Origin of the sequence: Burkholderia sp. AU15512 (genome assembly GCF_002223325.1) — a bacterium.
In the GTDB taxonomy this organism is placed as follows: Bacteria; Pseudomonadota; Gammaproteobacteria; order Burkholderiales; family Burkholderiaceae; genus Burkholderia.
Window position 1 is genome coordinate 230,687 of record NZ_NKEX01000006.1, and the last position, 57,671, is coordinate 288,357.

48 protein-coding genes and 1 pseudogene (2 of these 49 running past the window's edge) are annotated in these 57,671 nt (G+C 65.3%); 39 read left to right on the forward strand and 10 right to left on the reverse strand.

What is annotated here, in order from left to right:
• The 17 genes from CFB43_RS20365 to CFB43_RS20445 form a co-directional block, all read left to right on the forward strand.
• A protein-coding gene (locus tag CFB43_RS20365; protein ID WP_089496321.1) for a DUF2957 domain-containing protein crosses the window boundary here: on the forward strand, positions 1 to 850 show its 3' portion. It extends 404 nt beyond the left edge of the window; 850 of the gene's 1,254 nt are visible here — the last part of the coding sequence; its start codon lies off the left edge, out of view; the stop codon is at positions 848 to 850.
• A gap of 73 nt (positions 851 to 923) precedes the next feature.
• Complete coding sequence (locus CFB43_RS20370) at positions 924 to 1,748, forward strand: OmpW/AlkL family protein (protein ID WP_089496322.1); 825 nt, start codon at positions 924 to 926, stop codon at positions 1,746 to 1,748.
• Between the two features lie 121 nt (positions 1,749 to 1,869).
• Entirely contained in the window at positions 1,870 to 2,373 is a 504-nt protein-coding gene (locus CFB43_RS20375; protein WP_089496323.1) for an activator protein, read from the forward strand.
• Between the two features lie 182 nt (positions 2,374 to 2,555).
• Entirely contained in the window at positions 2,556 to 3,059 is a 504-nt protein-coding gene (locus tag CFB43_RS20380) for an activator protein (RefSeq protein WP_089496324.1), read from the forward strand.
• A 234-nt stretch (positions 3,060 to 3,293) separates the two neighbouring features.
• Entirely contained in the window at positions 3,294 to 4,415 is a 1,122-nt protein-coding gene (locus CFB43_RS20385; RefSeq protein ID WP_089496325.1) for a hypothetical protein, read from the forward strand.
• A gap of 132 nt (positions 4,416 to 4,547) precedes the next feature.
• The gene (locus tag CFB43_RS20390; protein ID WP_256990080.1) at positions 4,548 to 7,064 is read left to right on the forward strand and encodes a type VI secretion system Vgr family protein; all 2,517 of its coding nucleotides are present in this window, start codon (positions 4,548 to 4,550) and stop codon (positions 7,062 to 7,064) included.
• Positions 7,061 to 9,022: a T6SS effector phospholipase Tle3 domain-containing protein gene (locus CFB43_RS20395; RefSeq protein ID WP_144023079.1), complete on the forward strand. Its 1,962-nt coding sequence runs from the start codon at positions 7,061 to 7,063 to the stop codon at positions 9,020 to 9,022. The genes CFB43_RS20390 and CFB43_RS20395 overlap by 4 nt, the downstream gene beginning before the upstream one ends.
• Positions 9,019 to 9,747: a T6SS immunity protein Tli3 family protein gene (locus tag CFB43_RS20400; RefSeq protein WP_089496327.1), complete on the forward strand. Its 729-nt coding sequence runs from the start codon at positions 9,019 to 9,021 to the stop codon at positions 9,745 to 9,747. The genes CFB43_RS20395 and CFB43_RS20400 overlap by 4 nt, the downstream gene beginning before the upstream one ends.
• A 5-nt stretch (positions 9,748 to 9,752) precedes the next feature.
• A complete protein-coding gene (locus tag CFB43_RS20405; protein WP_256990081.1) occupies positions 9,753 to 10,520 on the forward strand; it encodes a T6SS immunity protein Tli3 family protein in 768 nt (255 codons plus the stop codon).
• Positions 10,521 to 10,645: 125 nt separating this feature from the next.
• Entirely contained in the window at positions 10,646 to 11,278 is a 633-nt protein-coding gene (locus CFB43_RS20410) for a T6SS immunity protein Tli3 family protein (RefSeq protein ID WP_256990082.1), read from the forward strand.
• Positions 11,279 to 11,289: 11 nt separating this feature from the next.
• Positions 11,290 to 12,051 (forward strand): T6SS immunity protein Tli3 family protein, encoded by a 762-nt coding sequence (locus tag CFB43_RS20415; protein WP_256990083.1) that lies wholly within the window; start codon positions 11,290 to 11,292, stop codon positions 12,049 to 12,051.
• Positions 12,052 to 12,286: 235 nt separating this feature from the next.
• A complete protein-coding gene (locus tag CFB43_RS20420; protein WP_089496328.1) occupies positions 12,287 to 12,544 on the forward strand; it encodes a PAAR domain-containing protein in 258 nt (85 codons plus the stop codon).
• Positions 12,541 to 13,950 (forward strand): hypothetical protein, encoded by a 1,410-nt coding sequence (locus CFB43_RS20425; protein ID WP_089496329.1) that lies wholly within the window; start codon positions 12,541 to 12,543, stop codon positions 13,948 to 13,950. The genes CFB43_RS20420 and CFB43_RS20425 overlap by 4 nt, the downstream gene beginning before the upstream one ends.
• Positions 13,947 to 14,438 carry a hypothetical protein gene (locus CFB43_RS20430; protein ID WP_144023080.1) on the forward strand — a complete coding sequence of 164 codons (492 nt, stop codon included), beginning with the start codon at positions 13,947 to 13,949 and terminating at the stop codon, positions 14,436 to 14,438. The genes CFB43_RS20425 and CFB43_RS20430 overlap by 4 nt, the downstream gene beginning before the upstream one ends.
• Positions 14,439 to 14,720: 282 nt before the next feature.
• Positions 14,721 to 15,863, forward strand: coding sequence for an MGDG synthase family glycosyltransferase (locus tag CFB43_RS20435; RefSeq protein ID WP_089441801.1), 1,143 nt, complete (start codon positions 14,721 to 14,723; stop codon positions 15,861 to 15,863).
• Positions 15,860 to 16,354: a hypothetical protein gene (locus CFB43_RS20440; RefSeq protein WP_089496331.1), complete on the forward strand. Its 495-nt coding sequence runs from the start codon at positions 15,860 to 15,862 to the stop codon at positions 16,352 to 16,354. Before CFB43_RS20435 ends, CFB43_RS20440 begins: the two co-directional genes overlap by 4 nt.
• 13 nt (positions 16,355 to 16,367) lie before the next feature.
• Positions 16,368 to 16,952 carry a dual specificity protein phosphatase family protein gene (locus CFB43_RS20445; RefSeq protein WP_089496332.1) on the forward strand — a complete coding sequence of 195 codons (585 nt, stop codon included), beginning with the start codon at positions 16,368 to 16,370 and terminating at the stop codon, positions 16,950 to 16,952.
• Between the two features lie 85 nt (positions 16,953 to 17,037).
• On the opposite strand, the gene betA is transcribed toward CFB43_RS20445, so the two are convergent.
• The 3 genes from betA to betI are packed head-to-tail and all read right to left on the reverse strand — an operon-like array spanning position 17,038 to position 20,850.
• Positions 17,038 to 18,738, reverse strand: coding sequence for a choline dehydrogenase (betA, locus tag CFB43_RS20450; RefSeq protein ID WP_089496333.1), 1,701 nt, complete (start codon positions 18,736 to 18,738; stop codon positions 17,038 to 17,040).
• Positions 18,739 to 18,763: 25 nt separating this feature from the next.
• Positions 18,764 to 20,233 carry a betaine-aldehyde dehydrogenase gene (betB, locus tag CFB43_RS20455; RefSeq protein ID WP_089496334.1) on the reverse strand — a complete coding sequence of 490 codons (1,470 nt, stop codon included), beginning with the start codon at positions 20,231 to 20,233 and terminating at the stop codon, positions 18,764 to 18,766.
• 32 nt (positions 20,234 to 20,265) lie between these two features.
• Positions 20,266 to 20,850, reverse strand: coding sequence for a transcriptional regulator BetI (gene betI / locus CFB43_RS20460; protein ID WP_089426825.1), 585 nt, complete (start codon positions 20,848 to 20,850; stop codon positions 20,266 to 20,268).
• Positions 20,851 to 21,582: 732 nt separating this feature from the next.
• On the opposite strand from betI, the gene CFB43_RS20470 reads away from it, so the two are divergent.
• The 8 genes from CFB43_RS20470 (at position 21,583) to fdhA (ending at position 31,598) form a co-directional block, all read left to right on the forward strand.
• Positions 21,583 to 22,485 carry an alpha/beta fold hydrolase gene (locus CFB43_RS20470; RefSeq protein ID WP_089429040.1) on the forward strand — a complete coding sequence of 301 codons (903 nt, stop codon included), beginning with the start codon at positions 21,583 to 21,585 and terminating at the stop codon, positions 22,483 to 22,485.
• A gap of 67 nt (positions 22,486 to 22,552) precedes the next feature.
• On the forward strand, positions 22,553 to 23,122 hold the full coding sequence (locus CFB43_RS20475; RefSeq protein ID WP_046549619.1) for a methyltransferase family protein: 570 nt from the start codon (positions 22,553 to 22,555) through the stop codon (positions 23,120 to 23,122).
• 17 nt (positions 23,123 to 23,139) lie between these two features.
• Positions 23,140 to 24,423 (forward strand): glycosyltransferase, encoded by a 1,284-nt coding sequence (locus CFB43_RS20480; protein WP_089496335.1) that lies wholly within the window; start codon positions 23,140 to 23,142, stop codon positions 24,421 to 24,423.
• On the forward strand, positions 24,420 to 26,015 hold the full coding sequence (locus CFB43_RS20485) for a DHA2 family efflux MFS transporter permease subunit (RefSeq protein WP_089496336.1): 1,596 nt from the start codon (positions 24,420 to 24,422) through the stop codon (positions 26,013 to 26,015). Before CFB43_RS20480 ends, CFB43_RS20485 begins: the two co-directional genes overlap by 4 nt.
• Positions 26,016 to 26,025: 10 nt before the next feature.
• Positions 26,026 to 26,964: a glycosyltransferase family 2 protein gene (locus CFB43_RS20490; protein ID WP_089496337.1), complete on the forward strand. Its 939-nt coding sequence runs from the start codon at positions 26,026 to 26,028 to the stop codon at positions 26,962 to 26,964.
• Positions 26,965 to 26,972: 8 nt separating this feature from the next.
• Positions 26,973 to 28,838: an efflux transporter outer membrane subunit gene (locus CFB43_RS20495; protein ID WP_089496338.1), complete on the forward strand. Its 1,866-nt coding sequence runs from the start codon at positions 26,973 to 26,975 to the stop codon at positions 28,836 to 28,838.
• Complete coding sequence (locus tag CFB43_RS20500; RefSeq protein WP_089496339.1) at positions 28,838 to 30,028, forward strand: HlyD family secretion protein; 1,191 nt, start codon at positions 28,838 to 28,840, stop codon at positions 30,026 to 30,028. The genes CFB43_RS20495 and CFB43_RS20500 overlap by 1 nt, the downstream gene beginning before the upstream one ends.
• 373 nt (positions 30,029 to 30,401) lie before the next feature.
• Positions 30,402 to 31,598 carry a formaldehyde dehydrogenase, glutathione-independent gene (fdhA, locus tag CFB43_RS20510; RefSeq protein WP_027789739.1) on the forward strand — a complete coding sequence of 399 codons (1,197 nt, stop codon included), beginning with the start codon at positions 30,402 to 30,404 and terminating at the stop codon, positions 31,596 to 31,598.
• A gap of 152 nt (positions 31,599 to 31,750) precedes the next feature.
• Here fdhA and CFB43_RS20515 read toward each other — a convergent pair whose 3' ends face one another.
• The 4 genes and pseudogenes from CFB43_RS20515 to CFB43_RS20530 all read right to left on the reverse strand — a co-directional run bounded on the left by CFB43_RS20515 (position 31,751) and on the right by CFB43_RS20530 (position 35,688).
• On the reverse strand, positions 31,751 to 32,773 hold the full coding sequence (locus tag CFB43_RS20515; RefSeq protein ID WP_089496341.1) for a class I fructose-bisphosphate aldolase: 1,023 nt from the start codon (positions 32,771 to 32,773) through the stop codon (positions 31,751 to 31,753).
• Positions 32,774 to 32,957: 184 nt separating this feature from the next.
• Positions 32,958 to 33,068, reverse strand: a pseudogene (locus tag CFB43_RS37845) (EamA/RhaT family transporter); the annotation flags it as partial.
• 177 nt (positions 33,069 to 33,245) lie between these two features.
• Positions 33,246 to 34,004, reverse strand: coding sequence for a hypothetical protein (locus CFB43_RS20525; RefSeq protein WP_089496343.1), 759 nt, complete (start codon positions 34,002 to 34,004; stop codon positions 33,246 to 33,248).
• A gap of 262 nt (positions 34,005 to 34,266) precedes the next feature.
• Complete coding sequence (locus CFB43_RS20530) at positions 34,267 to 35,688, reverse strand: aminotransferase-like domain-containing protein (RefSeq protein ID WP_089496344.1); 1,422 nt, start codon at positions 35,686 to 35,688, stop codon at positions 34,267 to 34,269.
• A 273-nt stretch (positions 35,689 to 35,961) separates the two neighbouring features.
• On the opposite strand from CFB43_RS20530, the gene CFB43_RS20535 reads away from it, so the two are divergent.
• Positions 35,962 to 37,374: a galactose-binding domain-containing protein gene (locus tag CFB43_RS20535; RefSeq protein ID WP_089496345.1), complete on the forward strand. Its 1,413-nt coding sequence runs from the start codon at positions 35,962 to 35,964 to the stop codon at positions 37,372 to 37,374.
• Positions 37,375 to 37,432: 58 nt separating this feature from the next.
• On the opposite strand, the gene CFB43_RS20540 is transcribed toward CFB43_RS20535, so the two are convergent.
• Entirely contained in the window at positions 37,433 to 38,458 is a 1,026-nt protein-coding gene (locus CFB43_RS20540) for a GlxA family transcriptional regulator (RefSeq protein ID WP_089426837.1), read from the reverse strand.
• Between the two features lie 447 nt (positions 38,459 to 38,905).
• Between CFB43_RS20540 and CFB43_RS20545 the strand changes: the two genes are divergently transcribed.
• The 11 genes from CFB43_RS20545 to CFB43_RS20600 all read left to right on the forward strand — a co-directional run bounded on the left by CFB43_RS20545 (position 38,906) and on the right by CFB43_RS20600 (position 53,277).
• The gene (locus CFB43_RS20545) at positions 38,906 to 40,180 is read left to right on the forward strand and encodes a serine hydroxymethyltransferase (RefSeq protein WP_089496346.1); all 1,275 of its coding nucleotides are present in this window, start codon (positions 38,906 to 38,908) and stop codon (positions 40,178 to 40,180) included.
• A 31-nt stretch (positions 40,181 to 40,211) separates the two neighbouring features.
• Positions 40,212 to 41,183 (forward strand): dipeptidase, encoded by a 972-nt coding sequence (locus CFB43_RS20550; protein WP_042588480.1) that lies wholly within the window; start codon positions 40,212 to 40,214, stop codon positions 41,181 to 41,183.
• A gap of 140 nt (positions 41,184 to 41,323) precedes the next feature.
• A complete protein-coding gene (locus CFB43_RS20555; protein WP_006488993.1) occupies positions 41,324 to 41,857 on the forward strand; it encodes a DUF5943 domain-containing protein in 534 nt (177 codons plus the stop codon).
• A 76-nt stretch (positions 41,858 to 41,933) separates the two neighbouring features.
• Positions 41,934 to 43,997, forward strand: coding sequence for an NADH:flavin oxidoreductase (locus CFB43_RS20560; protein WP_021160633.1), 2,064 nt, complete (start codon positions 41,934 to 41,936; stop codon positions 43,995 to 43,997).
• Positions 43,998 to 44,000: 3 nt separating this feature from the next.
• Positions 44,001 to 45,926 carry a (Fe-S)-binding protein gene (locus CFB43_RS20565; protein ID WP_089496347.1) on the forward strand — a complete coding sequence of 642 codons (1,926 nt, stop codon included), beginning with the start codon at positions 44,001 to 44,003 and terminating at the stop codon, positions 45,924 to 45,926.
• A gap of 4 nt (positions 45,927 to 45,930) precedes the next feature.
• Complete coding sequence (locus CFB43_RS20570; RefSeq protein WP_089496348.1) at positions 45,931 to 47,100, forward strand: electron transfer flavoprotein subunit alpha/FixB family protein; 1,170 nt, start codon at positions 45,931 to 45,933, stop codon at positions 47,098 to 47,100.
• Positions 47,097 to 47,882 carry an electron transfer flavoprotein subunit beta/FixA family protein gene (locus tag CFB43_RS20575; protein WP_089496349.1) on the forward strand — a complete coding sequence of 262 codons (786 nt, stop codon included), beginning with the start codon at positions 47,097 to 47,099 and terminating at the stop codon, positions 47,880 to 47,882. The genes CFB43_RS20570 and CFB43_RS20575 overlap by 4 nt, the downstream gene beginning before the upstream one ends.
• Before the next feature lie 52 nt (positions 47,883 to 47,934).
• Positions 47,935 to 49,176 (forward strand): aromatic ring-hydroxylating oxygenase subunit alpha, encoded by a 1,242-nt coding sequence (locus CFB43_RS20580; protein WP_089496350.1) that lies wholly within the window; start codon positions 47,935 to 47,937, stop codon positions 49,174 to 49,176.
• Between the two features lie 113 nt (positions 49,177 to 49,289).
• The gene (locus tag CFB43_RS20585; RefSeq protein WP_089496351.1) at positions 49,290 to 50,444 is read left to right on the forward strand and encodes a hybrid-cluster NAD(P)-dependent oxidoreductase; all 1,155 of its coding nucleotides are present in this window, start codon (positions 49,290 to 49,292) and stop codon (positions 50,442 to 50,444) included.
• Between the two features lie 134 nt (positions 50,445 to 50,578).
• Positions 50,579 to 51,442, forward strand: coding sequence for a glycine betaine ABC transporter substrate-binding protein (locus tag CFB43_RS20595; RefSeq protein ID WP_089496353.1), 864 nt, complete (start codon positions 50,579 to 50,581; stop codon positions 51,440 to 51,442).
• A 179-nt stretch (positions 51,443 to 51,621) separates the two neighbouring features.
• Positions 51,622 to 53,277: an APC family permease gene (locus CFB43_RS20600; RefSeq protein WP_089496354.1), complete on the forward strand. Its 1,656-nt coding sequence runs from the start codon at positions 51,622 to 51,624 to the stop codon at positions 53,275 to 53,277.
• A gap of 161 nt (positions 53,278 to 53,438) precedes the next feature.
• Here CFB43_RS20600 and purU read toward each other — a convergent pair whose 3' ends face one another.
• Together purU and CFB43_RS20610 are read right to left on the reverse strand one after the other, a co-directional pair.
• Entirely contained in the window at positions 53,439 to 54,323 is an 885-nt protein-coding gene (gene purU, locus CFB43_RS20605) for a formyltetrahydrofolate deformylase (protein WP_089496355.1), read from the reverse strand.
• Positions 54,324 to 54,492: 169 nt separating this feature from the next.
• Entirely contained in the window at positions 54,493 to 55,398 is a 906-nt protein-coding gene (locus tag CFB43_RS20610; protein WP_089496356.1) for a choline sulfate utilization transcriptional regulator, read from the reverse strand.
• A gap of 263 nt (positions 55,399 to 55,661) precedes the next feature.
• Between CFB43_RS20610 and betC the strand changes: the two genes are divergently transcribed.
• Both betC and choX read left to right on the forward strand, forming a co-directional pair.
• Positions 55,662 to 57,197, forward strand: a complete 1,536-nt coding sequence (gene betC, locus CFB43_RS20620) for a choline-sulfatase (protein WP_089496357.1) — start codon at positions 55,662 to 55,664, stop codon at positions 57,195 to 57,197.
• A 45-nt stretch (positions 57,198 to 57,242) separates the two neighbouring features.
• Positions 57,243 to 57,671 carry the start of a choline ABC transporter substrate-binding protein gene (choX, locus tag CFB43_RS20625; RefSeq protein WP_089496358.1) on the forward strand. 540 nt of this gene lie beyond the right edge of the window, so 429 of the gene's 969 nt are visible here — the first part of the coding sequence; it begins with the start codon at positions 57,243 to 57,245; its stop codon lies beyond the right edge, outside the window.

The following is a 57,671-nucleotide window of genomic DNA, read 5'->3' on the forward strand; positions in this document are numbered from 1 at the left end:
GGGCGGCGCGATTCCCGGCGCGACGATTCAGTTCGACGGCGTGATCGGCGTCGGCAAGATCACGAAGACGACGTTCCCGTACTACCCGTTCATCAGTTTCTCGTCGCTGGAAACCGACCTGACGAAGATCGCCGGCAAGTACAACCAGCTCGGCTATCACCAGGTGCCGTCGCAGAGCTTCCAGCCGGTGGCGCTCGACCAGCAGGTGACGATCAACGCGGACGGCAGCTACGTCGAGACCGACAACTTCGGCAAGAAGAACGGCGGGCAGCCGCTTGCATCGAGCGCGACCGTGAACCAGCCGTTCACGCTGCGGCCCGATGCGCCGGCGTTCCAGTCGCTCAACTACTTGCCGCAGATTCCGCCGACGCTCGCGGCGGTCGATCCGGCGAAGGCCGGCAAGGGGATCCTGATCGTCGGCAAGCTGCGCAACCAGCTCGTGCCGATCTTCATCCGTACGGGCGCGGCCAACGCGGACCTCACGCAAGGCCCGCCGAGCGCGGACGACGAATCGGGCATCTCGTTCCTGAGCCCGCAGACGGCGATCGCGCAAGGCTCGCAGAACGGCGAGTACACGGGTGTCGACAGCGCGTTCAACTACCGCGCGACCGCGCTCGTCGGCGCGCAGGCCACGCTGCTCGATCCGTTCAATGCGTCGCAGGCCGCGCTCACGCGTGCGCTGAACCTCGACTACACGCAGAAGGTGCCGGGTGTCGTGACGACCGTGCATGCGGATGCGGCGTCGGGGCCGGCGACCGGCAAGTTCGTGTTCACCGGCGGCGTATTCGGGTTCCTCGACATGAACGATACGAGCAACCCGTACTTCACGGTCGGCGCATTCGTGCAGTGACGCACGCCTGGATGGAGACACGGTGGCGCCGCGCGCGGATGCGCGGCGCCCGGACAGAATGAGGGGAGACTTCATGAAGAAGCTGATAGTCGCGGGTGTCGTCGCAGGCGTGTCGACGCTCGCATCGGCCCAGCAGGCGGGCGACAACGTCGCGACGCTGGGCTGGCTGCACATCATGCCGCAGGATTCGACCAACGGGCTGACGACGAATCTGGCCGGCATGCCGATCAACGGGCCGCTGCGCCTGCCCGGGTCGTTCACGTCGCCGGGCACGAGCCTGACGGTCAATAACGCGGATACCGTCGGCCTCACGCTGACGCACTTCTTCACCGACCACATCGCGGTGACGTCGGTGCTCGGCGTGCCGCCCGAGTTCACGCTGACCGGGCACGGCACGATCCGGCCGCCCGGCCCGGCCGGTGCGCTCGGCAGCGTCAACATGGACAACCCGGCGAACCAGCCGGCGGTGAAGAACGCGCGGCAGTGGAGCCCGACGATCATTCTGCAGTACTACTTCAACTCGTCGACCGCGCGGTTCCGGCCGTTCGTCGGGATCGGCGTGGCCTACAGCTGGTTCAGCAACATCGAGCTGAACGGCAACTTCGCGAAGGACATCAACGAGAACCTCGGCAGCGTGCTTGCGGCCGGTGCCGGCAAGCCGGGACCGACGTCGGTGGAGGGCAAGGCGTCGTCGTCGTTCACGCCGGTCTACAACGTCGGTGCGAGCTATGCGATCGACAAGCACTGGGGGCTCACGGCGACGCTGACCTACATGCCGCTGAAGACCTACTCGTCGCTCGTGATCAAGGCGGCCGACGGCTCGACGCTGGCCACCACGCGCACGCGGCTGAAGGCTGACCCGCTGATCACGTTCGTCGGGATTTCCTACAAGTTCTGAGCCGACCGGTGCGCATGACGCGCGTCGGCGGCTTCCTGCGACCGGCTGGCCAGACCTTTTCGGCCGGGAGGTCGCGTTCCTGGCGGCGTGCCGCCATTTGTGAAGAGAGGGGGCAGTTCAAATGAGCATTCGCAAAATCGTATCGCTTGTTGCTGCAGTGGCTTTCACCGCGGTTTCGGCCGCGCCTGCTTTCGCAGTCACCGTTACGCGGGCCGACGGTCAGCCGATGAACCCGAACGGCGAGCCTTTTTCCGCGACCGGGCTCACGAACCTCAGCAAGGGGCAGATCGCCGCGGCCTGTAACGCGACCTTCAACGGCACGATCACGTCGACCGGCATCGTCAACATCACGTCGACGACGTTCTCGGGCGGTGCGACGTGCGGGCTGATCAACGGCAGCGCGAGCAGCGCGTCGCCGTGGACGGGGCAGGCCGACAGCACGACGCAGTTGACGATCAATAACGTCAAGGTGAACGTCACGCTGCTCGGTACCTGCGGGCCGAGCAAGGTCGTGACGACGTGGAGCGATCCGAACTCGTCGCTGACGTTCAACAACGCCACGCTGACGCCGGATTGCACGGTGGGCGGCACGGTCGCGACGTCGCCGAAGTTCCACGTGCAATAAGCGATCGCGGATCGAAGCGGGTGCCCGCCGCGTGCGAGGGCCGTGCGGCAGGCGCGGCGGGTATTCGCAGCTTCGATGGGTCCGTGCCGTCGCACGATTCGGCGCGTCGGCCGGATTCGTTCCGCAGAGCGGCCGTGTTTCTCGTGCAAGGCCGCCATATATCAAGAGAGAGGGCCATCCAGATGAAAATTCGTCAAATCGCATCGCTCGTTGCTGCAGCGGTGTTCACTGCGGTCTCGGCTGCGCCTGCTTTTGCGGTGACCGTTTCGCGCGTGGACGGCCAACCGATGAATCCGAACGGCGAGCCGTTCTCCGCGACGGGGCTGACCACGCTCAGCAAAAAGTCGATCGTCTCGAACTGCTCCGTGACGTTCAACGGGACGATTACGCCGGCGGGTATCGTCAATATCACGTCGGTGCAGTACAGCGGGGGGAACTGGTGTCCGGCGACCAGCAGTACCGCGAGCAGCGCGTCGCCGTGGACGGGGCAGGTGGACAGCGCGACACAGCTTTCGATCGACAACGCGCAGGTGGACTTCAAGCTGCTTGGCGCTTGCGGGCCGAGCAAGCTCGTGGCGGCATGGAACGATTCGAATGCATCGTTGACGTTCAACAATGCCGTTTGGACACCCGACTGCGTGTGGTCCGGCACGTTGATGGCATCGCCGAAGCTCCACGTGCAGTAAGCGTCGCTGAGTGAAGCCGGGCGCCTCTGGTGCACGAGGGCCGCGCGATAGGCATGGCCGACGCCTCATTCCCCGATGCAATCGTGTCGTCGCGCGTATCGGTGCGACGGCCGGCTGACCGCCCGTGTCGCGATCCGATCCGGGTGGACAGGCAGGGCTGGCGCGGCGTGCCGCGCTGCCCGATTCGATTGAAACAACCAAATTCAAATTGGCCAGAACACTCCCGGAAGACCCATGCTTACCGATCCAGCAAAGTATGGAGATGCCCGCGGCGCGACGCCTGACCGGCTGCGCACGGCCGCGTGGCTGCAGTACCTGATCGAACGACTCGACGCCGCCGCTTGTGCAGTGGAGGCGAGTGACGTCGACAACACGACCGTCATCTCGTCACACGTGATACGCATGCGGGTGGGCGCGAACTTGTCCCGAGAAGCGACCGCGATTCTTGGTCGGCTCGCGCCGTGGATCGCGTCGGACGGTGGCGCCTGCGCATGCGATCTGACGGACCCGCGCGGCGCGTGCTCGCATGTACCTTCGATGCAGCAACTCGCCGAAGCCGAACGTAGCTGCCCGGGCTCGCGCGCCGTGTTCGACACTGCGTACGGTGTGATCGATGCGTGCGCATTCGACGATCCCGATGTCGGCTGGGCTGCGCTCGAGCGGATTGCCGGTGGTGTCGAATGCAACGGGGGCGATGACGGCGAATGCGCCGAACATGAAAAGGGCGCGCACGGCGACACGCCGGCCGCGAAGAACCTGAGAGAAAGGCTGGCCGTTGCCGCGGCGGCGAATGGAGAAACGTCGGCCATGCCGGGCGCCGTCATCGACGCGATCGTGCTGCGCGTGTGCGGGCCGCGCGACGATGCATCGCGCATCGACGAGATGGCGGCGCTCGTGACGTTCTCGGCCGCGCTTGCTGCCGGCGACGGGACTTCTGTTGCCGCGTATGGCGGTCAGCACAACCTCGTTGCGCGGGCGATCCGCACGCATCGTGCCGATCTCGCGTCGGTGGACGGGCTGCTCGCGGCGTTATCCGTGTGCAGGCTCGATCGACTCGTCGGCGCGGGCAGTTTCTGGGCCTACTACCTGCTGGCGGGCATCGTGATTGCAGCGCCGGATGCCGTTCGGGAAGTCGGTCGGCGCTTTCATGGTGATGAATGGCAGGCGTGGCTCGATCACGTGCTCGCGTGGCCGGCGGTCAGTCGATTCGGGCCGAAGGAGGACGTCGCGTTCGAAGGCCTGCAAGGTGCGATGAGCCTGACGTCGCGATGGAATCCGATCGTTCGCGGCAAGCGGATGCGGAAGCGGGGTGTTGTGACGGCGCAGTTTGGTAGGGGTGAAACGAAGCCCGAGTGACGCGCAAATTGGTGTCAGACGGTCAGGTATTCGTTTAATTGAATTTTCGAACTCGTTCTATTTGATTTTTCAGTTTTGCAGATTAAGGTCTTGTCGGGATCAATTCGATAATGTTTGACCAGGAGAAAATCCTTGGCCCCGAGCAATGTCCTTGTCGATGCCGATGCGCGCGCCGGTATCGAAATTCACCAGTTCTATCGTCTCGATATGCCTCAGGCGAAGCGTGCCGCGCTCGCGGATATCTTCGCGTTCGAGGGTACGTCCGGCATGGGCGAGCCGACGAAATTCACGATCCAGTTTACGCATCCCGAACACGATCTGTCTCGGATCGAATTCCTGAACAGGCCGTGCACGTTCGCGATCCAGCCTCCTCCTCGCGACCGCTGGAGTCGACCGGAGCCAGCCCGGCGCGTCCATGGCATCGTGACGGGCTTTGCACATCTGAATAGCAATCGGGATCAATCCACCTACGAGATAGTGCTGGAGTCGCGTCTTGCACTGTTGCGCGGCTCGCGCCGTTGCCGCTTCTTTCTGGACATGAGCGAGCCTGAGATCATCAGGCAGATTCTGAAGGAGCACGAGTTCAACCAGATATTCGCGAGTGTCGAAATCTCGCTGTATCGGGAATACCGGAAGCATGCGTTCGTGATGCAGTGGGGGGAAGACGACCTGACGTTCATTACACGGCTTTGTCGGCGCACGGGAATCTGGTTCGTTTGTGATGCGGGCGAGAAACACGAGCACGTGAGATTCGGCGACGATTTCACGCATTACCGTCGGGACGACGCACTGGTGGTTCCATACCGCGAGCATAGCGGCTTGATGACCGACGGGCGCGAATCGGTCCATTCGCTCGAAATGCATGCGACGACGGTGCCGAAGCGCCACACCGTGCGCAGCTATCACACCGAACGGCAGCCGGCTCAGCCGATTGAGGCTTCGCACGACATTCGGGAGGATCGGACTGCGTACGGCGAGGACTATGTATGGGGCGCGCCTTACTTGACCGAGGACGAAGCAAAGCGGGAGGCGCTGTTGCGGCACGAAGCCGCGCTGGCGGAGCAGGTCAAGTATCGCGGCGCCTGCGACATGCTGGACCTTGTGCCGGGGGCCGTGCTGAAGTTGACGAATCGCACACTGCCGGATGCGAAGCATGGGTTGCTCGCGGTGCGTGTGACATGCCGGGCATCGCGCAAGACGGGGTATCAGGTCGAGTTCGATGCGACTCCTTCCGATCGGCTCTACCGGCTTCCGCTCAAGGAAGAGGCGTGGCCACGTATCGAAGGCGTCATCACCGGAACCGTGGCTTCGTCCGGTGGCTGGAAAAATCCTTATCTCGACGCCCAGGGACGCTACATCGTCCATATTCACGCCGATAAGGACAAGCGCACGCCAGGGCTCGAAAGTTGCCCGATGCGTCTGGCAAAGCCGTTCGCGGGAGCGGGGCAAGCCGGTTTTCATTTCGGTCTGGTCGAGGGCACGATCGTGACGGTCGGGTTCCTGTGGGGAAACCCAGATCTGCCGTACATCAGTCAGGTGCTGCATACGGCGGAGGATACCGATCCGATCGTCGGCGGCTATCCATGGGGGACGCGCAATACGATCCGGACCCGGTCGAACAACACGCTGCAAATGGAAGACCGGGAAGGCAAGGAGCATATCAAGCTCGCAACCGAGCGCGGCAAGACGCAGTTGAATTTAGGCCACGCAGTCGATCGAGACAACCAGAATCGGGGCGAAGGATTCGAGCTTCGTACGGACATGCGTGGTCATGTGCGCGCAGGTGGCGGCGTACTCGTATCGGCCGACATGCAGGAGCGGGCGCGTGGCGAACAGACGGACATGCGGCCCGTGGCAAACCAGTTTCAGTTCACGCAGGCACAGGTCGGCGGGCTGGCTGAGGCCGCCGCGGTGGCGAAGGCGGAAATCGCGGACCTGAGGGCCGAAAACGCATGGTTGAAAGATGAGCTGACGGGATTGAAGAAGGCGGTCATCGCTTTGTCGGCGCCGGACGGCATCGGCATGGCGACACCGGATCGCGTGATGGTGTCGGCGGGCAAGGATGTGAGTGTGGCGACGGCGGCCAGGTTCAGCGTGAGCGCGATCGGGAATGTCGCGATCGCGGCCGGGGAAGTACTGTCGTTGTTTGCTCACAAGATGGGAGCGAAGCTCCATGCGGCGCGGGGGAAGGTGCAGATTCAGGCGCAATCGGACGCGATGGAACTGGTCGCTCAGAAGGACATGCGAATCACGAGCGCCGATGGCGCCGCGACCGTGAATGCCGCCAATGGCGTCGTCCTGAGTGGAGGTGGGTCGGCTTACGTCAAGGTGCAGGGAGACAATGTGGAGATTGGCGGAGCCGGTTGCCTGATCCTGAAGATCATCGAGATTCAGAAGGAGGGGCCGGGTGCGCTGTCGCTACCGCTGCCTAAATTCGGTCAGGTCAGCGTTCCAAACGACGAACGCTTCATTCTGACGGATCACATCACCGGCCGGCCGGTGGCGAACCGGGCATACAGGATCCGGCTTGCGGATGGGCAGATCGTCGAGGGCGTGACCGACGAGAAAGGCGAGACTTCGCTGAGCCGGCAGGATGTCGCGCAAGGTCTCAAGCTGCTGTTGAAGAAAAGCGAGGGGCTTGATACATGACCGATCAGGACAATTCGTTGGCCGATGGCGGGGTGGCCCACGATGCCGCTGCTCCGGAGGCGTTTCGGCTTCATGCCGCCACGCGGGTCGTGCCGATGCAGCGCGATCATCTTGGGCAACCTTTTTGGGAGTCCTATCACACGCCGACCAGCTTCGAGGTGCGTGCGGAGTGCCGGATTCCGCCGCACATGCCGGGAGTAATCATTTTCGTGCATGGCGTCAATTCGACGGGGGAGTGGTATGACGCGGCGGAAGAAGCACTGTGTGAAGGACTCAACTATCGTCTGAACCGGAGAGATCTGGCGCCAAATACATATAGCACGAGAGAAGGTGATCGGATCGTCCCTCGACACATCGACAAAAATAGTAGGGGTAACTCACCAATAATTCGCTTCTTCTGGGGTTACAGTGCAGCCTCGGGAAAAGAGCGTTCATGGCGTGTGCCGTTACAGAACCGGGGCGAAGCCGATTTTTGGGCCCGTCACTGTACGGGTGAAAACGGTTCGTGGTTAGGAGGCGATGTGTCGTCCGGGCCGTGGTTCTGGGGCGGCGGTCCGTTTCAGAACGGTACCAACAACCTCCAGCAATTGTGGAGCAAAACCGGCTTCAACCGCCACGTGTTCGGTTTTGATATGGAGAGGCTGAATACGGAAGCGGATCGTCAGCTTCAGGACGCGCCACCGCGCAACTACTATGCGCACGCGGCACAACGACTGGCGAAACTGATCGATACGATCAGAAACAAATGCCCGCGCGATACCGTGACGGTCATGTCGCACAGCCAGGGCACCATGATCGCGATGGCAGCCACTGCCCTATGCACGACACGTGCACCCGATGCGCTGTTCGTGATGAACTCGCCATACGCACTCGACGACAAGATCACCGATGCCCTTGCATGCGGCCCCGATCGTCCGACCGAGGCGGCACGCGTCAATACGTTCCGGAATGTTGCGTTGCGAATCAAGCAGGACAAACGTGTCATGACCGAATCACAGATGCAGCAGCTTCAATGTGGTGCATCCGAAGACATGGACTTCTGGCGGCCTGACAACAAGCGTCGGTCCGGCACACACGAGCGCGACAATCATGGCCGACTGTACGTGTACTTCACGCCGCATGATCGGGTGATGGGCGCCGCACCGCTGAAAAGCATCGGCTGGCAGGGTGTAGATGACGAACTGCTCAAGGAGCTTGGAGATACCGTCAAGCAGCGTATGCTGGCGCGCGGCACACCGGTTGGCGATGAGCCGGGCGTAAAGAAGTTCGGCACGCTGCCGCCAACGCCCGAAGATAAGCTGGTTCCTGGTGCAAAGCCGACCGACTTCTGGAACGGCAACCGGAACATCATTCCCCCTCTCTTGACGCTTTGGGCGGTTCCGCATCCCGACAAGACGGTCACGATCAATGCCGAGCGGGTGCCGCAGCCGGTCACGGCTGAGGAGATGAGGATCTTTGAAGAGTCTCGTGAAGAAGCTCCTCAGATGGGAGAGTGGAAAGTGGATCCGAATGACCCTGACACCGGTAGCTATGCCGACAAGGACTACCGCTTCAATCGATCACTCTATGAACCCAAGCTGAACGTGTCGACGGAGGATATTTACACGTCCAGGCGCGGGACCCGGCTTGAAAGCCAGGACGAAATGCTCGAGCGCCTCGACACTTACAGGGCCGAGCCAACGAACCACAGCACGCTGCCTCAGCATCAGGCATTTATGGCACGCGTCGCGGCCTACGATCTTCCCGTCGGATTCTGTGACTCTTATGAAATGCCATCCTTCTGGACGTCCTTGATGAAACTGGCTGACTGGACGCAGGGTACGGATCCGTACCTCGAGAGCGGTATGCCTGAAGCCGTCGTCAAGCCCGCCCTCATTGATTGGGACACGGTGGCCGAGGAGCAAAGCAGGACGGACGGTGAGCGTCTCGCTCGGCAGCAGTATGGGGGATCGGCATGAAGTCTCTCGCGGTTGTACTAACGCTGGTCGTATTGACATCGGGCTGCGCAACGCAGCAGCCACAGCGCTCGGCCTTCAGGCTGAGCGACTTCAGGAGTTCGACGCTCAAGGAATTGCCATACGATTCACCGCCGCAGACGATCTACCGGATCGACGATCACCGGTTTGTCACACTTGAACGCTACCGGGACTGCAATCACGGAGAAAGCTACTACAACGATACACGTACGGGTATTCGAAAGTACCTGGGCCGAGGTCGCTTCGAGAATTTTCAAGGCCGCATCATCAATGCGGATCCAACCGGGATGAACATCGTCCTGCCGCTGGCGTACCCGCCGCGAGCATTTTGCGGAAATGGCGAGAAAGGTTGCGTGGTGCCTTTCTTGTACTCAACCGACGGTGGGCGAACATTTCTTGTCGAGGATTACGCGGATCATAGCTTTATACCGTTCGATGATTCAAAAAACTATACGTTCGCCGTGACAAAAACAAAGCTATATGTTGCAGAAAAGTCTGCCGGAAGTGACGCATATGTCGTGGAATATCCGATGATCGCCGGAATTAATTTGAGTCGTCCATACCCTCCTGGTGCTACGGGGGGCAGCTTTGCTGCGTCGAAACACCCTCAGTTTCTACGAGGCATTTCGACACCATCCGGACAAGATCGAATCACGTGCGATTCATCGCTAAAGCCAACGAATCCCGATGCACCGTTGGTGCAATAAGAAGAATGGATAAGAAGATAGTTGCGATGATATGCCGAGTGACGGTGGTTGTCTCGATTGTGCTGATGCAGGGCTGCGCAACGCAGCAGCCACAGCGCTCGGCCTTCAGGCTGAGCGACTTCAGGAGTTCGACGCTCAAGGAATTGCCATACGATTCACCGCCGCAGACGATCTACCGGATCGACGATCACCGGTTTGTCACACTTGAACGCTACCGGGACTGCAATCACGGAGAAAGCTACTACAACGATACACGTACAGGTATTCGAAAGTACCTAGGCCGAGGTCGCTTCGAGAATTTTCAAGGCCGCATCATCAATGCAGATCCGACGGGGATGAACATAGTCTTGCCGCTGGCGTACCCGCCGCGAGCATTTTGCGGAAATGGCGAGAAAGGTTGCGTGGTGCCTTTCTTGTACTCAACCGACGGTGGGCGAACATTTCTTGTCGAGGATTACGCAGATCATAGCTTTAGACCGTTCGATGACTCGAAGAAATACACGTTCGCGGCTACCAAGGACAAGTTGTTCGTCGCCGTAAAGTATCAATATCGGAGGGATCTGCCGGACTACGACCTGCAAGTAAAACAGTATCCGCTCATCCCGGGTATCAACGTTGGTGGACCCTATCCACCTGGTTTTCATGCGGATAGCGCATGGCAATCCAGGAAGAAATTGATGCCAGATGGTCTTCGTACGCCATCCGGCCAAGATCGAATCATTTGCGATTCATCGCTCAAACCGACGAACCCCGACGCACCGTTGATGCAATAAGACGATTGGATATGAAGACAGCCGCGAAGCCAGTCAAGATGAGAAATAGAGTGGCAGTGCTTGCTCTGCTGCAGGGTTGTACGGTCCAACCGCCGGCGCGACCCGTCTTTGGATTGGGCGATTTCATGAGTTCGAAGCTGGAGACGCTGCCATACGACTCACCGCCGCAGGTGATCTATCGAATCGATGATCACCGGTTTGTGACGCTGGAGCGCTATCGGGACTGCAATCATGGAGAAAGCTATTACAACGATACGCGTGCAGGGATCCGAAAATATCTGGGTCGAGGTCTTTTCGAGAATTTTCAGGGCCGCATTATCAACGCAGACCCAACCGGTATGAATATTGTCCTACCGTTGGCGTATCCACCGCATCTGATCTGTGGAAATGGTGAAAAGGGCTGCGTGGTTCCCTTCTGGTATTCAACTGATGGTGGAAGAACATTTCTCACTAAAAGTTACGCGGATCACAATTTCAATCCATTTGATGATTCCATGAGTTATACGTTTGCTGCAACGAAGTCAAGGCTCTATATTGCTGAGAAAACTGCGGGAAATGATGAGTATGTATTGGAATATCCAATGGTGCCTAGTGTCAGTTTGAATCGCCCATACCCGCCTGGTGTTACGGGGGGCAGCTTTGCTGCCTCGAAACACCCTCAGTTTCTACGAGGCATTTCGACACCATCCGGCCAAGATCGAATCACGTGCGATTCATCGCTCAAACCAACGAATCCCGATGCACCGTTGATGCAATAAGACGATTGGATATGAAGACAGCCGCGAAGCCAGTCAAGATGAGAAATAGAGTGGCAGTGATTGCAGTGCTTGCTCTGCTGCAGGGTTGTGCGGTCCAACCGCCGGCGCGACCCGTCTTTGGATTGGGCGATTTCATGAGTTCGAAGCTGGAGACGCTGCCATACGACTCACCGCCGCAGGTGATCTATCGGATCGATGATCACCGGTTTGTGACGCTGGAGCGCTATCGGGACTGCAATCATGGGGAAAGCTACTACAACGATACGCGTGCAGGGATCCGAAAATATCTGGGTCGAGGTCTTTTCGAGAATTTTCAGGGACGCATTATCAACGCAGACCCAACCGGTATGAATATTGTCCTACCGTTGGCGTATCCACCGCATCTGATCTGCGGAAATGGTGAAAAGGGCTGCGTGGTTCCCTTCTGGTACTCGACAGATGGAGGAGTGACATTTCAGGCGAGGTCTTACGCGACGAATAGCTTTGAGTCGTTCGAAAATTCCAAGAGATACACATTCGCGGTCGTGGGTGGAAGACTCTTTGTAGCCAAGAGCGACTACGCAGACGAGTCTGAAGCATATGTGCGCGAGTATCCAATGGTTTATGGAATCGATCTCAGCAAGCCTTATCCACCCGGAATCAGAGGATCCAGTTTTGCGGCATCCAAGCGCCCGAACTACCTTCAGGGAGCCTCGACACCCTCCGGCCAAGATCGAATCACGTGCGATTCATCGCTCAAACCCACAAATCCTGACGCGTCTCTGACACCGTGAGGCGTATGACTACCTTTACTCGGAGAAGGAAACTAAATGAGAAATAGAGGACTGCAGATCTTGTATTCGATGATTTTCTTGACGTTGATGACGGGATGTGCTGTTCCACTTGGCTTCTACTCTTGACCGCTGCGCGAGAGCCGCAGGCCGTCAATCGCCACCGGAAATTCTGGTCTCGCCGTGGAGCGCCTGCAACCGCATCCAAGCGTGCATTTACCCAACGGATCCACTACCGATGAAAATCCCCGTTCGCCTCGGCGACTCCACCACACACGGAGGCGTCGTCAAAACCGCTTCCTCGACCTTCATCCTCGACGGCAGCAAGATTGCCCTGCATCACGACATCGTGTCGTGCCCCGAGCACGGCGACAACCGCATCGTTGAATCAGGCGAAGGCTATAACGAAGGCGGCCGAGGGTGGGCGCTCAACCGTTGCCGTACAGCCTGTGGCAGCGAAGTCATCGCCAGCGGTACCGGGATGAGACTCTTATGAAAATGAAATGGACTGTTTCCGATGTCGCCGAATACCAGTACGGCAAGCCGCCGTCGATCTGGTGGTACGTGATCGCGTTCGTCGTCATCCAGGTTGCGGGCATCGTCATAACAGTCCTCAACTGGGAGCAGGGTAAGTCGATGATCTCCGGCGCGTTCTTCGGGCGCGCCGTGTTGATTCCGCTGCTCTTCTGGGGTGGCATCAGCGCGTGGATCTATAGCCGTTACGAGGACTGGGTCGCACGGGTCGACTGGTGGAACCATCTGTGCCGGCTACACCATGCCCGACGGCGAGAATGGGCGCGTGCCCACGTGGCGGTACTGGGCAGCGTGGTGCTGACACCCGAACCCGATCTGGCGGAACGTCTGCTCGGGCTCGAAGGGAGGGCACCGAAGAATCCGGGCAAGGTCATGGCCTTGCCCGAGCTGGTTGTTTCGGCGGGCATATCGCGCATGGCGCAGGTGATCGAGCAGTTGATCAAGCCGCTCACCGCGCACATTTCGAACCTCGCGGATACCTGCGTCTTCGATGTGATCCTGCATTCCGATGATCCGCAACATGCGGCCGAACTTCAGGCAGTGTGGCGGAAACTGGGTTTGTCCGATCTCGCCGATCTCCGATGGGCGCCGTTCGACGGAAAGGTCGATCAGCCGGAGCAGTGGTTCGATCCGGGCCTGGGGTCGAGTGTCCGGTTGGTACTCGGTTGCCAGTTGCACATCGAGGGAAAGGAGCCGTCCTGCTCGGAGATAGCCGCTGCGATGCTGCTTGCTCCTCCTAAGGTCGTCGCGGCGTTCAAGGGGAAACTCAAGCCGCAGGCTCGCCTGTTTCGCCCGATTTCGACACCATCCGACTCCGTCGCGGACGCGCTGGAAAGACTGCTGTCGGCCGAACAGACAGCCCGTGCACGCATCCGGCACGGCTGGTCGAGCGGGTTGTCGCGACAGAGCCGCCACGCGACAAGCGGGGCGATCAAGGACGCGGGTCTCAACCTGGCCGAACACGACCTGGACGGTGCGATCGGTGAACCCGGGCCGGTGAGTGCATGGCTACTTCAGGCGCTCGCGGCGCAAATGGTCGAACACGGGCAGGGTGCTCAACTGGTCGCGTCGCCACAAGGCCAGGACGTGAGGCTGAATCTGGTCGGGACCCGGAGTACGCCTGTTTCGCGCGTTGGCGAGGCAAGCGTTCGTGTCCTCGATGTGTCCGTTTTCATCGGCCTGACCTGTGGCCTGGCCATGTCCCTGTTCCTGTTCGATGCGGCGGGTGCCTCCGACGCCTGGTTCCTGGGGGCCAGTGTGGTGTATGGACTGAGCGCTTTGCTGACGATCGTCGGGTGCTGGGTACGGCGCCGTGTGGTAGAAGACGACTTTGACGACAGGTTGCGATTTTCGACGGAGCAGGCGTGAGCAGGCGCCGATCACGCAACGACGATGCAGGCCCAGCATACAACGGCAACGCTCGACGCCGACCCATGCTCAGGCCGTATCTGCTGCTCGTCTCCTGCTGGAGCGGAATCGTGGCATGCGCGCTCTATACGACCGTCGTCGGATGGCTTGCCGCATTGGATCTCGGCAGTTCCGTCCCGCTTCAATGGGCGCTCATGCTGTGGGGCGCCACGTTCGGCTGGATCGTCGCGGAAGCTTTCTACGAGTGGCAGCTTCATCTTGCCGCGCGGCTCTATTGCGAAGACATCGCCGACGGCGTGTGCCCCGATCGCGGGATGCAAATGACGTCTGCGAACGCCTGGAAATGGTATCGGCGGCAAGGCTCGCCGTGGTGGATCAGTTCGAAGCGCGCGCGGCCTGACACGCATCCGGTCGACGCGATCGCGCGTCTGGAGGGCCGCGACCCGCCTCCCCGCAACGCGCAGCGGGACAAGGGCGATCTCCGCTGACGGAGGATTGCCGGCAAAGATCGTGTCGGCTTCGCATGTGTTTCGTGGAGATTCCTTTGCCATCCCGAATCGTTCGATCGGCGTCTGCACCGGTATGCGGATAGGCCAGACTGACGACCATCGAAACACGGACGACCGAGCGGGACCGCACGCCGGAATCCGGACGAAGTATGATCCGGAAGCGGTCGGCAACGGCGATCCACGTCATCCGATGTCGCTGAACCTCGCGATCGCTTACACAGACTCCGCATCCGTATCAAACCTTTCGAAACGGTCAGTCAGATGTCAAAGCAAAACAAGAAGATCCTCCTCCTGAGCGTCAGCGCCGGCGCCGGCCATACCCGGGCGGCCGAAGCGATCCGCGCGTTCGCCGACCACCACCCCGCCGGTATCGAAGCCACTCACCTCGACGTGATGGATTTCGTGTCCACCGGTTTCCGCAAGCTGTACACCGATCTCTACATCAAGCTCGTCAGCAGCCAGCCGGCGCTGTGGGGCTACCTGTACCAGAAGACCGACGAAGTCGATCCCGCCGCGCCGTCGCAGAAGATCCGGCGCGCGATCGAGCGGCTCAATTGCCGGGCACTGCTCGCGGAGATCGAACGGCAGCGCCCGGACGCGATCATCTGCACGCACTTCCTGCCCGCCGAACTGCTGTCGCGCGAGATCCGCAAGGGGCGCGTCGATACGCCGGTGTGGGTGCAGGTCACCGATTTCGACCTGCACAGCATGTGGGTCGTGCCGAACATGCGCGGCTATTTCGCGGCCAACGACGAGATCGCGTGGCGCATGCATGCGCGCGGCATGGCGCCCGACACGGTGCACGTCAGCGGTATCCCGATCATGCCGGCATTCGGCCAGCCGCTCGATCGCGCGGCCTGCGCGGCCGAATTTGGCCTCGATCCCGCGCGCCGCACCTTTCTGATGATGTCCGGCGGCGCGGGTCTCGGCGGCCTCGACGTGCTGGCCGCGCGCCTGCTCGAGATGGAGGCCGACTTCCAGTTGATCGCACTGGCCGGCAAGAACAAGGCGATGCTGGCGTCGTTGCAGGAACTGGCCGCGCAGCATCCGGGCCGGCTGTTTCCGCAGGGCTTCACGCAGCAGGTCGAGCGCCTGATGGCCTGTGCCGATCTCGTGATCACGAAGCCGGGCGGCCTGACGACGTCCGAATGTCTGGCGATGCAGTTGCCGATGATCGTCAACTCGCCGATTCCGGGCCAGGAAGAGCGCAATGCGGATTTCCTGCTCGAACAGGGTGTCGCGCTGAAGGCGATCGACGACGATGCGCTCGTCTACCGGATCCGCGCGTTGCTGCAGACGCCCGAGCGTCTCGCCGACATGCGCCGCCGTCTCGCGCCGCTCGGGCGGCCGCTCGCCGGCCGCTTCGTGCTCGATCGCGTGCTGGGCCTGGAGCCGGCCGCATGAGCGTGGCGCGTTTTGTGCCGACGCGCCATACGGTGTTCGTCGTTGCGTGGGTCGTGCTGCTCGCGTACTTCTTCGCGAACGTCGAGATCCAGATCGAAGGCAGCGCGGGCTGGGCCGCCAACCTGCCGACGTGGCGCATCGAGCATCACTGGCTACTCGACCTCTTCTGGGGCGGGCGGCCGATGACCGGCTATCACGCGTGGGTGTTCCCGTTCGTCGCGCTGTTCTTTCATCTGCCGGCCGTGTTCAACGGACGGTGGTCGTGGCGCATCGAAGCGCGGATCATCGCGTGCATCATGGTGTTCTGGCTGACCGAGGATTTCCTGTGGTTCGTGCTGAATCCGGCGTATGGCCTGGCCCGCTTCAATCCGGCGAACGTGCCGTGGCATATCCACTGGCTGGGCGTGGCCCCGACCGACTACTGGACGATGAGCGCCGCCGCGATCGTGCTGTTCATTTTTTCCCGCGAGCGCAAGCGCGCCTTTTACTGATCTCCGACCCGACATGAAAATCGCCATCATTGCCGCGATCGCCGTCGCGTATTCCGGGCTCGCGCAGTCGGCCCACGCGGACCCGGCCTCCGAGGTGTCCGCCCGGCCGATCAAATGGGCGCAGAGCGTGACCGATGCGCATGTGAACAACCTGCACCGCATCACGCCGACGCTGTACCGTAGCGCCCAGCTGTCGCGCTCGGACGTGCCGGAGCTGCAGAAGCTCGGCATCCGCAAGGTCATCAGCTTCCGTTCGTTTCACGCGGACGACACCATCCTGGCCGGTACGCAGATCCGGATGCAGCGCATCCGGATCAACACGTGGGACATCCGCGACGAGGACATGGTGACCGCGCTGAAGGCGCTGCGCACGGCCGACCAGGACGGCCCGGTGCTGATCCACTGCCAGCACGGCGCCGATCGTACCGGCCTCGTGTCGGCGTTGTACCGGATGGTGTATCAGGGCTGGACGCGCGAGCAGGCGCTCGATGAACTGCAGCACGGCGGCTACGGGTTCCATCCGATCTGGCAGAACATCACGAACTACTTGAAAAACGTCGACGTCGAGCGCTTGAAGCGGGAAGTGAACAGCGGCTGACGATCCCATGCAAAACGCCGCCGACAATGGCTGTCGGCGGCGTTTTGAAAAGTACGTCGATGCGCGGGCAATACGCCCGCCGTCGTCAGACCGTCTCCGGCTGCCGCACGGCCTTCGCGATATTGCGGGCCATTGCCCCATTCGCGACGAAGTAAGGCACGTCCACGCGCGCAAGCGGCTTGCGCCCGCGAATCTTGTCCGCGATCTTCTCGGCGATCATGATCGTCGGCGCATTGAGGTTGCCGGTCGTGATGATCGGCATGATCGACGCATCGACGACACGCAGCGCCTCCAACCCGTGCACGCGGCCTTCTTCATCGACCACGGCCATCTCGTCGTAACCCATCTTGCACGAGCACGACGGATGGAACGCGGTCTCCGCGCGGGCGCGCACGAACGCGTCGAGTTCCTTGTCGGACTTGCAGTCGGCGCCCGGATTCAGCTCGCGGCCGCGATATCGATCAAGTGCCGGCTGCCGCATGATCTCGCGCGTCGCACGGATCGCATCGCGGAACTCGCGCCAGTCGAGCGCTTCGGCCATGTAGTTGAACAGGATGCTCGGATGGTCGTTCGGATCGCGCGAGCGCAGCTTCACGCGGCCGCGGCTCGGCGAGCGCATCGAGCCGACGTGCGCCTGGAAGCCGTGCATCTCGATCGCGTTCGAGCCGTTGTAGTTGATCGCAACAGGCAGGAAGTGATACTGGATGTTCGGCCACGGATCGTCGTCGCGCGTGCGGATGAAACCGCCCGCCTCGAAGTGGTTGCTCGCGCCGAGGCCGGTGCCGTTCAGCATCCATTCGAGGCCGATCTTCGGCTGGTTCCACCACTTGAGCGCCGGGTACAGCGAGACCGGCTCCTTGCACTCGTACTGGATGTACATCTCCAGGTGATCCTGCAGGTTCTGGCCGACGCCGGGCAGGTCGAGCACGACGGGAATGTCGAGTGCCTTCAGCCACGCACCGGGGCCGACGCCCGAGCGCTGCAGCAGTTGCGGCGACGCGATCGCGCCGCTGCACACGAGCACTTCGCGGCGCGCATGCGCGGTCGCGCGTTCGCTGCCGCGCAGGTACGTGACGCCCGACGCGCGCTTGCCGTCGAACAGGATGCGATCGGCGAGCGCGTGCGTGACGATCTCGAGGTTCGATCGCACCTTGGCCTGGTCGAGGTAGCCGCGCGCGGTGCTGGCGCGGCGGCCCTTCGGCGTGACGGTGCGGTCCATCGGGCCGAAGCCTTCCTGCTGATAGCCGTTCAGATCATCCGTGCGCGGATAGCCGGCCTGCACGCCTGCATCGACCATCGCCTCGAACAGCGGGTTCACGCCCGGCTTGCTGGTCGTGACCGACACGGGGCCGCTGCCGCCGTGATAGTCGTTCGGGCCGACGTCGCGCGTCTCGGCTTTCTTGAAGTACGGCAGGCAGTCGAGATACGTCCAGTTCTCGAGGCCCTTGTGCGTCGACCAGTTGTCGTAGTCGAGCGCGTTGCCGCGGATGTAGCACATGCCGTTGATCAGCGACGAGCCGCCGAGCCCCTTGCCGCGGCCGCATTCCATCCGGCGGTTGTCCATGTGCGGCTCGGGGTCGGTTTCGTAGGCCCAGTTGTAGCGGCGGCCCTGCAGCGGGTAGGCGAGGGCGGCCGGCATCTGCGTGCGGAAGTCGAAGCGGTAGTCGGGGCCACCCGCTTCGAGCAGCAGCACCGTCACGTCCGGATCTTCCGTCAGGCGCGTTGCGAGCACGTTGCCCGCGGAACCTGCGCCGCAGATGATGTAGTCGTATTCGCGTGTCGTCATGACGGTCAGTCTCCTTTCGTGATCCTTAAAACACCGGGTTGTAGCGGCCGAGCTCGACCTGCACCGACTTGATTCGAGTGTAGTGCTCGAGCGTCGTGATGCCGTTCTCGCGTCCGACACCGGATTGCTTGTATCCGCCAACCGGCATCTCGGCCGGCGATTCGCCCCACGTGTTGATCCAGCAGATGCCGGCTTCGAGGCGATGGATCGTGCGGTGCGCGCGCGACAGGTTCTCGGTCACGACGCCGGCCGCGAGGCCGTAGTGCGTGTCGTTCGCGCGGGCGATCACTTCGTCCTCCGATTCGAAATCGAGGATGCTCATCACCGGCCCGAAGATTTCCTCGCGGACGATCTTCATGTCGTCGCGGCAATCGCCGAACACGGTCGGCGCGACGTACTGGCCGCTGCCGAAGTGGCCGTCGGTCAGGCGCGTGCCGCCCGCGAGCAGCTTCGCGCCTTCTGCCTTGCCGCTTTCGATGAAGCCGAGCACCTTGTCGAGCTGCGCGGCCGACACGAGCGGGCCGAAGTTGGTATCGGCATCGGTCGGCTTGCCGACGCGGATGCGCTTCACGCGTTCGAGCACACGCTGCGTGAATGCATCCTTGATCGAGCGGTGCACGAACACGCGCGTGCCGTTCGTGCAGACCTGGCCCGAGCTGAAGAAGTTGGCGGTCACCGCGATGTCGGCGGCTCGGTCGAGGTCCGCATCGTCGAACACGATCAGCGGCGACTTGCCGCCGAGCTCCATCGTCACTTCCTTCAGCGACGATGCGCCGGCCAGCGACATCACCTTCTTGCCGGTTTCGACGCCGCCGGTGAACGACACCTTCGCGATGTCCGGGTGGCCGGTCAGCAGCGCGCCGACCGAGCCGTCACCCTGCACGACGTTGAACACACCGGCCGGCACGCCGGCTTCCGTATAGATTTCCGCGAGCTTCAGCGCGGTGAGCGGCGTGACTTCGCTCGGCTTGAACACCATCGCGTTGCCGGCCGCGAGCGCGGGGGCCGTCTTCCAGCATGCGATCTGGATCGGGTAGTTCCACGCGCCGATGCCCGCGCACACGCCGAGCGGCTCGCGGCGCGTGTAGACGAACGACTCGGCGCGCAGCGGCACCTGCAGCCCTTCGATCGCGGTCGCGAGGCCCGCGTAGTACTCGATCACGTCCGCGCCGGTGACGATGTCGACCGCGAGCGTCTCGCCGATCGGCTTGCCCGTGTCGCGCGTTTCCAGCGCCGCGAGTGCGTCGTTGCGCTCGCGCAGCAGGTCGACCGCGCGGCGCAGGATGCGCGAGCGCTGCATCGCGGTCAGCGCGGCCCATTCACGCTGGCCTTCCCGTGCGGACGCCACCGCGCGATCGACGTCGGCCGCGCTGGCCTGCTGCACCTGCGCGAGCAGTTCGCCGGTGGCGGGATCGAAGGTGTCGAAAGTCTTGCCGCTCGTGGCGTCGACGTAACCGCCGCCGATGTAGAGGCGCTGCAAACCGAATACGGACATGAGGATCTCCTTGAGGGCGACTGCGTCGCGCGTCAGTCGGACGCGAGCAGCAGGTCGATGTAATCGTGGGCGAGCTTCAATGCAGCCCGGGTGTCGATCGGGCCGCCGGCGAGTGCGCCGCGCAGCCACAGGCCGTCGATCAGCGCGGCGAGGCCGCTGGCGGCTTCGCGCGCTTGCGTGCGCGGCAACGCCTTCGCGAATTCGGCGCACAGGTTCGAGTGGAGGCGCCGCGTGTTGACGTGCTGCAGGCGCTTGAGCATCGGGTCGTGCATGCTCTGCGACCAGAACGCGAGCCAGGTCTTCATCACGGGCGCGCTGACCTGCGTGACGTCGAAGTTCGCGGCGACGATCGCGCGCAGCCGGGCGCGCGGATCCTTGCGTGCCGCCACGCGGCGGCGCGTGGTGGCCGACCACAGGTCGCGCAGCACGTGCCGCATCGTCGCTTCGAGCAGGCCGTCCTTGTCGCCGAAGTAGTGGCTGACGATGCCCGTCGAGATGTTCGCGCGTTGCGCGACCGATGCGAGCGTCGTGCCGGGCAGGCCCGCCTCGTCGATCGAGCGCAGCGTGGCGTCGATCAACTGTGCGCGGCGAATCTCCCGCATTCCGACTTTCGGCATCGCGACTCCTTTCGCCCGGACGGGCCGTCCATGGAAGTCGAGAGCTTAGCGGTTTTTTATTGATCGTTCAATCAACAAAAAATCGGGGTCTGACGGCGACGGCGGGTACCGGGCAGGTGAGCGGCACGTGAATGGGACCTCCGATCGCGCGTTGTGCAGGTGCAGAAAAATAATTGAAAGATGTTTAAGAAAGATGGAGTTTGTTTAAAACGCTTTCTGAGGCGAGCACTCAATCCGGTTAATCGTTGCAGGTGTCGAATCGATTACGGAATGAAAGAGTAATGAGCTGTGTGATATTTGTTTAAGCGCGGAAGTCGATGCGCGAAACGGCGTCACGATTCATTCATGAAAATCCGTTTGAAATAGCCGAATGAAACGACATAACATATTGATTATAAATGGAAGTGTGTCAACTAAGCGGGGATCGACAGCCATTCCGCAAACGATTGCGACCGCCCTCGACCGAATTCCGCTTACCATAAAAAATGCGGGAATAATTTGAATCTGCCGTATTTCCTAACTGAGTAGAGGGTATCGTTGGAATGACTTGAGTCAGTAATATTGTCTGTATTAGTATGGCGCCGCACTACGAGGAATGAATCGATGCCGCCGGTATTGCCGCGGTGCATTGGCCAATCGCGCGATTCGGATCGCGCGTGACACACCGGCGCAGTCATTGCGCACCTGCAGCATGCCGCGACGTCGAGACGCCGCATCCACCGGAGAACGACGATGCTGACCGAAAAACACGTGGTCCCATTGCCGAATGGTCTGAAGGTCTACGTCGAACGGAACGTGTTCGACCCGGCGTTCGACACGGCAATGCTCGTCAACGGCGCGCTCGCGACGACCGCGTCGTTCGGGCAGACCGTCCAGTATCTCGGCGAGCGGATGAACACGATCTGCTTCGACCTGCCGTATGCGGGGCAGTCGCGCCAGCACAACCCGGGCTGCTTCATCCTGACGAAGGACGACGAAGCCGCGATCCTGCAGCACCTGGTCGAGCGCTTCGCGCCGGCGTACCTCGTGTCGGTGTCGTGGGGCGGCGTCGCGTCGCTGTTCGCGCTCGCACGCGGCTGCCCGAGCGTGCGGCGCGCGGCGATCTGCTCGTTCTCGCCGTTCCTGAACGACGCGATGGTCGACTACGTGACGCGCGCCCGCGACCACATCGCGGCCGGCGAGAACCTGAAGGCCGCGCAGCTGCTGAACGACACCGTCGGCCGCTACCTGCCGCGCATCATGAAGCTGTACAACTACCGGTATCTCACGCGCCTGCCGCGCGACGAGCAAGACCAGGTCGCATTCCACGTCGACCAGATCCTGTCGCTGCAGCCGGAGCGCTACCTCAGCGAGTTCTCGAACATCGGCTGCGAGCTGCTGTTCCTGAACGGCGAGCGCGACGAGTACACGACGCCCGCCGACGTGCGCCAGCTCGGCGCGCACGTGCCGCGCGCACGGTTCGCGACGGTGCCGGACGCCGGTCACTTCCTCGACATCGAAGGCCGCGCGCAGCGCGAATACACGCGCTCGGCGTTGCTCGACTTTTTCTGCGGCGGGTCGCAGCTCGCCGCGGGCATGGCGCTCGCCGCCGCGCAGTCGTGCGTGCCTGCTCCGATGCACGCGCTGTCGTCGTGACGCCGCACGCCGTGCGTCCGATACGCGCGGCGCTCCCGAATTCCCATCCCAACGAGGCAGGCCCGCCGTGAATATCGTTCAGACCATCGCCATCGTCGTTCCGTGGGCCGTGTGGCTCGCCTACTGGATCGCCACTTCGCAAGGCGTGAAGACGACCGTGCGCAAGGAAGCGTCGCGCTCGCGCACGTTGCAGTCGATTCCGCTGATCGTCGGCGGCGCGCTGATCATCCTGCCCGATCCGTCGTGGCAGGCGCTCGTGCCGGACTGGCAGCGCTTCGGCCTGCAGGCGCAGTGCGGGCTCGCGGTGCTGGTGGCCGGCCTGCTGTTCTCGGTGTGGGCGCGGCTGCACCTCGGCACGAACTGGAGCGTGTCGGTCACGCTGAAGGAAGACCATGAGCTCGTCCGCACGGGGCCGTATGGGCTCGTGCGTCACCCGATCTATACGGGCTGCCTGATCGCACTCGTCGGCGCCGCGCTGATCGGCGGCGAATGGCGCGGCGCGATCGGCGTGCTGCTCGTGTTCGCGTCGCTCGCGTACAAGGTGCGCGTCGAGGAAAGCTGGCTGACCGGGTATTTCGGGCCGGCGTACACGCAGTACCGTCGCGAAGTCGCGGCGCTGATTCCCGGCTTCTACTGAACCCCGCGAGGCGCGCGATGGCGAAGATGATCGTGACCGCGATCGGCTCGGCGGGCGACGTGCATCCGCTGCTCGGTGTCGCACGCACGCTCGCGGCGCGCGGTCACGACGTCGTGTTCTGCACGCATGCGCCGTTCGAGGCGGTCGTGCGCCATTGCGGGTTCGCCTTCGTGCCGATCGGCACCGCGGCCGACTACGAGGCCGCGATGGCGAACCCCGCGCTGTGGGATTCGCGCACGTCGTTTCGCACGCTGTGGGCGGTGATCGCGCCGACGCTGCGCCCGCATTACGACGCGCTGCGCGCGCTGACCGACGACGATACGGTGCTCGTCGGCACGCTATGGGCGTTCTCCGCGCGCTTCATGCAGGAGCTGCACGGCACGCCGTACGTGTCGGTGCAGGTGTCGCCGTCGACGCTGCTGTCCGCGCATGCGCCGCCGACGCACCCGCGCCTGACGATTCCCGCGCGCTGGCCGCTGCCCGTGAAGGCGGCGCTGATGACGCTGATCGAGCGGCAGGTGCTCGATCGCGCATGCGGCCCCGCGCTCAACGCGGTGCGCCGCGCGCTCGGGCTCGCGCCGGCGCGGCGTGTGCTGGGCCGCTGGCTGCATTCGACCGATGGCGTGCTGTGCCTGTTTCCCGGCTGGTTCGCGCCGCCGCAGCCGGACTGGCCGTCGAATCATCTGCAAAGCGGCTTCCCGTTGTTCAACGATATTGCGACGCCTGAAGACGATGTGGCACTCGATGCGTATCTCGCGGCCGGTGAACCCCCGGTCGTGTTCACGGCCGGTTCGACACGCGTCGATCACGCGGCATACGCGCGCGCGGTGGCGGACGCGCTGCGCGCGACCGGCGCGCGCGGGATCCTGCTGACGCCGCACGATGCGGCGCCGGACAGTGACCGCTTGCTCGTGCGCCGCTTCGTGCCGATGCGCACGCTGCTGCCACGCTGCCGCGCGCTCGTGCATCACGGCGGGATCGGCACGGCGGCGCTCGCGTGCGAAGCCGGCATCGTGCAAGTCGTCACGCCGTTCGCACACGATCAGTTCGACAACGCGCAACGCGTCGTCGCGAACGGCTGCGGCGTGCGGGTCGACGGCCCGCTCGACGGCGCGCGGCTCGGCGCGGCGCTTGCGCGCGTGCTCGACGAACCTGCGTTCGCGGTGCATGCGGCGCGTACGCGTGCGCTGCTCGCGGCCGCGCCGGACGGCTGCAACGCGGCCGCCGATTTCATCGAACGGTTCGTGCCGAAGCGCGGGCGGGCGCGCGCGCGGGCCGATGTCGCGGTGGCCGGCGCATGAGCACCGCGTCGCCGCTTCACGACGGGCCGGTCGCGCCGTCCGCGTTCGACGCGCTGGCGCCTGTGCCGGCCGCGCGGCCGGTGCGCGGCATCCGGCTCGCGCTGCTGACGTTCGCGCTGTCGCTCGCGACTTTCATCGAGGTGCTCGACTCGACCGTGACGAACGTCGCGGTGCCGGCGATCTCCGGCAGTCTCGGCGTATCGAACAGCCAGGGCACGTGGGTGATCAGCTCGTATTCGGTCGCGGCCGCGATCGCGGTGCCGCTGACGGGCTGGCTCGCGCGCCGCGTCGGCGAGTTGCGGCTGTTCGTCGGCGCGATCCTGCTGTTCACGCTGACGTCGCTGCTGTGCGGGCTCGCGCGCGACCTGCACGTGCTGGTGATCTGCCGCGCGCTGCAGGGGCTGTTTTCCGGGCCGATGGTGCCGCTGTCGCAGACGATCCTGCTGCGCACATTTCCGCCGGACAAGCGCACGATCGCGCTCGCGCTGTGGGCGATGACGGTGCTGCTCGCGCCGATCTTCGGGCCGGTGGTCGGCGGCTGGATCGTCGACAACTTCTCGTGGCCGTGGATCTTCCTCATCAATTTGCCGATCGGGCTGTTCTCGTTCGCGGTCTGCACCGCGATGCTGCGCCCTGACGCGCAACGCGGCGAGGCCGGCCCGATCGACGTGCCGGGCATCGTGCTGCTCGTGATCGGCGTCGGCTCGCTGCAGGCGATGCTCGATCTCGGCCACGATCGCGGCTGGTTCGGCTCGCCGCTGATCGTCACGCTCGCGGTGGTCGCGGCGCTGTCGATCGTGTCGCTGCTGATCTGGGAGGCGGGCGAAGCGCATCCCGTCGTCGATCTCAGCCTGTTCCGCGATCGCACGTTCTCGTTCTGTGTGCTGATCATCTCGCTCGGGATGATGAGCTTCTCGGTGGTCGGCGTCGTGTTTCCGCTGTGGATGCAGGCCGTGATGGGCTACAACGCGTTTCACGCGGGGCTCGCCACGGCGTCGCTCGGCGTGCTCGCGCTGGTGTTCTCGATCCTCGTCGGGCTGCACGCGCATCGCTTCGACGCGCGCGTGCTCGCGACCTTCGGCTTCCTCGTGTTCGCGGCCGTGCTCGCGTGGGATGCGCATTTCACGCTGAAGATGACGTTCGCGCAGATCGCCGCGCCGGGGCTGATCCAGGGGATCGGGCTGCCGTGCTTCTTCATTCCGCTGACCGCCGCGACGCTGTCGCGCATTCCGGACGACCGGCTCGCGGCCGCGTCGAGCCTGTCGAACTTCCTGCGCACGCTGTCCGCCGCGTTCGGCACCGCGATGAGCGTGACGCTGTGGGACAACCGCGCGACCTATCACTACGACGTCGTGTCGCAATCCGTCACGCACGCGTCGGCGAACACGCAGCGCTTTGTGCATACGCTGAACGCGATGGGCGTGGACGGCGTGCGCGAGCTGTCGACGCTGCACCAGGTCGTGATGCAGCAGGCCTACATGATGGCGACCAACGATATGTTCTGGATGGCGAGCATGACGTGTCTCGCCCTCGCGGCAATGATGTGGCTGACGCGGCCGAAACGCGGCGCGGCGGCGTCGTTCGGGCATTGAGGAGAGGAACATGACGACACTCGGCGCACTCGTGATCCTGTATCACCCGAGCGATGCACAGCTCGACGCGCTCGGCGCATGGCGGCACGCGTGCGACGCGCTGCTCGTCGTCGACAACACGCCGCAGCCCGATGCGCGGGCCCGCGAGCTGTGCGCGCGCGAGGGCATCGCGCTGCTGCATCACGGCAATCGCGGCGGCATCGCGGGCGCGTACAACGCGGGGCTCGCGGCGTTGTTTCGCGATCGGATCGACGCCGTCGCGCTGTTCGACCAGGATTCGTCGGTGCCGGCCGCGTATTTCCCCGCGATGCGCGAAGTCTGCGCGGGGCTTGGCAGGCGAGCGTTCCTGGCCGGCCCGCGCATTTTCGACGAAAACGCGCGCAGCTTCCTGCCCGAACTGTCGACCAACGGGATCGGGCTGCGCCGCCTGCGCATCGAGCCGGGCGCGTCGTTGCAGCGCTGCGCGTTCCTGATTTCGTCGGGCTGCGTCGTGTCGCGCGACGCGTTCGACGTGCTCGGCCGCTTCGACGAGACGCTGTTCATCGATCACGTCGATACCGAATACAGTTTCCGCGCGTTGTCGCGCAACGTGCCGCTCTATGTCGTGCCGTCGCTGGTGCTGCCGCACCGGATCGGCGCGAAGCAGCGTCATGCGCTCGGCCCTTTTGAAATGACGTCGATGAATCACTCGTGGCAACGGCGCTATTACAGCGCGCGCAATGCGGTGCAGCTCGGGATGCAGTACGGGTTGCGCTTTCCGGTGGCGATCGTGCCGAACCTGTTGACGATATGGCAGGTCGTGCAGATCGCGCTCGTCGAACGCGACAAGCGCGCGAAGCTCGCCGGCATCCTGTTCGGTGTCGCGGATGGCCTGTTCGGCCGGCTCGGCCCGCTCGAACGCACGCGGCCGCGTCTGGCCGAGCGTGTGCAACGCGTGCAGCAGGGATGAGGGGCGCGATGCGGCGTGTGAATGAAGCGGCGAAGGTGGCGCGTGGCGTGAAGGGCGGCTCGATGATGATCGCCGCCGCGGCCGTGTCGCTGGCGTTGAGCGGATGCGTGCCGTCAGGCTTCCTGCCGTCGCTGTCGTTGCGCGCGCCGGCCGACGATGCGCTCGTGCACACGGCCGGCCCCGGCGTGAACGGCGCGTGGCCCGCGCCCGACTGGGTGAAGCAGTTGAATGATCCGCAGCTCGACGCGCTGGTCGCCGAGGCTTCGCAAAACAATCCCGACCTGCAGGTCGCGCAGGCGCGGCTGCGGATCGCGCAGGCGCAGCTTCAGCAGTTCGATTCGTTGACGGGGCTGACGGGCACGGCCGGCGCGACGGTCAGCCGCGCGCGGATGCCGAAGCCGGGCGACGACGTCGCCAACGTGTCGGTCAGCGGCTATCGCGTGCCGGTCGAGATCTTCGGCGATCCGAACACCTCGCCGTCGTCGGTGTTCGTCGGGCTGACCTACCAGCTCGATCTGTGGGGCAAGAACCGCGCCGCGACGAAGAGCCTGATGTCGCTGCGCGAAGCGGCACGGGTCGAGGCCGAGCAGGTGCGGCTCACGCTGGCGGTCGCGATCGTCACCGTGTACTGCCAGCTCGACCAGGCGTATGCGACGCAGGACCTGCTGCAGCAGAAACTGAAGGTCAGCCAGCGCGTGACGACGGTGCTGCGCGAGCGCACCGCGCGCGGGCTCGACAACGCGTACGACGCGAGCGACGCGTCGATCAAGCGCAGCAAGCTGCTCGCGCAGATCGCGATGAACGACGAGCAGATCAAGCTCGCGCAGCTGCAGCTCGGCGTGCTGTCCGGTCGCGGCCCGGAGCGCGGGCTCGCACTGCAGCGGCCGCGCGTCGGCACATTCGCGGGCGGCGCGCTGCCCGCGCGGCTGCCGGCCGATCTCCTGGGGCGCCGGCCCGACATCGTCGCCGCGCGCTTGCGTGTCGAAGCCGCGTTCGCGAACGCCGATTCGACGCGCGCCCAGTTCTATCCGGACGTGAACCTCGTCGCGCTCGGCGGCGTGTTCGCGCTCACGCCCGCGTCGCTGTTCTCGCGCGATGCGCTCGCCGGTTCCATCGGCCCGGCGATCTCGCTGCCGATCTTCGATCGCGGCCGGCTGAAGGCGAAGCTCGGCGCGGATGTCGCGCAGGCCGACGTCGCGATCGGGCTGTACAACAAGACCGTCGACGACGCGCTCGGACAGGTCGCGCAGTTCGTCACGTCGCTGCAGACGTCGCAGACGCTCGTCGCGCAGCAGCAGGACGCGGTCGCGGCCGCGCAGAAGATCGTTGAGATCGCAACCGACCGGCACCGGCGCGGCGTGCTGATGCAGAAGGACGTGGACGTCGCGGATCTCACGCTGATCGACGAGCGCGCGCAGATGATCGCGTTGCTCGGCCGGCAGCGGTCGCTGCGCATCGGGCTCATCGGCGCGCTGGGCGGCGGGTTCGATGCAGGCGCGACGGTTGCGCAGGCGCCGGCCGCGCATCGGGCGCGTAGCGGGGCGGCGAAGCGAGGCGCTTCGACTACCGCGCCCGCCGCGCCCGCCGCGCCCGCCGTGACCGCTGCGACCGCATCGACCGCGACCCGACCGGTGGTGGCACCGTCGGCCGATGTGCGTGCGGCGAGCGTGGCTGTGCCGCCGGTCGTCGCTGCAACGAATGCGGGGCCCGCGCGACGCGACGACGCGGCACGCACGCCAGCCGTCGCCGCGACGCCTCGCGTTCCCCCCGTTCTCGCGCACACGGCAGCGGCGAATCCGGCGCCGGGCCCGTCGGTCATGCCGCCGATTCCCTTGTTCCAGCACGATCGTCTGATCGTTACGCAAAGCGACTGATGCACCACGACAACCTCCATACCGCCGCACCGCCGGCCGCACTGAACGACCCGGCACTCGACGCGCGCCGCGCGACGCGCCGCAAGCGCTTCATCGCGTTCTTCGCGGTCGTGCTGGTGGCCGCGCTCGCATGGATCGCGTACTGGCTGCTGAGCGATCGCTATTACGAAGACACCGACGATGCGTACGTCGCCGGCAGCATCGTCCAGGTCGCCGCGCAGATCCCCGGATCGGTGACCGACGTCGTGGTGGCCGATACGCAGGCCGTGCGCGCCGGCCAGACCCTCGTGAAGCTCGACGACACCGAGGCGTCCGTCGCGTTCGCGCAGGCGAAGGCACAGCTCGCACAGGCGGTGCGGCAGGTCGCGAACGCGAAGATCTCGAACACGATGTACGTCGAGGCCGTGAATGCGCGGCGCGCCGACCTGGCGCTCGCGCAGCGCGCGTTCGCCGCGCGCTCGGGTGCGTCGGTCGAGATCGTCGCGCCCGAGGAACTCGCGCGTGCGCGCGCGGCGGTTGCCGGTGCGCAGGCGAATCTCGCGGCCGCGCAGGCGCAGCTCGATGCGGCACGTGCGCTCGGCACCAAGTTGCCTGTCGACGAAAACCCGGCGGTCGTGCAGGCGGCCGCGCAGTTCAAGCTCGCGTACCGGAACCTGAAGCGCACGACGATCGTCGCGCCGGTCGACGGCACGATCGGGCAGCGTTCGGTGCAGGTCGGCCAGCAGGTCGGGCCCGGCGTGCCGCTGATGTCGATCGTGCAGCTCAACCAGCTGTGGATCGAGGCGAATTTCAAGGAAGGGCAGATTCGCCACATGCGCATCGGGCAGCCGGTCGAGGTCGTGTCGGACCTGTACGGCTCGCGCGTGACCTATCGTGGCCGCGTGCAGGGCTTCTCGGCGGGCACGGGCAGCGCGTTCTCGATGCTGCCGTCGCAGAATGCGGCCGGCAACTGGATCAAGGTCGTGCAGCGCGTGCCGGTCGTGATCGCGCTCGATGCGCGCGATCTGGCCGCGCATCCGCTGCGCGTGGGATTATCGATGCGCGCGACGGTCGACACGCACGATCGCAACGGCCACGCGCTCGACAGCGAGCCGCCGACGCCGGCCGTCAGCACGCGCGTGCACGACGGCGTCGCGAGCGACGCGGAAAGCGCCGCCGCCGCGATCATCCGCGAAAATCAGGGCGGGTAACGCCAGCTCGAGAGTGGGGCGGCCGGTCGCTGCTAACGGCCCGCCGCCCGGCGCGTTGCGGCGCGCGCCAGCGCATCCAGCACCCGAGCCCCCCCAGCGCCTCAAGCACCTCCAGCAGCTCAAGGACCTCCGGCACCTCAAGCACCTCAAGCACCATCACCATCCAGCGCGTCCCCCCCGCGCGCCAAACCCTCCCGTCGTTTCCCGCCCGACTTTCGCATTTCCGCCATCGATGTCGGCGCCGTTCAAACGCGTGTCGCGTTTGAGACATCGGCGCCCCTGCCTCCGGGACTACTCTCGAACAGCACGTTGCGCGTGCGCCGCATGAGCCGGCGCGCCGCGGCGCCATCCAACGAGACATGGAGACAATACGATGAGCAGCAATCGAGGTGTCGTCTATCTTGGACCGGGCCAGGTCGAAGTCCAGAAAATCGATTATCCGAAGATGGTCGACCCGAGCGGCCGCGCGATCGGCCACGGCGTGATCCTGAAAGTGGTGAGCACGAACATCTGCGGTTCCGACCAGCACATGGTGCGCGGCCGCACGACCGCGCCGGTCGGCCTCGTGCTCGGTCACGAGATCACGGGCGAGGTGGTCGAGATCGGCCGCGACGTCGAGACGCTGAAACTCGGCGATCTCGTGTCGGTGCCGTTCAACGTGGCTTGCGGCCGCTGTGCGATGTGCAAGGACACGCATACGGGCGTGTGCCTGAACGTGAACCCGTCGCGTGCCGGCGGCGCCTACGGCTACGTCGACATGGGCGGCTGGATCGGCGGCCAGGCCGAGTACGTGCTCGTGCCGTATGCCGATTTCAACCTGCTGAAATTCCCCGATCGCGATCAGGCGATGGCGAAGATCCGCGATCTGACCTGCCTGTCCGACATTCTGCCCACCGGTTATCACGGTGCGGTGAGCGCGGGCGTTAAGCCGGGTTCGACGGTCTACATCGCGGGCGCGGGCCCGGTCGGGATGGCGGCGGCCGCCTCGGCGCGCCTGCTCGGCGCGGCCGTGACGATCGTCGGCGACATGAACGCGGAACGCCTCGCGCACGCGAAGGCGATGGGCTTCGAGACGGTCGACCTGTCGAAGGACGCCTCGCTCGGCGAGCAGATCGAGCAGATCCTCGGCGTGCCCGAGATCGACTGCGCGGTCGACTGCGTCGGCTTCGAGGCGCACGGCCACGGTTCGTCGGGCCATGCGGAGGAAGCGCCCGCGACGGTGCTGAACTCGCTGATGGAAATTACGCGTCCGGCCGGCGCGATCGGCATCCCGGGCCTGTACGTGACGGACGATCCGGGCGCGAAGGACAAGGCTGCGCAGCACGGCAGCCTGAGCATCCGCTTCGGCCTCGGTTGGGCGAAGTCGCACTCGTTCTTCACGGGGCAGACGCCGGTGCTGAAGTACAACCGCAACCTGATGCAGGCGATCCTGTTCGACCGGCTGCCGATCGCGAAGATCGTCAACGTCGAAGTGATTTCGCTCGACCAGGCGCCGGAGGGCTACAAGAAGTTCGACGGCGGCGCGCCGCGTAAATTCGTCATCGACCCGCACGGGTTGCTGGCGGCGTAACGCGACAGAACACCGCGCGGCAATCGAAGGGGCCGGGGCGTGCAAGCGCCCCGGCCCTTTGTACGTTCGGGCCTCGCGCGCTCAGTGCCCGCTCAGTGCTCGCGATAGCGCCGGGCGAGACGCTCACGCGTGAACGATCGACCGGGTGCCGTTCACGCGGTGCGCTCCATCGCGGCGTCGTACTGACCGCGGCAGGCCGCACTGTTCAGGCGTGCACGCAGCAGCAGCGCCTCCTGCGCGGCGCGTACGTTGGCCGCCTGTCCCTTCCAAGCGGCCAGCGGCGGCTCCTGCAGCGCGCGTCCATAGGAAAAGCTCAGCACCCACGGCCGCCCGTCAACGCGATTCATCGCGTCGAGATGCGCGGTCGCCTCCTCGGGCGTCTGTCCGCCGGACAGGAAGAAGATGCCGGGCACTTCGGCCGGCACGATGCTGCGCAACAGGCGCACCGTCGCCTCCGCGACTTCGCCGGGCGCCGGCTGTTCGGCATGCGTGCTGCCCGCGACGACCATGCTCGGTTTGAGCAACATGTGCGCCAGCGCGACCCGGTGCCGGTGCAGCGCGTTGAACACGGCGTGCAGCACGGCGTCGGTCACTTGCGCGCAGCGGCCGATCGAATGATCGCCGTCCATCAGTACTTCCGGCTCGACGATCGGCACGACGCCGGCCTCCTGGCAGATCGCCGCATAGCGCGCCAGCGCTTCGGCGTTGGCTTCGATCGCCGCATGGCCCGGCAGCGTGGCGGACACGTTGTACACCGCGCGCCATTTCGCGAACCGCGCGCCTTGCCGCTGGTAGCCGTCGAGGCGCGCCGCAAGCCCGTCGAGCCCTTGCGTGATTTCGTCGCCGGGCGCGAGCGCGAGCGGAATCTTGCCTGCGTCGACCTTGATGCCCGGCACGATCTGCTGGCGAGCGGCGAGTTCGGGCAACGGCGTGCCATCGTCCGCGCATTGCCCGAGCGTCTCTTCATACAGGATCACGCCGCTGACGAATTCGCCGAGGCCCGGCGTCGACAGCAACAGGGTGCGCCATGCGCGGCGGTTCGCTTCGGTCGATTCGACCGCGATCGTCTTGAAGCGCTTCGCGATGGTCGGCCCGCTTTCGTCGGCCGCCAGCAAGCCTTTGCCATCCTGAACGAGCGCCTGGATCGTCGCCTGGAGTGTGCTCTCGGTGCTCATGGAATTCCTCCGCTGAAACCGCCACGCGGCCGGGGCGACCGCCCGCTGTTCACTTCGTCGCGGTCGTCGCGCCGCCTTCCGATTTCATTCTTTGTCGCGCACCGGCCAGAACGCAAGGCGCGTGCTCGGGCGCATCGTTCGTGCCCGGGGGCGCGTGCGTGATGGGCTGGCGTTCGACGCGTGTGACGCGCAGCGCGATCAGCGGGACGACGCCGAATTCCGGTGCGCCCCTGCGCATGAACAGGAAGGACGCGCCCCAGATGGCGGCAAGGGTCACGAGTTGCAGTGCATTCATCGACGGCTCCATTCGGCGGATCAGGCGGCCGGCCGGAACGCAACACGCGAGATGCGCCGGCGTGGGCGACTGATCCATTGAACGTCACGCGTGAGTCGCGACGCAAACGAGGTTTTGTGAGGGATGCTTTAGAAAAATGAATCGACGAACGCGCATGCGCGCACTACGCCTGCGCGCTCAGTGGCCGCGATAGAGCTGCGCGATTTGCTGCGTATTGCTGACGGCGCGTCGCGCACGTGCGGTGTGCGTGCTCACGCGGTGGAGGGTATGCGGGCGATGCGCGGCACCGTGATTGCCTTTCCAGCCGGCCAGGCGAACCGTGGCGGTGGGGTGCGACCGGTCGGGTGCGCGCATGGCCGGCGCCGCTCGCGCGACTGCCGTCCGTGCCGCGGGTGCGCGGGCGGCCTCCACGCCCGGGCTGCCCGGTCGGGCGACCGCCGCCGGTGTTCCGTCAGTCGAATGAAACGGATAGACGGGTGCGGGCAAGACCGGCAGCACGGGGTCGTTCGATGCGTACGGGGCGGAATCGCTCGCCATCGCGCGCGAATCATTCGAACCGCGACAGGCCGGATCGGCCTTGCATGTCCGGTCGACCACCACATAGCCGCCGACCAGCAGCACGAGTGTCAGGATGCTCAGGATCGGTGCGGTCGATGCGCGAGGTTGCTGGAGCGCCGCGTTGCGAAGCGCGCGCGCGATGCGCGATGTCCACGTGTGAGCGGCGTGCGGAGCAGGTGTGGCATCCGGTGCGCGGGAGATCGAATCGAACGGCCAGTTCCGCCGTCCGCAGTCGGGGCAGTGCTCGAGCGCACGGAAGGCCACGAAGCCGCATGCCCTGCAGCGGAAGCTGGCGGTGCGCCGCGCTTGCGCTCGCGCGTTCAGGATCGCGCGCCAGTCGTCGCGTGCGCGAATTGTACGGTTGAGGAGGACTCGCATCGCTGGAAGCGGGTGGGCGCCGTCAACGACGCGAACGCGCGCCGGTCGTCATGATCCGTTCCGGCACGGCAGCCGATCGGCCCGTGCCGGAATGCAGTGGAGCGTACCTCGTCGACTGTCGTTCGCATGCGGTGTTCATGGATTCTCCGTGACATCGGGTGCGCGGAACGCGTTCGTCCGTGATGGCCTACCGCTTCATTTTTGGTCGCTGGCGCGTGAAACGCAAGGCACAAACAGGCTGTCGTGAGGCGTCGGTTCCGCGCTAACCATCCCGCCGCTGCCGGGCCGCGAGCGTCCCGATGGTCTCCATCGCGTGCTCGACCGCTGGCGTCCACGGCCGGCCGTAGTTGAGCCGAAGAAAGCGGCGAAATCCGCCGGTCGCGGAGAAGATCGGCCCCGGCGCGATGCTGACGCCGCTTTCCATCGCATCGCCGAACAGGTGCATCGCATCCATGCGCGGCGGCAGTTCGATCCAGAGGAAATACCCGCCGCGCGGCGCGAACACTTCGGTGCCGGCCGGAAAATACGCGCGCACCGCCGCCAGCATCTGTGCCTGGTGCGCGGCGAGATTGCGGCGCAGCTTGCGCAGGAAGCGGTCGTACGCGCCGTCGCGCAGGTAGCTCGAAATCGCCATCTGAGCAGGCACGTCGGCCGCCGGCGCGCTGGCGCCCTTTGCCTGACGAATTTGCCGCACGTAGCGTCCGGCCGCGACCCAGCCGATCCGGAACCCGGGCGCGAGGCATTTCGAGAACGAGCCGCAATGCAGGACGAGACCGCTGTCGTCGTACAGCTTGGCGGGGCGCGTGGGCGCCGTGCCGAAATGCAGCTCGCCGTAGACGTCGTCCTCGATCAGCGGCACGTTGCGTGCCGCGAGCAGGTCGATCAGTGCGCGCTTGCGCTCGTCGGTCAGCGTCGCGCCGGTCGGGTTGTGGAACGACGTCATGAACCAGCACGCGCGCACCGGATGCGTGTCGAGCGCTTTCGCGAGCGCGTCGAGATCGAGGCCGGTGCGCGGGTCGACCGGAATCTCGACGGCCTTCAGGTGCAGGCGCTGCACGGCCTCCAGGACCGCATGAAACGCCGGTCGCTCGATCGCGACGATATCGCCGGGGCGTGTCAGCGCCTGCAGGCTGAGCGTCAGCGCTTCGAGCGCGCCGGTCGTGATGACGATCTCGTCCATCGGCAACGCCGCGCCCGCATTCAGGTAGCGCAGCGCGATCTGGCGGCGCAGCCCGTCGTGGCCGGGCGGCGCGCCGGACAGCAGGGCCGTGCGATCCATGTTGCGGGCCGCCGACGCCATCGCGCGCCACAGGCTGCTCATCGGGAACAGCGAATAGCTGGCGAAGGCCGAGCCGAGCGGGACGATGTCCTCGCATCTGAGCGAGTCGAGCAGCCGGAACAACGTATCGCCGTTGCCCGCGGGCGGGGCAGCCGGCTTGCGCGGCGGTTCATGGCCGAACCGCACGTGCCTGTCTTCGAGGTTCGCAACGAAATAACCGGACCGTGCACGCGCGACGATCAGACCCTCGCCTTCGAGCGCGTAGTACGCGCGAAACACGGTGGATGGGCTCACGCCATAGGCGCGGCACGCGGCGCGCACGGTGGGGATGCGCGTACCGGGGGCCAGATCTCCACGCCGGATCGACTCGGAAATCGTCCGTGCGAGCTTCGCATAACGCTTCATGCCTGCCTCAAGTCGAGCAGCTTTGTGCCGAAAAAAGAGTAGCACGGCGCGCGCTGCGCCACAGGTCGTTATCCGTGATCCGCTCGTTTTTCACGCGTACTGATCCTGTTTTTCGGCGCGATGCGCTGTCATGCTTTCGCCCCTCGAGCAATCCTTGTTCCCGACATTGACCGATACGGAATTCACGCTGTCCGCCGGCTGATCCGTGCCCCGTGCGCCTGGGCGTGCGAGGTCTAGTCAGCGGTGTCATGACCCTAACCGGAAACCTACAGCGTGAAATTGAACACTCTCGTCGCGGGCCTCGTGGCCGGCGTTGCCCTCAACCTCCTCGGCGGCCCCGCGCAGGCCGCCTGCATCAGCAATCCCCCGACGCAATCCAACGCGACGTTCCCCGCCGCACTGACCGGCAAGCTCGTCTATCACAGCTACGTCAAGTACGGTGACGGCACGAGCCAGCTGTTCCTGTACGACTTCTCGGCCCATACGCTGACGCAACTGAGCAAGAGCGCGTGGGGCATTACCGATCCGATGAACGGCGTGTTCAGCCCCGACGGCAAGTGGCTCGCGTTCATGGGCATCAGCAACGGCGCATGGAACGTGTTCATGCTCCAGCTCGGCGCCGGCACGCCGCCCGTCAACCTGACCAACAGCACGGGCGCCACGCGTAACGAGGATCCGAAATTCAGCACGGACGGCAAGACGCTCGTGTTCAAGCAGAACGGCGACGTCAAGCAGGCGACGCTGTCGTACACGAGCGCGGGCCCGGTGTTCACGTCGGTCGTGAGCCTGACGAACGCACCCTCCGGCGCCGAATACTCGATGCCGTTCCTCGCACCCGACGCGAGCGCCGTGTACTACGCGACCGGCACGGGCGCGAACATGGGGCTGATGAAGCGCACGCTCGCGACCGGCGCGACTGCGGTGTTCGACGCCCCGGCCGGGCTGCAGACGTACTACCCGATCGTGCGTGGGGACGGCATGGTGTTCTACGCGCGCTGGAAAGACAGCGGCCAGGCCGACCAGATCTATACGAAGACGGCGGACCCGGCGTCGACGCCGAACGCGTTGCCGATCAACGACTGCGTGAGCAACAACTCGGATCCGGCGCCGGTGAGCGGCACCAACTACGTGTTCTTCTCGTCGACGACGGCGGGCGGCTACCAGCTCTACGTCGGTGACGTGACGACCGGCCAGCGCTGGAGCCTGTCGCCGTTCGGCGTGAACGCCGACACGACCAAGGCCAAGCTCGGGTCGAGCTACTACGGCGGCCCGGCCGCCGCGCAGCCGACGCTGCTGTCGCAGGGGCGTCCGGCTGCCGCATCGGCGAGCTACAACGCATCGCTCACGGCCGACAAGGCGTTCGACGGCAACACCACGAGCACGCGCTGGGATTCGCCGGAAGGCGCGGGCGTCGATCCGCAATGGATCTCCGTGGATCTCGGTGCGACGAAGACGATCAGCAGTATCGATCTCTACTGGGATGCGGGCGCGCTCGTGTACCAGATCCAGACGTCGAACGACAACGCGAACTGGACGACGATCTACTCGACGAACAACGGCGTGTCGTACGGCCACGTGACGCTGCCGAACCTGAACGGGCATGGCCGCTACGTGCGGATGCTCGGCACGAAGCGCGCGACGCCGTGGGGGTATTCGCTCGACGAAATGCAGGTGTGGGGATCGTAAGCGGAAAGAAAAAAGCGACCTTCGAGGTCGCTTTTTTTTTCGTCAAGCGCGGCGCGGATCACGCATGCAGCACGTGCACCGGAAACGCGGGGCTGGCGCTCGCCGCACCCTGCGCAAGCGGCGCGACCTGCTTGCGGCGCTCGCGGGTCGGCGCGACGCCGAACGCGTCGCGATAGCTCTTGCTGAAATGGCACGCCGACTGGAAGCCGCACGCCATCGTGATGTGCATGATCGACATGTCGGTCTGCAGCAGCAGTTCGCGTGCGCGGCGCAGCCGCAGCGTCAGGTAGTAGTGGGTCGGCGTCATGCCGAGATGTTCGCGGAACAGGCGCTGCAGTTGCCGCTGCGACATGTTCGCGAGCCGCGCGAGCTCCTCGCGTGACAGCGGCTCCTCGATGTTGTTCTCCATCAGCGAGATCACCTCGAACAGCGACTTGTTCGCGGAGCCGAGGCGCGCGACGAGCGGCATGCGTTGCTGCGCGCTCGTGTCGCGCACGTGTTCGACGATGAACTGCTCGGCGATCTGCGTGACGCGCGCGGTGCCCACGCGCGCGGCGATCAGGTTCAGCATCATGTCGAGCGGCGCGACGCCGCCCGTGCACGTGATGCGGTCGCGGTCGATCACGAACAGTTCCTTCAGGAAGCGCGTGTCCGGAAACTCTTCCTTCAGCGCCGACATGTTCTCCCAGTGGATCGCACACGCGTAGCCCGCGAGCAGCCCCGACTTCGCGAGTGCATAGGTGCCCGTGCACAGGCTGCCGAGCGGGATGCCCGCGCGCGCGAAGCGGCGCAGCGTCGACAGATGGGCGGGCGTGGTCGCGCGCTGCACGTCGACGCCGCCGCACACGAATACGATGTCGGGCTGCCCCACGCATTCGGCCGGGCCGGTGTCGACCGTCAGGCCGTTGCTCGCGGTGACCGGGCCGCCGTCCGGGCTGATGACCGACCAGCGGTAGAGCGGCTGGCCGCTCAGGTAGTTCGCCATCCGAAGCACCTCGATCGCATTGGTGAACGCGATCATCGTGAAGTTCGGTAACGGCATGAACGCGAAGTGGGACAGCGACGCTGTGCGGTCGGGCGACATGGGGAGCGTTCCTAGAATCTCTAATAGCTTTACGCCCGGGGGCACCGATCGGGCTGCGATATTGTGTGAGCCAGCGCAACAAGCGTGCCATACGGCTAAACCCTAGATCCATACGTTGTCTGGCTGAAAGCGGCATGCTGCACTGCACCGTATCCGTGACGTATTGCACCCCGACCGGGCGGCAGTCGCACCGCCGGCGTGCCTGTTCATAGGTGAACCGGCTCGACCACTTTTGTTGGCCATCCGAAAAAGCACGACCGGTCACTTGTATAAAACGGACGCGGATGGCGGAAAAGGCAAAGAACGCGTCTAAATTCATCAATCCGCCGAAAATCCGAACGACAAGAATAGAGCCGTCGGCAGCCTTGTACGGGACGAGCGGGAAACCCAGGCAGGGCGGGCCTTGAGCTTCGGTTTCAGCCCCTTATTCTTCGTCACGGACGCACTATGTCGAACACCCAGCCTTTCTTCTCGCAGTCCCTCGCCGAGCGCGACGCGCCGGTGCGCAGCGCCATCCTGAAGGAACTCGAGCGTCAGCAGTCGCAGGTCGAGCTGATCGCGTCGGAAAACATCGTGTCGCGCGCCGTGCTCGAGGCGCAGGGCTCGGTGCTGACCAACAAGTACGCGGAAGGCTATCCCGGCAAGCGCTATTACGGCGGCTGCGAATTCGCGGATGAAGTCGAGGCGCTGGCAATCGAGCGCGTCAAGCAGATCTTCAATGCCGGCTATGCGAACGTGCAGCCGCACTCGGGCGCGCAGGCGAACGGCTCGGTGATGCTCGCGCTGGCCAAGCCGGGCGACACGGTGCTCGGCATGTCGCTCGACGCCGGCGGCCACCTGACGCACGGCGCGAAGCCGGCGCTGTCGGGCAAGTGGTTCAACGCCGTGCAGTACGGCGTGAACCGCGACACGATGCGGATCGACTACGACCAGGTCGAGGGGCTCGCGCACGAGCACAAGCCGAACCTGATCATCGCCGGCTTCTCGGCCTACCCGCGTGCGCTCGACTTCGCGCGCTTCCGTGCGATCGCCGACAGCGTCGGCGCGAAACTGATGGTCGACATGGCGCACATCGCCGGCGTGATCGCCGCGGGCCGCCACGCGAACCCGGTCGAGCATGCGCACGTCGTCACGTCGACCACCCACAAGACGCTGCGCGGCCCGCGCGGCGGCTTCGTGCTGACCAACGACGAGGAGATCGCGAAGAAGATCAACTCGGCCGTGTTCCCCGGCCTGCAGGGCGGCCCGCTGATGCACGTGATCGCCGGCAAGGCCGTCGCGTTCGGCGAAGTGCTGCACGCGGACTTCAAGACCTACATCGACAACGTGCTCGCGAACGCGCAGGCGCTCGGCGAAGTGCTGAAGGCGGGCGGCGTCGATCTCGTCACGGGCGGCACCGACAACCACCTGCTGCTGGTCGACCTGCGTCCGAAGGGCCTGAAGGGCGCGCCGGTCGAGCAGGCGCTGGAGCGCGCGGGCATCACCTGCAACAAGAACGGCATTCCGTTCGACACCGAGAAGCCGACCGTCACGTCGGGCATCCGCCTCGGCACGCCGGCCGGCACGACGCGCGGCTTCGGCGTCGCGGAGTTCCGCGAGGTGGGCCGCCTGATCCTGGAAGTGTTCGATGCGCTGCGCGCGAACCCGGAGGGCGACCACGCGACCGAACAGCGTGTGCGCCGCGAGATCTTCGCGTTGTGCGAACGCTTCCCGATCTATTGATCCCACCGACCCGACAATACTGGAGCAACACATGAGCACGCTGCATCAAGACAGCATCATCATCGACGGGCTGAACATCTCGAAGTTCGAGAAGCCGGTGTTCGAAGACATGCGCAAGGGTGGCATCACGGCCGCCAACTGCACGGTGTCGGTGTGGGAGAACTTCACCAAGACCGTCGACAATATCGGCGTGATGAAGAAGAAGATCCGCGACAACAGCGAGCTGCTGACGCTGGTGCGCACGACGGAAGACATCTTCCGCGCGAAGAAGGAAGACAAGACCGGCGTGATCCTCGGTTTCCAGAACGCGCATGCGTTCGAGGACAACATCGGCTACATCGAAGCGTTCGCCGACATGGGCGTGCGCGTCGTGCAGCTCTGCTACAACACGCAGAACCTGGTCGGCACCGGCTGCTATGAACGTGACGGCGGGCTGTCGGACTTCGGCCGCGAAGTGATCACCGAGATGAACCGCGTCGGCATCATGGTCGACCTGTCGCACGTGGGCGGCAATACGTCGTCGGAAGCGATCGCGTTCTCGAAGAAGCCGGTGTGCTACTCGCACTGCCTGCCGTCGGGCCTGAAGGAACATCCGCGCAACAAGAGCGACGAGCAGCTGAAGGAGATCGCCGATGCGGGCGGCTTCGTCGGCGTGACGATGTTCGCGCCGTTCCTCAAGCGCGGGATCGAAGCGAACATCGACGACTACATCGAGGCGATCGACTACGTCGTGAACCTGATCGGCGAGGATGCGGTCGGCATCGGCACGGACTTCACGCAGGATTACGCGAAGGAATTCTTCGACATGCTGACGCATGACAAGGGCCGCTATCGCCAGCTGACGAACTTCGGCAAGGTGATCAACCCGGACGGCATCCGCACGATCGGCGAATTCCCGAACCTGACGGCGGCGATGGAACGCCACGGCTGGAAGGAGTCGCGTATCCGCAAGATCATGGGCGAGAACTGGGTGCGCGTGTTCAAGGACGTGTGGGGCGCGTAAGCGCCGCGAACGCCGAACCCCCTTCAGCGATTCAACATTAAAAGAAATCGGGACGTGCCCGTGCAAGCCGCACGGGCGCGCGGACGATGTCGCGCCGGTGCACTGAGCCGCGCGGCCACTTTCCTCACGGAGTCACCACGATGCAACCGCAACTGCCGATCAACGTCGATCCCGATACCGGCGTCTGGACCACCGACGCGCTGCCGATGCTGTACGTGCCGCGCCACTTCTTCACGAACAACCACGTCGCCGTCGAGGAAGCGCTCGGCGTCGAAGCGTATGCCGAGATCCTCTACAAGGCCGGCTACAAGTCCGCCTACCACTGGTGCGACAAGGAAGCGAAGCTGCACGGCCTGACCGGCATGGCCGTGTTCGAGCACTACCTGAAGCGCCTGTCGCAGCGCGGCTGGGGCCTGTTCTCGATCATCGAGGCCGACCCGGCCAGCGCGCGCGCGAAGATCGAGCTGCGCCACTCGTCGTTCGTACTCCAGCAGCCAGGCAAGGAAGGCAAGCTCTGCTACATGTTCGCGGGCTGGTTCGCCGGCGCGATGGACTGGGTCAACGACACGACGCCGGAAGGCAAGGGCGCGCCGCGTGCGCAATCGAAGGAAGTGCAGTGCGCGGCCGAGCATCACGACCACTGCGTCTTCGAAGTGTCGCCGATCGCGCACTGAAGCCCTGACGCACGGATTCACCGAAACACGACAACACCCGCAACACGAGACATTCGAACGCCAGAGGTCGCCAGCGATGCGTTATCCCCACCTGTTCAAACCCATGCAGCTGAACCAGCTGACGCTGCGCAACCGGATCGTCAGCACCGCGCATGCGGAGGTGTATGCCGAGCCGGGCGGCCTGCCGGGCGACCGCTATATCCGCTATTACGAAGAAAAGGCGAAGGGCGGCGTGGGCCTCGCGATCTGCGGCGGGTCGAGCCCGGTGTCGATCGACAGCCCGCAGGGCTGGTGGAAATCGGTGAACCTGTCGACCGACAAGATCATCGATCCGCTCACGCGCCTCGCCGACACGATGCACAAGCACGGCGCGAAGATCATGATCCAGGCGACGCACATGGGCCGTCGCTCGTCGTTCCACGGCGAGCACTGGCCGCACCTGATGTCGCCGTCGGGCGTGCGCGAACCCGTGCACCGCGGCAACGCGAAGATCATCGAGATCGAGGAAATCCGCCGCATCATCGGCGACTTCGCGGCCGCCGCGAAGCGCGTGAAGGCGGCCGGCATGGACGGCATCGAAATCTCGGCCGCCCACCAGCACCTGATCGACCAGTTCTGGAGCAAGCGCTCGAACCACCGCACCGACGAATGGGGCGGCAGCCTGGAGAACCGGCTGCGCTTCGGCATCGAAGTGCTGACGGCCGTGCGCGAGGCGGTGGGCAAGGATTTCTGCGTCGGCCTGCGGATGTGCGGCGACGAATTCCACGAGGACGGCCTCGATCACGAAGCGCTGAAGGAAATCGCGCAGGCGATGTCGGAGACGGGCCTGATCGACTACCTGAGCGTGGTCGGCTCGGGCGGCGACACGCACAACACGATCGCCAACTGCATGCCGCCGATGGCGCTGCCGCCGGAGCCGTTCGTGCACCTCGCGGCCGGCATCAAGTCGGTCGTGAAGATTCCGGTGATGCACGCGCAGAGCATCCGCGATGCGGGCCAGGCCGAGCGCCTGCTCGCGACCGGCATGATCGACCTGGTCGGCATGACGCGCGCGCAGATCGCCGATCCGCACATGGTGATCAAGATCCGCGACGGCCGCGAGGACGAAATCAAGCAGTGCGTCGGCGCGAACTACTGCATCGACCGCCAGTACAACGGCCTCGACGTGCTGTGCATCCAGAACGCGGCGACGTCGCGCGAAGCGACGATGCCGCACATCATCGAGAAATCTCGCGGCCCGAAGCGCAAGGTCGTGGTGGTCGGCGCGGGCCCCGCGGGGCTCGAGGCCGCGCGCGTCGCGAAGCTGCGCGGCCACGACGTCGTGCTGTTCGAGAAGAATGCCGAAGTGGGCGGCCAGGTGATGATCGCCGCGAAGGCGCCGCAGCGCGAACAGATGTCGGGGATCATCCGCTGGTTCGACATGGAAACGAAGCGCCTGGGCGTCGACCGGCGCCTCGGCGTGGCCGCCGACGAGAAGATGATCATGGCCGAGAAGCCGGACATCGTCGTGCTCGCGACGGGCGGGTCGAGCTTCACGTGGCAGGTGCCGGGCTGGGGCGTGGCCGAGGGGCTGGCCGTCAGCTCGTGGGACATCCTGACCGGCAAGGTCGAGCCGAAGCAGAACGTGCTGCTGTTCGACGGCGTGAGCACGCATGCGGGCGCCGGCGTGGCCGACTTCATGGCGAGCCGCGGCTCGAAGGTCGAGGTCGTCACGCCGGACGTGAAGGTCGCCGACGATTGCGGCGGCACGACGTTCCCGATCTTCTATCGCCGCCTGTATGCATTCGGCGTGATCCCGACGCCGAACACGATGCTCGATCGCGTCTACGAGGAGGACGGCAAGCTGATCGCCGTGCTGCGCAACGAGTACACGGAAGAGCTGGAAGAGCGCGCGGTCGACCAGGTGGTGATCGAGAACGGCTCGTCGCCGAACGACGAGCTGTACTGGAAGCTCAAGCCGGAGTCGGTGAACCGCGGCCAGATCGATCCGCACACGCTGTTCGCGGCCGAGCCGCAGCCGTGCCTGTCGGAAGAACTCGGCAACGGCCGTTTCCTGCTGTTCCGTGTCGGCGATTGCATCTCGATGCACAACGTCCACGGGGCGATCTACGACTCGCTGCGTCTCGTGAAGGATTTCTAAACGATGAACCCGTCCTTCCTCATTACCGCCCTGTTGTGGCTGTCGGTGGCGGGGCTCGCGTTCGCGGTCGCGAAGCGCTCGTCCTACTGGCGTCTCGGCCGGGCCACCGCGCCCGGCTCGTTCGGCGTCGCGAACCTGTTCGCGATCCCGAAGCGCTACTTCGTCGACCTGCACCACGTGGTCGCCCGTGATCCGTACATCGCGAAGACGCACGTCGCGACGGCCGGCGGCGCGATCGGCGCGCTCGCGCTGGTATTCATCAACTACGGCCTCGCGATCTACTCGCCGTGGCTCGACAAGCTGATCTTCCTCGCGGCGCTCGCGATGCTGGTCGGCGCGGTGTTCGTGTGGCGCCGGCGTGCGGCCAAGGACGTGCCGGCCCGCCTGTCGCGCGGCCCGTGGAATACGCTGCCCTGGCTGCTCGGCTCGTTCGCGCTCGGCCTCGTGCTGTTCATGCTGGTGCCGACCGGCGCGATGTCGGGTGCGTTCGCGGTGCTCTGCGCGGTGCTGATCGGTGTCGGTGCATTCACGATGACGGTCGGCGCCGCGAAGGGCGGCCCGATGAAGCACGCGATCGCAGGCCTGCTGCACCTGGCCTTCCACCCGCGCCAGGAGCGCTTCGCGGCCACCCGCGACTCGTTCACGGGCAACGGCACGGCCACGCCGCCGACCGCGCTGAAGCTGCCGGACATCGAGCATCAGGAGTACGGCGTCGCGAAGCCGGTCGAATTCCGCTGGAACCAGCTGCTGAGCTTCGACGCGTGCGTGCAGTGCGGCAAGTGCGAAGCCGCGTGCCCCGCGTTCGCGTCGGGCCAGCCGCTGAACCCGAAGAAGCTGATCCAGGATCTGGTCGTCGGGATGGCGGGCGGCACCGATGCGGCGTACGCAGGCAGCCCGTCGCCGGGCATTCCGGTCGGCCAGCATCGTGGCGAGCCGAACGGCCCGATCGTGTCGGGCCTGATCGAAGAGCAGACGCTGTGGTCGTGCACCACCTGCCGCGCATGCGTGCAGGAATGCCCGATGCTGATCGAGCACGTCGACGCGATCGTCGACATGCGCCGCAACCGCACGCTCGTGCACGGCACGGTGCCGGGCAAGGGCCAGGAAGTGCTCGCGAACCTGCGCGAGACGGGCACGATGGGCGGCTACGACACGGCCGCACGCTACGACTGGTCGGTCGACCTGAGCGCGCCGGTCGCGCAACCCGGCAAACCGGTCGACGTGCTGTTCGTCGCGGGTGAAGGCGCGTTCGACATGCGCTACCAGCGCACGCTGCGCGCATTCGTCAAGGTGCTGAACAAGGCGGGTGTCGACTATGCGGTGCTCGGCGCGACCGAGACCGACACGGGCGACGTCGCCCGCCGGCTCGGCGACGAAGCGACGTTCCAGCAGATGGCGAAGCGCCTGATCGGCACGCTCGGCACGCTGTCGTACAAGCAGATCGTGACGGCCGACCCGCACGTGATGCACAGCCTGCGCAACGAATACCGTGCGCTCGGGTTGCGCGTGACGGTCAAGCACCACACGACTTTCCTCGCGGAGCTGGCCGACAGCGGCAAGATCGCGCCGAAGGCCGTCGAGGCGCTGCAGGACAAGCGCACCACGTATCACGATCCGTGCTACCTCGGCCGCTACAACGGCGAGACGGACGCGCCGCGCAAGCTGCTGAAGACGATCGGCATCCAGGTCGTCGAGATGGAGCGCAACGGCATGCGCGGCCGGTGCTGCGGCGGTGGCGGCGGTGCGCCGCTGACCGACATCCCCGGCAAGCAGCGCATTCCCGACATCCGCATCGCCGACGCTCGCACGATCGGCGCGGACGTGGTCGCGGTTGCCTGCCCGAACTGCACGGCGATGCTCGAAGGCGTCGTGGGCCCGCGCCCCGACGTGCTCGACGTGGCCGAACTCGTTGCCGCCTCGCTGGAGTGAATCGATGAATACGATCAAACGAATCGATCCGCGCCGGCCGTTCATCATCACGGCCGCCGGCCTGAAGCGCATCACGCTCGGCGAGGAAGGCAGCGCCGATGCGAACGCCGTGCACGGGTTCGCGCATGGTCATGGCGCGGCGGCCGCGAAGCCGCGCCGCGCGGTGCAGGATCCGAAGCACGTGATGCTGGTGGTCGCGCACGGTGAACGCGGCGCGCTCGACGATCATTCGCGGCAGGCCATCGCCGCCGCCGCATTGCTCGCCGATGCGCAGACCGAAGTCGCGTTGCTCGCGTTCGGCGAGCTGAAGGACGACGTGGCCGAACTGGGCGTCGACAAGCTGCTGGAACTCGCCGGCTTCGATCGCCGCGCGTTCGACCCTGAAAGCGAATTGCAAGCGCTGCAGGCCTGCGTGGCGGCGCTTGCGCCGAAACACGTGTTCGTGCCGGACAACGCGACGGGCGACGGCGATCTCGGCCGGCGCTACGCGGCGGCCGCCGGCGCGAGCGTCGCGACGCACGTCGTCGAGATCGATGCGAAGCACGTCGGCGCGTATGCGCACGCCGGGCGCGCGTTTGCCACCCGTGCGCTGCCCGACGTGATCCTGCTCGCGCAGAACGCAGTCGACGCAAAGCTGCCGTTCGTCGGTGCGGGCGAACGCGTGGCCGCCGACTTCATCCGCCCGGCACACGACGCCGCGCAGCCGTACCGCGATCTCGGCCTCGACGAAATCGACGCGGCCCAGGTCGCGCTCGAGGAAGCCGATTTCATCGTATCGGCCGGCAACGGCGTGTCCGACATCGGTGCGTTCGAGCGGCTGGCCGGTGCGTTCGGCGCGGCGATCGGCGCGAGCCGCGTCGCGGTCGACAACGGTCACTTCACGCGCGACAAGCAGGTCGGTGCGACCGGCAAGACGGTCGAGGCGAGCGTGTACATCGCGTTCGGCATCTCGGGCGCGGTGCAGCACCTGCAGGGGATCAAGGACTGCCGCCACGTGATCGCGGTGAACCTCGACGGCAGCGCGCCGATCGCGAAGCGCGCGAACCTGACGGTGGTCGGCGACGCGCAGGGCACGATCGCCGCACTGATCGAACAGGTGCAGGCCGCGCGCGCCGCGCGTGGCGAATCGCCGGCTGCGGTCGGCACCCGTGAACCGGAAGGAGTCGCCGCATGAACGCACCCCGTCCCTTGCAACGCATCGCGGTGCTCGTGTCCGTCGGCCGCCATCCGGTCAGCGGCGTCGCGCGCTACAGCCGCAACGACGCGGCCGCGCTCGAAACCGGCCGCCAGCTCGCGGAGCGGCATCGCGCGAAGCTCGACGTGATCCATGCGGGCGACCCCGCGAATGCGGCGCTTGCCGAATATCTCGCGCTCGGCGCCCGGGAGGTCGAGGTGCTGGCCTGCCGCGACGGCGACGACGCCGTGCATGCGCTCGCCGCGCGCGTCGAGGGCTACGACCTCGTGCTGACCGGCACGCGCGCCGAGGGCGCGTACGACACCGGCATGCTGCCGTATCGCATCGCCGCGGCGCTCGGCTATCCGCTGGTCGGCTCGGCCGTCGACGTGACGGTCGAAGGCGGTCGCGTGGCCGTCCGGCAATTTTTGCCGAAGGGGCTGCGGCGGCGCGTCGACGCGGCGCTGCCGGCCGTGATTGCCGTCCATCCGCTCGCCAATGCCGAGCCGCGCTATGCGTATGCGCGGCTGCGCGCCGGCGCGATCCGGCCGGCGCTCGCGGCGCCCGGCGCGGACGCCGACGCGGCCGCGTGGAAGGTCGGCCCGATCGAGCGTAAACCCGTAAAGCTGGTTGCCGCCGAGAAGCGCTCCGGGCATGCCCGGATGCTGTCCGCGACGACGACCGAAAGCCGTGGCGGCAACGTCGTAAATGAAGGGAGTTCGGTCGAAAAAGCACAAGTGATCCTCGCGTATTTGCGCGAGCATCAGCTCATCGACTACTGATTTTGATGCCTGTCGGCAAGAACCCAGGGATGCAAGGAATCCGGAGCAAACGATGAAAGTATCGGCAGACATTCGTGCATTGATCGAGCGGCGCAAGGAAGGGCACAGCCTCGAAGCGCCGTTCTACACGAGCGAGGACATCTTCGCGCTCGACATGGAGGCGATTTTCCGCCAGCACTGGATCCAGGTGGCGGTCGAGCCGGACATTCCGGAGCCGGGCGACTACGTGACCGTGGAACTGGGGAGCGATTCGATCCTGATCGTGCGCGACGACGACATGGCGATCCGCGCGTTCCACAACGTGTGCCGTCACCGCGGCGCGCGCCTGTGCAATGAAGACAAAGGCTCGGTCGGCAACATCGTGTGCCCGTACCACAGCTGGACCTACAACCTGACGGGCCAGCTGATGTTCGCCGAGCACATGGGCGAGAAGTTCGACCGCTGCAAGCACAGCCTGAAGTCGGTGCACGTCGAGAACCTCGCGGGCCTGATCTTCGTCTGCCTCGCCGACGAGCCGCCCGCCGACTTCGCGCAGCTGCGCGCCGAGATGGAGCCGTACCTGCTGCCGCACGATCTGCCGAACACGAAGATCGCCGCGCAGGTCGACATCATCGAGGAAGGCAACTGGAAGCTCACGATGGAGAACAACCGCGAGTGCTATCACTGCGTCGCGAACCATCCGGAGCTCACCATCTCGCTGTACGAATACGGCTTCGGCTACCAGCGCTCCGACGCGAACGCCGAAGGCATGGACGCGTTCGCGGAAACCTGCGTGCGGCGCGGCAAGGAGTGGGCCGAGATGGGCCTGCCGTCCGAAGAGATCGAGAAGCTGCTCGACGTGACGGGCTTCCGCACGCAGCGCCTGCCGCTCGATCGCCACGGCGAATCGCAGACGCTCGATGCGAAGGTCGCGTCGAAGAAGCTGCTCGGCGGCTTCGACAAGGCCGACCTCGGCGGGCTGTCGTTCTGGACGCAGCCGAACTCGTGGCACCACTTCATGAGCGATCACATCGTGACGTTCTCGGTGATCCCGCTGTCGGCCGGCAAGACGCTGGTGCGCACGAAGTGGCTCGTGCACAAGGACGCGAAGGAAGGCATCGACTACGACGTGAAGAACCTCACGGCCGTGTGGAACGCGACCAACGACCAGGATCGCGCGCTCGTCGAATTCTCGCAGCGCGGCGCGACCAGCAGCGCGTACGAGCCGGGCCCGTATTCGCCGTTCACGGAAGGTCTCGTCGAAAAATTCTCGGCCTGGTACATCGGCCGGCTCGCCGAAAAAACCGGCGAATAAGCACCTAGCAGCGAACAAGCGGAGCAACTGATGAAACGACCCCCACGCTCACTGCGTTCCCTGCCCCCCAAGGGGGCGGTCAGCCTCCTTGGGGCGGCCCTGCGGAGGCTGACATGATGCGAGATGCGGCCAACTTCGAGCCGACGGACAGCCGGGTGACGCGCCCGGCGTTCTGGAACGCCCTTCCCGAGCGCTGGACGAGCGACGTCGAGGAAACGCTGGTGTGCTGCCACGTGCGGCAGGAAACGCACGACGTGAAGAGTTTCTTCTTCCGTTCGCCGCAGGGCCGCTCGTTCTCGTTCGAGCCCGGGCAGTTCCTCACGCTCGAGCTCGACATCGACGGCGAAACGATCAACCGCTGCTATACGATCTCGTCGTCGCCCGCGCGGCCGCACACGGTGTCGATCACGGTGAAGCGCGTGCCGGGCGGCAAGGTGTCGAACTGGCTGCACGACAACCTGCAGCCGGGCGCACCGGTGCGCGTGCTCGGCCCGGCCGGCGAATTCACGTGCGCCCGGCATCCGGCGCGCAAGTACCTGTTCCTGTCGGCCGGCTCGGGCGTCACGCCGCTGATGTCGATGAGCCGCGCGCACCATGATCTCGCCGAGGATCGCGACATCCTGTTCGTGCACAGCGCGCGTACGCCGGACGACATCATCTTCGCGCGCGAGCTCGACCTGATCGCGTCGAACCACACGAATTTCCGCACGTCGTTCGTCGTCGAGCGCGTCGGCGCCCGCACCAACTGGCCGGGCGTCACGGGCTTCCTGACGCTGCCGCTGCTGAAGCTGATCGCACCGGACTTCATGGAGCGCGAAATCTTCACGTGCGGCCCCGCGCCGTACATGAAGGCCGTGCGCGACCTGCTCGACGAAGCCGGCTTCGATCGCAAGCAGTATCACGAGGAAAGCTTCTCGTTCGAAACGCTTGCCGAAACCGCAAGCGACGAACTGCTCGCCGATCTCGCGCCACTGGCCGACGGCGTCGACACCGGCACCGACACGAAGCAGTACACGGTCAGCTTCGCGAAGAGCAATCGCGAGATTTCGTGCGGCTCGGAGCAGCACGTGCTGGATGCCGCGCGCCAGTCGGGCGTGCGGCTGCCGGCCTCGTGCACGCAGGGCATGTGCGGTACCTGCAAGGTGAAGCTCGTGTCGGGGCAGGTTGAAATGAAGCACAACGGCGGTATCCGCCAGCGCGAGATCGACCAGGGGATGGTGCTGCTGTGCTGCAGCAAGCCGCTGTCGGATCTCGTGATCGACAAGTAGTCGCAACACGCCATCGGCTGTCCGGGCGCGTCGCGTCCGGACAAGCATCCGTCGGAAAACAACGATACCGCGGATTTGTGGTTGAAGAACCTAGAGAGGCAACGCGCACGGTGCGCATATCAAGGAGATCGACCATGCAGCTGTTCGGAAAATTGTTGTGGACCGGCGCACTGTCGGCCATGGTGGCGCTGAGCGCGTCCGCACTTGCCGATACGAAGCCCACGCTGAAGATCGGTTACGTCGAAGGCTGGGACGACAGCGTGGCGACGTCGAACGTCGCGGCGCGCGTGATCGAGAAGAAGCTCGGCTACGAAGTGAAGCTCGTGCCGGTCGCGGCCGGGATCATGTGGCAGGGCGTCGCGCGCGGCGATCTCGATGCGACGCTGTCCGCGTGGCTGCCGGTCACGCACGGCTCGTACTGGGATGAATACAAGGCCAAGGTCGTCGACCTCGGCGCGAATTTCCCGGATGCAAAGATCGGCCTGATCGTGCCCGCCTACGTGAAGGCGAAGAGCATCGACGACCTGAACGCGGAGAAGGGCAGCTTCGGCGGCCGGATCGTCGGCATCGACGCCGGTGCCGGCGTGATGCGCAAGACCGACGACGCGATCAAGAGCTACGGGCTGAACTACACGCTGATGCCGAGCTCGGGCAGCGCGATGACGGCCGAGCTGTCGCGCTCGGTCAATGCGAGCAAGCCGGTCATCGTGACGGGCTGGGCGCCGCACTGGATGTTCGCGAAGTGGAAGCTGCGCTTCCTCGAGGATCCGAAGAAGGTGTTCGGCGGCGCGGAGCACGTCGACAGCGTCGTGAATCCGGGGCTCGAAACGAAGGCGAAGCCGGTGGTCGCGTTCCTGAAGAAATTCCAGTGGAAGCCGGGTGAAATCGACAGCGTGATGCTCGCGATCCAGAACGGCTCGAAGCCGGAAGCGGCCGCCGACGCGTGGATTGCGGCCCATGCCGACCGCGTGAACACGTGGACGGAAGGCGCACAGTAAGGCCGCGGCGATTCGCCGCAATAACAAGATGAAGAGACAGTCCGGGAAAGGTCGAAAGGAATGCGAAATAATCGCACTGCGACGCGACCTTATCCCGGAATTATTTTTTTGATTCTGCAGAAAAGAGCGTAAGTTGTTACACTAGCGCCCTTGTGCGGAGTCATCACAGGAGGAATTGGATGAGTCAAGCAGGACTGCGTGCGAACCGCACCAGTGATGTTGAGGCAACCATCTCACATGATTCGCCGGGCCACACGCTGCATCGTGGCCTGACTTGGAAAGACGCTTTTTGGGTAACGAGCGGCGTGCCGGCAGGCGTGCTGTTCACGATCGGCGGCGTATGCGCGACGATCGGCCAGCCCGCGTGGGCGATCTGGATCGCCGCGATCACGATGGGGCTGGTTCAAAGCGCGACTTATGCGGAAATATCGGGGCTATTTCCCCATAAATCGGGCGGCGCGTCCGTGTATGGCGCGATCGGCTGGGTCCGTTACAGCAAGCTGATTGCCCCGGTTTCCGTGTGGTGCAACTGGCTCGCGTGGTCGCCGATGCTCGCGCTCGGCTGCGGCCTCGCGGCGAGCTATGCGCTCACGAGTCTCTTTCCCGCCGACGCGGCGGTGCTGCACTGGCAGCTCAAGGTTGCGGATCTCGGGTTCATCAAGCCGGGTCTGTCCCTGCGGATCAATGCGACGTTCATCATCGCGACGATCCTGCTTCTCATCACGTTCAAGCTTCAGCACAGCGGTGCATCGAAGGCTGCGCGCACGCAGCGCATTCTCGGCATCGCATCGCTCACGCCGCTGTTGATCGTCGGCATCGTGCCGTTCGTCACGGGCGACGTGCCGATGTCGAACCTGCTCCCGCTGCTGCCGCTCGGTCACGACGCGCATGGCAATCTCACGGCCACGACGTTCGGCTCGTGGAACGGGCAAGGCGTCACGATGGCGCTCGGTGCGATGTTCATGGCCGGCTGGGCGTCGTACGGCTTCGAGACGGCCGTCTGCTACACGCGTGAATTCCGTGACCCGCGTCGCGATACCGCCAAGGCGATCTTCTGGTCGGGCGCACTGTGCCTCGTCGTGATGACGCTCGTGCCGATGGCGTTCCAGGGCGCGCTCGGTACGCAGGCGATGCTCGATCCGTCGATCGGCGACGGCACCGGCGTCGCGGCTGCGATGGCGAAGATCGTGGGCGGCGGCGCATGGGTCGCGAATGCGGTCGTCGTGATGCTGATGCTGTCGATCCTGCTGATCGTGATGACGTCGATGATGGGCTCGTCGCGCACGCTGTACCAGGCATCGGTCGACGGCTGGCTGCCGAAGTACCTGTCGCACGTGAACGAGCACGGCTCGCCCACGCGCGCGATGTGGACCGATCTCGGCTTCAACCTCGTGTTGCTGATGATGTCGGACTACATGACGGTGCTGTCGATCTCGAACGTCTGCTACATGCTGTTCGTATTCCTGAATCTTCAGTCGGGCTGGATCCACCGGATGGATCGCGGCAACTGGGATCGGCCGTTCCGCTGCCCGACGTGGCTGCTCGTCGGCGGTGCGATCTGCGGGTATGCGAACCTGGTGTATGTCGGCGCGGGTGCGAACCTGCAGGGCGAGGGCACGCTGCGCAACGGGCTGATCGCGATGCTGCTGATCGTGCCGGTGTTCCTGTTCCGCCACTACTGGCAGGATCGCGGCCGGTTCCCCGCGCAGATGCAGCGCGACATGGAACTCGAAGTGCCGAAGCGCGCGATGTGGCTGAATCTGATGCCTTACGTTGCGCTGGTTGGCGCGGGGCTCACGATCTGGTTGTCGTATTACTTTGCCTGGGTGAAGTGACGCGATAGCGCATGCGCTGCGGCGCGCGGCAGCTCCGGAAACCGCACACGGAGCGTCGCGTGGCGCATCGCGCGCAACGCGACGACAAAAAAGGCTCGGCCGGTACCTACCGGTCGAGCCTTTCTCGTTTCTGCCGCGTGTCGAACGCGACGCCTTTTCGCTTACGAAAACACCACCGTCCGATCCCCGTTCAGGAACACGCGCCGCTCGATGAACGCCTTCACCGCGCGTGCGAGCGTGAGCGATTCGACATCGCGCCCGACCGCGAGCAGCTGCTCCGGCCGCAGTGCATGATCGACGCGCTCGACGACCTGCTCGATGATCGGGCCTTCGTCGAGATCGTCGGTGACGAAGTGCGCGGTCGCGCCGATCAGCTTCACGCCGCGCGCATGCGCCTGGTGATACGGCTTCGCGCCCTTGAAGCCGGGCAGGAACGAATGATGGATGTTGATCGCGCGGTTCGCGAGCTTCGCGCTCGTCTCCTGCGACAGCACCTGCATGTAGCGCGCGAGGATCACGAGTTCGGCGCCGCTCGTCTCGAAGAAGTCGAGCCACTGCGCTTCCTGCTGCGCCTTCGTCTCGGCCGTGATCGGGAAGTGGCGGAACGGCAGCCCGTGCTGCGCGGCGAGCGGTTCGAAATCCGGATGGTTCGACACGATGCCGACGATGTCCATCTTCAGCTCGCCCATCCGCCAGCGGAACAGCAGGTCCGCGAGGCAGTGCTCGAGCTTCGACACCATGATCAGCACCTTGGGCCGCGCGTTCACGTCGTGGATCGCCCATTGCATGTCGCCCTGCTGGCCGCCGAGCCCGGCTGCGATTGGTGCGAATTCGTGGCGCAGCGCATCGATCTGCAGCGTTTCATCCGTCGGATGAAAGACGCAGCGCACGAAGAAGCGGTTGCTGAGATCGTCGTCGAACACGTTCAGCGCATCGACATAGCAGCGATGGCGATCGAGAAAGCCGACGACGGCGGCGACCTGGCCGGCCGCGCTCGGGCACGACAGTGTCAGGACGAATTGATCGGGGCGGTGCTCGGCGGTCATGAGACTCCTCGGATGGCATGGGCGCACGGCCGTGCGGCGGCGCACGAAGGCGCCGCGCCGCGCGGGTAGCGGGAGGCTCAAGTAAATCAGGACGATTTCGAGGCGGATAGAACCAACGCGCCGTGTGGCTGGTATCGGCGCGCCAGCACGCGGGGGCGCGGTGCGCCCGTCACGCGCTCGCGCACGCGTCGAGCAGCCAGCGCCGGAACACGTGGGTCGCGTCCGGCTCGGGCCGCTGCGGCGGCCGCACCAGGAAGTAGCCGCGCGACGTGACGACCGGCGCGTCGACGGGCTTTACGAGCTGCCCCGACGCGACGAGTTCGTCCACGAGCGGCGACCAGCCGAGCGCGACGCCTTCGCCGAGCAGTGCCGCATGGATCACGAGCGCGTAGCTGTTGAAGGTCACGCCGCGCGCGGCGGCGGCCGTATCGAGGCCGTGCGCGTCGAACCAGCCGGACCACGACAGCCAGCGCTCGGGGCGCGTCGGCTGCACGTGCAGCAGCGGCAGGGCCAGCAAGTGCTCGGCCCGCGCGACGTGCGGGTGCGCGTCGCGGAACGCGGGCGAGCAGACGGGTGTGACCGATTCCGGAAAGAGTCGCGCGGCGGTGCACGACGGCCAGTGGCCGTCGCCGAACAGGATCGCGATGTCGCCATGGTCGCGCTGCGCGTCGTAATCCTGTGACGTGACGACGCGCACGTCGACATCCGGCATCACGCGCTTCAGCCCGGCCAGGCGCGGCATCAGCCAGTAGGTCGCGAAGCCGAAGTCGGTGACGATCGTGAGCGCACCGTGCTCGCGGCGCGCACGCAGGGTCGCGGTCGCGCCGCGCAGCGTGTCGAGGCTCAGCCGCACGGCTTCGTACAGGCACTCGCCGTCGGCCGTCAGCGTGACGCCGCGCGGGCTGCGCTCGAACAGCGGCACGCCCAGTTCGGCCTCGAGCTGGAACACCTGCTGGCTCACGGCCGGCTGGGTGGAGCCGAGCTCGCGCGCGGCGGCCGTGAAGCTCGCGAGCCGGGCGGCCGATTCGAACGCGCGCAGCGCCTGCATCGACGGTAACGGTTCGGATTTCGACATAAGTCTCTCTAATGGCCCCATAAGGGCCGGACACCTACCCGCGCGAATTCGGGTGGGGGATAGTGCTTCGGACGGTGCGGTACCTGCGTTTCGCGGCCTGCTTCAAAGCCCGCTTCACGGGCACCGCGCCACGCATTCCGCGATTCTAGCCAGCGCGGCCCGCCCGTGCGGCACTTTCGCCGAGCCGCCTCCGCCATGCCGGACGTCCCGCTGCGCGAGCGGCGCGCCGCTCCATTCGAACACCGTTTTCCCCACGACAGCCGATGACGAACCCGACACCCAACATCCTGATCCTGATGGCCGACCAGCTCACGCCGTTCGCGCTGCCGGCCTATGGCAATCGCGTCGCGCGCACGCCGACGCTGGACCGTCTCGCCGCGCAAGGCGTGGTGTTCGACGCCGCGTACTGCGCGAGCCCGCTGTGCGCGCCGTCGCGTTTCTCGCTGCTGACGGGCAAGCTGCCGTCGGGGATCGGCGCCTACGATAACGCCGCCGAATTGCCGGCGCAAACGCTGACCTTCGCGCACTACCTGCGCGCGGGCGGTTACCGGACGATGCTGTCCGGCAAGATGCATTTCTGCGGGCCCGACCAGCTGCACGGCTTCGAGGAGCGCCTCACGACCGACATCTATCCGGCCGATTTCGGCTGGGTGCCCGACTGGGACAGCCCGACCGAGCGGCCGAGCTGGTATCACAACATGAGTTCGGTGCTGGAGGCCGGCCCGTGCGTGCGCACGAACCAGCTCGATTTCGACGACGAGGTGACGTTCGCGGCGAAGCAGAAGCTGTACGACGTCGCGCGCGAGCGCGCGGCCGGGCACGATGCACGGCCGTTCTGCATGGTCGTGTCGCTGACCCATCCGCACGACCCGTATGCGATCACGCGCGACTACTGGGATCTGTACAGCGACGAAGAAATCGACATGCCGGCCGTGCGGCTCGACGCGGCGGAAAGCGACCCGCATTCGCAGCGGCTGCGCTTCGTCTGCGAGAACGACCGTACGCCGCCCACCGATGCGCAGATCCGCGCCGCGCGCCGCGCTTACTACGGCGCGACGTCCTATGTCGACACGCAGTTCGGCAGCGTGCTGGCCGCGCTCGAACAGTGCGGATTCGCCGACGATACGATCGTGATCGTCACGTCCGACCATGGCGACATGCTCGGCGAACGCGGGCTTTGGTACAAGATGACGTTCTTCGAAGGCGGCTGCCGCGTGCCGTTGATCGTGCATGCGCCGGGCCGCTTCGACGCCGCGCGCGTGCGCGGGCCCGTGTCGCACGTCGACCTGCTGCCGACGCTCGTCGACCTCGCCGGCGCGGCACTGGCCGGCGGCTGGCCCGACCCGGTCGACGGCGCGAGCCTGGTGCCGCACCTGCACGGCACGCCGGCGCACGACGTCGCGCTCGGCGAATACCTGGCGGAAGGCGCGGTCGCGCCGGTCGTGATGATCCGCAGCGGCGACTGGAAGTACGTGCATTGCCCGCTCGATCCCGACCAGCTGTACAACCTGTCGGACGACCCGCGCGAGCTGACGAACCTGGCCGGCACGCCGGAAGCGGCCGACGTGCTTGCCGCGTTCCGCGCGCAGGCCGCGCAGCGCTGGAACCTGCCCGAGCTGGACCGGCAGGTGCGCGCGAGCCAGCGCCGCCGGCGCTTCCATTACGCGGCCACGACGCAGGGCCGCATTCAGGCGTGGGACTGGCAGCCGTTCACCGACGCGAGCCAGCGCTACATGCGCAATCACATCGAGCTCGACACGCTCGAGGCAATGGCGCGGTTTCCGCGAGTCGGGCGCTGAGCGTACCGCATCGCGATCATTGAAGAACGACGGAGGAAGCGAACCATGAAACGGCAACGCAATGCAGCAATCCGAAGGATCGGCGCGGCGCTCGCCGCCGCCGCGTGCCTGATGACGACGCAAGCCGCGCATGCGGCCGACCCGCAGTCGTGCGGCGACGTGAAGATGGCGGCGCCCGGCTGGACCGACATCGACGCGACGAACGCGATGGCGGGCGTCGTGCTGAAGGCGCTCGGCTACCGGCAGGACGTGGCGAACCTGTCGGTGCCGATCACGTACCAGGGGCTCAAGAAAGGGCAGGTCGACGTGTTCCTCGGCAACTGGATGCCCGCGCAGGCGCCGCTCGTGAAGCCGTTCGTCGACGAGAAATCGATCGACGTGCTGCACGCGAACCTGAGCGGCGCGAAGTTCACGCTCGCGGTGCCCGATTACGTGGCGGCTGCCGGCGTGCATACGTTCGCCGATCTCGCGCGC

What these genes read in the sequence shown, in the direction of transcription:
- CFB43_RS20370 (WP_089496322.1), top strand. Translation starts at nt 924, where the DNA reads ATGAAGAAGCTGATAGTCGCGGGTGTCGTCGCAGGCGTGTCGACGCTC.
- CFB43_RS20375 (WP_089496323.1), top strand. Translation starts at nt 1,870, where the DNA reads ATGAGCATTCGCAAAATCGTATCGCTTGTTGCTGCAGTGGCTTTCACC.
- CFB43_RS20380 (WP_089496324.1), top strand. Translation starts at nt 2,556, where the DNA reads ATGAAAATTCGTCAAATCGCATCGCTCGTTGCTGCAGCGGTGTTCACT.
- CFB43_RS20385 (WP_089496325.1), top strand. Translation starts at nt 3,294, where the DNA reads ATGCTTACCGATCCAGCAAAGTATGGAGATGCCCGCGGCGCGACGCCT.
- CFB43_RS20395 (WP_144023079.1), top strand. Translation starts at nt 7,061, where the DNA reads ATGACCGATCAGGACAATTCGTTGGCCGATGGCGGGGTGGCCCACGAT.
- CFB43_RS20400 (WP_089496327.1), top strand. Translation starts at nt 9,019, where the DNA reads ATGAAGTCTCTCGCGGTTGTACTAACGCTGGTCGTATTGACATCGGGC.
- CFB43_RS20405 (WP_256990081.1), top strand. Translation starts at nt 9,753, where the DNA reads ATGGATAAGAAGATAGTTGCGATGATATGCCGAGTGACGGTGGTTGTC.
- CFB43_RS20410 (WP_256990082.1), top strand. Translation starts at nt 10,646, where the DNA reads ATGAGTTCGAAGCTGGAGACGCTGCCATACGACTCACCGCCGCAGGTG.
- CFB43_RS20415 (WP_256990083.1), top strand. Translation starts at nt 11,290, where the DNA reads ATGAAGACAGCCGCGAAGCCAGTCAAGATGAGAAATAGAGTGGCAGTG.
- CFB43_RS20420 (WP_089496328.1), top strand. Translation starts at nt 12,287, where the DNA reads ATGAAAATCCCCGTTCGCCTCGGCGACTCCACCACACACGGAGGCGTC.
- CFB43_RS20425 (WP_089496329.1), top strand. Translation starts at nt 12,541, where the DNA reads ATGAAAATGAAATGGACTGTTTCCGATGTCGCCGAATACCAGTACGGC.
- CFB43_RS20435 (WP_089441801.1), top strand. Translation starts at nt 14,721, where the DNA reads ATGTCAAAGCAAAACAAGAAGATCCTCCTCCTGAGCGTCAGCGCCGGC.
- CFB43_RS20440 (WP_089496331.1), top strand. Translation starts at nt 15,860, where the DNA reads ATGAGCGTGGCGCGTTTTGTGCCGACGCGCCATACGGTGTTCGTCGTT.
- CFB43_RS20445 (WP_089496332.1), top strand. Translation starts at nt 16,368, where the DNA reads ATGAAAATCGCCATCATTGCCGCGATCGCCGTCGCGTATTCCGGGCTC.
- betA (WP_089496333.1), bottom strand. Translation starts at nt 18,738, where the DNA reads ATGACGACACGCGAATACGACTACATCATCTGCGGCGCAGGTTCCGCG.
- betB (WP_089496334.1), bottom strand. Translation starts at nt 20,233, where the DNA reads ATGTCCGTATTCGGTTTGCAGCGCCTCTACATCGGCGGCGGTTACGTC.
- betI (WP_089426825.1), bottom strand. Translation starts at nt 20,850, where the DNA reads ATGCCGAAAGTCGGAATGCGGGAGATTCGCCGCGCACAGTTGATCGAC.
- CFB43_RS20470 (WP_089429040.1), top strand. Translation starts at nt 21,583, where the DNA reads ATGCTGACCGAAAAACACGTGGTCCCATTGCCGAATGGTCTGAAGGTC.
- CFB43_RS20480 (WP_089496335.1), top strand. Translation starts at nt 23,140, where the DNA reads ATGGCGAAGATGATCGTGACCGCGATCGGCTCGGCGGGCGACGTGCAT.
- CFB43_RS20485 (WP_089496336.1), top strand. Translation starts at nt 24,420, where the DNA reads ATGAGCACCGCGTCGCCGCTTCACGACGGGCCGGTCGCGCCGTCCGCG.
- CFB43_RS20490 (WP_089496337.1), top strand. Translation starts at nt 26,026, where the DNA reads ATGACGACACTCGGCGCACTCGTGATCCTGTATCACCCGAGCGATGCA.
- CFB43_RS20495 (WP_089496338.1), top strand. Translation starts at nt 26,973, where the DNA reads ATGCGGCGTGTGAATGAAGCGGCGAAGGTGGCGCGTGGCGTGAAGGGC.
- CFB43_RS20500 (WP_089496339.1), top strand. Translation starts at nt 28,838, where the DNA reads ATGCACCACGACAACCTCCATACCGCCGCACCGCCGGCCGCACTGAAC.
- fdhA (WP_027789739.1), top strand. Translation starts at nt 30,402, where the DNA reads ATGAGCAGCAATCGAGGTGTCGTCTATCTTGGACCGGGCCAGGTCGAA.
- CFB43_RS20515 (WP_089496341.1), bottom strand. Translation starts at nt 32,773, where the DNA reads ATGAGCACCGAGAGCACACTCCAGGCGACGATCCAGGCGCTCGTTCAG.
- CFB43_RS20525 (WP_089496343.1), bottom strand. Translation starts at nt 34,004, where the DNA reads ATGCGAGTCCTCCTCAACCGTACAATTCGCGCACGCGACGACTGGCGC.
- CFB43_RS20530 (WP_089496344.1), bottom strand. Translation starts at nt 35,688, where the DNA reads ATGAAGCGTTATGCGAAGCTCGCACGGACGATTTCCGAGTCGATCCGG.
- CFB43_RS20540 (WP_089426837.1), bottom strand. Translation starts at nt 38,458, where the DNA reads ATGTCGCCCGACCGCACAGCGTCGCTGTCCCACTTCGCGTTCATGCCG.
- CFB43_RS20545 (WP_089496346.1), top strand. Translation starts at nt 38,906, where the DNA reads ATGTCGAACACCCAGCCTTTCTTCTCGCAGTCCCTCGCCGAGCGCGAC.
- CFB43_RS20550 (WP_042588480.1), top strand. Translation starts at nt 40,212, where the DNA reads ATGAGCACGCTGCATCAAGACAGCATCATCATCGACGGGCTGAACATC.
- CFB43_RS20555 (WP_006488993.1), top strand. Translation starts at nt 41,324, where the DNA reads ATGCAACCGCAACTGCCGATCAACGTCGATCCCGATACCGGCGTCTGG.
- CFB43_RS20560 (WP_021160633.1), top strand. Translation starts at nt 41,934, where the DNA reads ATGCGTTATCCCCACCTGTTCAAACCCATGCAGCTGAACCAGCTGACG.
- CFB43_RS20565 (WP_089496347.1), top strand. Translation starts at nt 44,001, where the DNA reads ATGAACCCGTCCTTCCTCATTACCGCCCTGTTGTGGCTGTCGGTGGCG.
- CFB43_RS20570 (WP_089496348.1), top strand. Translation starts at nt 45,931, where the DNA reads ATGAATACGATCAAACGAATCGATCCGCGCCGGCCGTTCATCATCACG.
- CFB43_RS20575 (WP_089496349.1), top strand. Translation starts at nt 47,097, where the DNA reads ATGAACGCACCCCGTCCCTTGCAACGCATCGCGGTGCTCGTGTCCGTC.
- CFB43_RS20580 (WP_089496350.1), top strand. Translation starts at nt 47,935, where the DNA reads ATGAAAGTATCGGCAGACATTCGTGCATTGATCGAGCGGCGCAAGGAA.
- CFB43_RS20585 (WP_089496351.1), top strand. Translation starts at nt 49,290, where the DNA reads ATGATGCGAGATGCGGCCAACTTCGAGCCGACGGACAGCCGGGTGACG.
- CFB43_RS20595 (WP_089496353.1), top strand. Translation starts at nt 50,579, where the DNA reads ATGCAGCTGTTCGGAAAATTGTTGTGGACCGGCGCACTGTCGGCCATG.
- CFB43_RS20600 (WP_089496354.1), top strand. Translation starts at nt 51,622, where the DNA reads ATGAGTCAAGCAGGACTGCGTGCGAACCGCACCAGTGATGTTGAGGCA.
- purU (WP_089496355.1), bottom strand. Translation starts at nt 54,323, where the DNA reads ATGACCGCCGAGCACCGCCCCGATCAATTCGTCCTGACACTGTCGTGC.
- CFB43_RS20610 (WP_089496356.1), bottom strand. Translation starts at nt 55,398, where the DNA reads ATGTCGAAATCCGAACCGTTACCGTCGATGCAGGCGCTGCGCGCGTTC.
- betC (WP_089496357.1), top strand. Translation starts at nt 55,662, where the DNA reads ATGACGAACCCGACACCCAACATCCTGATCCTGATGGCCGACCAGCTC.